This window comes from Dorea chungnamensis, assembly GCF_039832125.1.
In the GTDB taxonomy this organism is placed as follows: Bacteria; Bacillota; Clostridia; order Lachnospirales; family Lachnospiraceae; genus JAFBIX01.
Genome location: NZ_JBDOHT010000018.1, coordinates 1 through 51,316 on the forward strand (window position 1 = coordinate 1; position 51,316 = coordinate 51,316).

At 43.0% G+C, this 51,316-nt stretch carries 51 protein-coding genes; 38 read left to right on the forward strand and 13 right to left on the reverse strand.

The features are described 5' to 3' along the window. From ABE613_RS13005 to ABE613_RS13030, 6 genes are all read left to right on the forward strand, one after another. Nucleotides 1-1,032: RNA-guided endonuclease InsQ/TnpB family protein (locus tag ABE613_RS13005; RefSeq protein WP_347376597.1), on the forward strand; the 1,032-nt coding region annotated here is incomplete at its 5' end. A gap of 382 nt (nucleotides 1,033-1,414) precedes the next feature. Beyond that, complete coding sequence (locus tag ABE613_RS13010) at nucleotides 1,415-2,335, forward strand: LysR family transcriptional regulator (RefSeq protein ID WP_347376598.1); 921 nt, start codon at nucleotides 1,415-1,417, stop codon at nucleotides 2,333-2,335. A 167-nt stretch (nucleotides 2,336-2,502) separates the two neighbouring features. After that, the gene (locus ABE613_RS13015) at nucleotides 2,503-3,807 is read left to right on the forward strand and encodes an O-acetylhomoserine aminocarboxypropyltransferase/cysteine synthase family protein (protein WP_347376599.1); all 1,305 of its coding nucleotides are present in this window, start codon (nucleotides 2,503-2,505) and stop codon (nucleotides 3,805-3,807) included. Nucleotides 3,808-3,957: 150 nt separating this feature from the next. Continuing rightward, the gene (locus ABE613_RS13020; protein ID WP_510182360.1) at nucleotides 3,958-5,283 is read left to right on the forward strand and encodes an MATE family efflux transporter; all 1,326 of its coding nucleotides are present in this window, start codon (nucleotides 3,958-3,960) and stop codon (nucleotides 5,281-5,283) included. A gap of 187 nt (nucleotides 5,284-5,470) precedes the next feature. After that, on the forward strand, nucleotides 5,471-5,914 hold the full coding sequence (locus ABE613_RS13025; protein WP_235232755.1) for an Hsp20/alpha crystallin family protein: 444 nt from the start codon (nucleotides 5,471-5,473) through the stop codon (nucleotides 5,912-5,914). Between the two features lie 96 nt (nucleotides 5,915-6,010). Continuing rightward, nucleotides 6,011-6,793 carry an arginase family protein gene (locus ABE613_RS13030; protein ID WP_347376600.1) on the forward strand — a complete coding sequence of 261 codons (783 nt, stop codon included), beginning with the start codon at nucleotides 6,011-6,013 and terminating at the stop codon, nucleotides 6,791-6,793. Between the two features lie 75 nt (nucleotides 6,794-6,868). Here the strand turns inward: ABE613_RS13030 and ABE613_RS13035 are convergent, their stop codons facing one another. Then, a complete protein-coding gene (locus tag ABE613_RS13035; protein WP_347376601.1) occupies nucleotides 6,869-8,263 on the reverse strand; it encodes a Na+/H+ antiporter NhaC family protein in 1,395 nt (464 codons plus the stop codon). A gap of 114 nt (nucleotides 8,264-8,377) precedes the next feature. Here ABE613_RS13035 and ABE613_RS13040 point away from each other — a divergent pair, with 114 nt between their 5' ends. The 15 genes from ABE613_RS13040 (at nucleotide 8,378) to ABE613_RS13110 (ending at nucleotide 22,945) form a co-directional block, all read left to right on the forward strand. Further along, nucleotides 8,378-9,040, forward strand: a complete 663-nt coding sequence (locus ABE613_RS13040) for a Crp/Fnr family transcriptional regulator (RefSeq protein WP_235232752.1) — start codon at nucleotides 8,378-8,380, stop codon at nucleotides 9,038-9,040. 169 nt (nucleotides 9,041-9,209) lie between these two features. Beyond that, on the forward strand, nucleotides 9,210-10,235 hold the full coding sequence (locus ABE613_RS13045) for a molybdopterin-binding protein (RefSeq protein ID WP_235232751.1): 1,026 nt from the start codon (nucleotides 9,210-9,212) through the stop codon (nucleotides 10,233-10,235). 10 nt (nucleotides 10,236-10,245) lie between these two features. Beyond that, entirely contained in the window at nucleotides 10,246-11,274 is a 1,029-nt protein-coding gene (locus tag ABE613_RS13050; RefSeq protein ID WP_347376602.1) for an XdhC family protein, read from the forward strand. A gap of 16 nt (nucleotides 11,275-11,290) precedes the next feature. Next, the gene (moaA, locus tag ABE613_RS13055) at nucleotides 11,291-12,256 is read left to right on the forward strand and encodes a GTP 3',8-cyclase MoaA (RefSeq protein ID WP_347376603.1); all 966 of its coding nucleotides are present in this window, start codon (nucleotides 11,291-11,293) and stop codon (nucleotides 12,254-12,256) included. Between the two features lie 79 nt (nucleotides 12,257-12,335). After that, entirely contained in the window at nucleotides 12,336-13,205 is an 870-nt protein-coding gene (gene modA, locus ABE613_RS13060; RefSeq protein ID WP_510182361.1) for a molybdate ABC transporter substrate-binding protein, read from the forward strand. Nucleotides 13,206-13,210: 5 nt separating this feature from the next. Continuing rightward, entirely contained in the window at nucleotides 13,211-13,915 is a 705-nt protein-coding gene (modB, locus tag ABE613_RS13065) for a molybdate ABC transporter permease subunit (RefSeq protein WP_347376604.1), read from the forward strand. Between the two features lie 16 nt (nucleotides 13,916-13,931). Beyond that, complete coding sequence (locus tag ABE613_RS13070) at nucleotides 13,932-15,005, forward strand: sulfate/molybdate ABC transporter ATP-binding protein (protein WP_347376605.1); 1,074 nt, start codon at nucleotides 13,932-13,934, stop codon at nucleotides 15,003-15,005. 87 nt (nucleotides 15,006-15,092) lie between these two features. Beyond that, the gene (locus tag ABE613_RS13075) at nucleotides 15,093-15,671 is read left to right on the forward strand and encodes a xanthine phosphoribosyltransferase (protein WP_235232745.1); all 579 of its coding nucleotides are present in this window, start codon (nucleotides 15,093-15,095) and stop codon (nucleotides 15,669-15,671) included. Between the two features lie 123 nt (nucleotides 15,672-15,794). Further along, nucleotides 15,795-16,493, forward strand: coding sequence for a selenium cofactor biosynthesis protein YqeC (gene yqeC, locus ABE613_RS13080; protein ID WP_235232744.1), 699 nt, complete (start codon nucleotides 15,795-15,797; stop codon nucleotides 16,491-16,493). Nucleotides 16,494-16,496: 3 nt separating this feature from the next. Beyond that, complete coding sequence (gene yqeB / locus ABE613_RS13085; protein ID WP_347376606.1) at nucleotides 16,497-17,321, forward strand: selenium-dependent molybdenum cofactor biosynthesis protein YqeB; 825 nt, start codon at nucleotides 16,497-16,499, stop codon at nucleotides 17,319-17,321. 81 nt (nucleotides 17,322-17,402) lie between these two features. Further along, nucleotides 17,403-18,803, forward strand: a complete 1,401-nt coding sequence (locus ABE613_RS13090) for a uracil-xanthine permease family protein (RefSeq protein ID WP_347376607.1) — start codon at nucleotides 17,403-17,405, stop codon at nucleotides 18,801-18,803. A 22-nt stretch (nucleotides 18,804-18,825) separates the two neighbouring features. Then, the gene (locus ABE613_RS13095; RefSeq protein ID WP_235232741.1) at nucleotides 18,826-19,620 is read left to right on the forward strand and encodes an FAD binding domain-containing protein; all 795 of its coding nucleotides are present in this window, start codon (nucleotides 18,826-18,828) and stop codon (nucleotides 19,618-19,620) included. Then, nucleotides 19,620-20,078: a (2Fe-2S)-binding protein gene (locus ABE613_RS13100; RefSeq protein WP_235232740.1), complete on the forward strand. Its 459-nt coding sequence runs from the start codon at nucleotides 19,620-19,622 to the stop codon at nucleotides 20,076-20,078. Before ABE613_RS13095 ends, ABE613_RS13100 begins: the two co-directional genes overlap by 1 nt. A 4-nt stretch (nucleotides 20,079-20,082) precedes the next feature. Further along, nucleotides 20,083-22,374: a xanthine dehydrogenase family protein molybdopterin-binding subunit gene (locus ABE613_RS13105; protein WP_347376608.1), complete on the forward strand. Its 2,292-nt coding sequence runs from the start codon at nucleotides 20,083-20,085 to the stop codon at nucleotides 22,372-22,374. Further along, a complete protein-coding gene (locus tag ABE613_RS13110) occupies nucleotides 22,367-22,945 on the forward strand; it encodes a nucleotidyltransferase family protein (RefSeq protein ID WP_347376609.1) in 579 nt (192 codons plus the stop codon). The genes ABE613_RS13105 and ABE613_RS13110 overlap by 8 nt, the downstream gene beginning before the upstream one ends. Nucleotides 22,946-22,952: 7 nt before the next feature. Here ABE613_RS13110 and ABE613_RS13115 read toward each other — a convergent pair whose 3' ends face one another. Then, the gene (locus tag ABE613_RS13115; RefSeq protein WP_235232737.1) at nucleotides 22,953-23,480 is read right to left on the reverse strand and encodes a YczE/YyaS/YitT family protein; all 528 of its coding nucleotides are present in this window, start codon (nucleotides 23,478-23,480) and stop codon (nucleotides 22,953-22,955) included. A 105-nt stretch (nucleotides 23,481-23,585) separates the two neighbouring features. Between ABE613_RS13115 and ABE613_RS13120 the strand changes: the two genes are divergently transcribed. Together ABE613_RS13120 and ABE613_RS13125 are read left to right on the forward strand one after the other, a co-directional pair. Beyond that, nucleotides 23,586-24,476 carry a helix-turn-helix domain-containing protein gene (locus tag ABE613_RS13120; protein ID WP_347376610.1) on the forward strand — a complete coding sequence of 297 codons (891 nt, stop codon included), beginning with the start codon at nucleotides 23,586-23,588 and terminating at the stop codon, nucleotides 24,474-24,476. 185 nt (nucleotides 24,477-24,661) lie between these two features. Further along, entirely contained in the window at nucleotides 24,662-25,465 is an 804-nt protein-coding gene (locus ABE613_RS13125; RefSeq protein ID WP_235232735.1) for an SDR family NAD(P)-dependent oxidoreductase, read from the forward strand. Nucleotides 25,466-25,536: 71 nt separating this feature from the next. On the opposite strand, the gene ABE613_RS13130 is transcribed toward ABE613_RS13125, so the two are convergent. The 3 genes from ABE613_RS13130 to ABE613_RS13140 form a co-directional block, all read right to left on the reverse strand. After that, entirely contained in the window at nucleotides 25,537-26,055 is a 519-nt protein-coding gene (locus ABE613_RS13130) for an ECF transporter S component (RefSeq protein WP_347376611.1), read from the reverse strand. 132 nt (nucleotides 26,056-26,187) lie between these two features. After that, nucleotides 26,188-27,048 carry a phosphoribosylaminoimidazolesuccinocarboxamide synthase gene (locus ABE613_RS13135; RefSeq protein WP_347376612.1) on the reverse strand — a complete coding sequence of 287 codons (861 nt, stop codon included), beginning with the start codon at nucleotides 27,046-27,048 and terminating at the stop codon, nucleotides 26,188-26,190. Between the two features lie 388 nt (nucleotides 27,049-27,436). Beyond that, nucleotides 27,437-28,306 carry a LysR family transcriptional regulator gene (locus ABE613_RS13140; RefSeq protein ID WP_347376613.1) on the reverse strand — a complete coding sequence of 290 codons (870 nt, stop codon included), beginning with the start codon at nucleotides 28,304-28,306 and terminating at the stop codon, nucleotides 27,437-27,439. 181 nt (nucleotides 28,307-28,487) lie between these two features. Between ABE613_RS13140 and ABE613_RS13145 the strand changes: the two genes are divergently transcribed. From ABE613_RS13145 to pfkB, 4 genes are all read left to right on the forward strand, one after another. After that, nucleotides 28,488-29,153 (forward strand): CatA-like O-acetyltransferase, encoded by a 666-nt coding sequence (locus ABE613_RS13145; RefSeq protein ID WP_347376614.1) that lies wholly within the window; start codon nucleotides 28,488-28,490, stop codon nucleotides 29,151-29,153. Between the two features lie 25 nt (nucleotides 29,154-29,178). Next, nucleotides 29,179-29,397 carry an aspartate dehydrogenase gene (locus ABE613_RS13150; protein WP_235232777.1) on the forward strand — a complete coding sequence of 73 codons (219 nt, stop codon included), beginning with the start codon at nucleotides 29,179-29,181 and terminating at the stop codon, nucleotides 29,395-29,397. 128 nt (nucleotides 29,398-29,525) lie between these two features. Then, on the forward strand, nucleotides 29,526-30,455 hold the full coding sequence (locus ABE613_RS13155) for a DnaJ C-terminal domain-containing protein (protein ID WP_235232730.1): 930 nt from the start codon (nucleotides 29,526-29,528) through the stop codon (nucleotides 30,453-30,455). A gap of 32 nt (nucleotides 30,456-30,487) precedes the next feature. Continuing rightward, on the forward strand, nucleotides 30,488-31,396 hold the full coding sequence (pfkB, locus tag ABE613_RS13160) for a 1-phosphofructokinase (RefSeq protein ID WP_347376615.1): 909 nt from the start codon (nucleotides 30,488-30,490) through the stop codon (nucleotides 31,394-31,396). A gap of 33 nt (nucleotides 31,397-31,429) precedes the next feature. Here pfkB and ABE613_RS13165 read toward each other — a convergent pair whose 3' ends face one another. Continuing rightward, nucleotides 31,430-32,581: an FprA family A-type flavoprotein gene (locus ABE613_RS13165; protein WP_347376616.1), complete on the reverse strand. Its 1,152-nt coding sequence runs from the start codon at nucleotides 32,579-32,581 to the stop codon at nucleotides 31,430-31,432. Between the two features lie 163 nt (nucleotides 32,582-32,744). Between ABE613_RS13165 and ABE613_RS13170 the strand changes: the two genes are divergently transcribed. The 4 genes from ABE613_RS13170 (at nucleotide 32,745) to ABE613_RS13185 (ending at nucleotide 36,214) form a co-directional block, all read left to right on the forward strand. Beyond that, nucleotides 32,745-33,827 carry an NAD(P)/FAD-dependent oxidoreductase gene (locus ABE613_RS13170; protein WP_347376617.1) on the forward strand — a complete coding sequence of 361 codons (1,083 nt, stop codon included), beginning with the start codon at nucleotides 32,745-32,747 and terminating at the stop codon, nucleotides 33,825-33,827. After that, entirely contained in the window at nucleotides 33,811-34,062 is a 252-nt protein-coding gene (locus tag ABE613_RS13175; RefSeq protein ID WP_347376618.1) for a Rieske 2Fe-2S domain-containing protein, read from the forward strand. The genes ABE613_RS13170 and ABE613_RS13175 overlap by 17 nt, the downstream gene beginning before the upstream one ends. 87 nt (nucleotides 34,063-34,149) lie before the next feature. Further along, nucleotides 34,150-35,508 (forward strand): MATE family efflux transporter, encoded by a 1,359-nt coding sequence (locus tag ABE613_RS13180; RefSeq protein WP_347376619.1) that lies wholly within the window; start codon nucleotides 34,150-34,152, stop codon nucleotides 35,506-35,508. 19 nt (nucleotides 35,509-35,527) lie between these two features. Continuing rightward, entirely contained in the window at nucleotides 35,528-36,214 is a 687-nt protein-coding gene (locus ABE613_RS13185) for a DUF554 domain-containing protein (protein WP_347376620.1), read from the forward strand. Here ABE613_RS13185 and brnQ read toward each other — a convergent pair. Continuing rightward, nucleotides 36,201-37,361 carry a branched-chain amino acid transport system II carrier protein gene (gene brnQ, locus ABE613_RS13190; protein ID WP_347376621.1) on the reverse strand — a complete coding sequence of 387 codons (1,161 nt, stop codon included), beginning with the start codon at nucleotides 37,359-37,361 and terminating at the stop codon, nucleotides 36,201-36,203. The genes ABE613_RS13185 and brnQ overlap by 14 nt on opposite strands. A 210-nt stretch (nucleotides 37,362-37,571) precedes the next feature. Between brnQ and ABE613_RS13195 the strand changes: the two genes are divergently transcribed. The 3 genes from ABE613_RS13195 to ABE613_RS13205 all read left to right on the forward strand — a co-directional run bounded on the left by ABE613_RS13195 (nucleotide 37,572) and on the right by ABE613_RS13205 (nucleotide 41,666). After that, complete coding sequence (locus tag ABE613_RS13195; RefSeq protein WP_347376622.1) at nucleotides 37,572-38,273, forward strand: helix-turn-helix domain-containing protein; 702 nt, start codon at nucleotides 37,572-37,574, stop codon at nucleotides 38,271-38,273. Between the two features lie 18 nt (nucleotides 38,274-38,291). Then, nucleotides 38,292-38,843, forward strand: a complete 552-nt coding sequence (locus tag ABE613_RS13200) for a prolyl-tRNA synthetase associated domain-containing protein (protein ID WP_347376623.1) — start codon at nucleotides 38,292-38,294, stop codon at nucleotides 38,841-38,843. Nucleotides 38,844-38,927: 84 nt separating this feature from the next. After that, a complete protein-coding gene (locus ABE613_RS13205) occupies nucleotides 38,928-41,666 on the forward strand; it encodes an NYN domain-containing protein (protein ID WP_347376624.1) in 2,739 nt (912 codons plus the stop codon). A 37-nt stretch (nucleotides 41,667-41,703) separates the two neighbouring features. Here the strand turns inward: ABE613_RS13205 and ABE613_RS13210 are convergent, their stop codons facing one another. Continuing rightward, entirely contained in the window at nucleotides 41,704-43,029 is a 1,326-nt protein-coding gene (locus ABE613_RS13210) for an MATE family efflux transporter (protein WP_347376625.1), read from the reverse strand. A gap of 82 nt (nucleotides 43,030-43,111) precedes the next feature. On the opposite strand from ABE613_RS13210, the gene ABE613_RS13215 reads away from it, so the two are divergent. After that, entirely contained in the window at nucleotides 43,112-43,924 is an 813-nt protein-coding gene (locus ABE613_RS13215; RefSeq protein WP_347376626.1) for a MerR family transcriptional regulator, read from the forward strand. Here ABE613_RS13215 and ABE613_RS13220 read toward each other — a convergent pair. Continuing rightward, nucleotides 43,875-44,432 carry a TetR/AcrR family transcriptional regulator gene (locus ABE613_RS13220; protein ID WP_235232718.1) on the reverse strand — a complete coding sequence of 186 codons (558 nt, stop codon included), beginning with the start codon at nucleotides 44,430-44,432 and terminating at the stop codon, nucleotides 43,875-43,877. The two genes, ABE613_RS13215 and ABE613_RS13220, sit on opposite strands and share 50 nt — an antisense overlap. Before the next feature lie 149 nt (nucleotides 44,433-44,581). On the opposite strand from ABE613_RS13220, the gene ABE613_RS13225 reads away from it, so the two are divergent. Genes ABE613_RS13225 through ABE613_RS13235 form a run of 3 tightly spaced genes read left to right on the forward strand, consistent with a single transcriptional unit; the run spans nucleotide 44,582 to nucleotide 47,881 of the window. Next, on the forward strand, nucleotides 44,582-45,445 hold the full coding sequence (locus tag ABE613_RS13225; protein WP_235232717.1) for a DegV family protein: 864 nt from the start codon (nucleotides 44,582-44,584) through the stop codon (nucleotides 45,443-45,445). Nucleotides 45,446-45,459: 14 nt separating this feature from the next. Then, nucleotides 45,460-46,608, forward strand: a complete 1,149-nt coding sequence (fliB, locus tag ABE613_RS13230; protein WP_235232716.1) for a flagellin lysine-N-methylase — start codon at nucleotides 45,460-45,462, stop codon at nucleotides 46,606-46,608. After that, complete coding sequence (locus ABE613_RS13235) at nucleotides 46,574-47,881, forward strand: M18 family aminopeptidase (protein WP_235232715.1); 1,308 nt, start codon at nucleotides 46,574-46,576, stop codon at nucleotides 47,879-47,881. The genes fliB and ABE613_RS13235 overlap by 35 nt, the downstream gene beginning before the upstream one ends. 8 nt (nucleotides 47,882-47,889) lie before the next feature. On the opposite strand, the gene ABE613_RS13240 is transcribed toward ABE613_RS13235, so the two are convergent. Genes ABE613_RS13240 through thiF form a run of 4 tightly spaced genes read right to left on the reverse strand, consistent with a single transcriptional unit; the run spans nucleotide 47,890 to nucleotide 51,172 of the window. After that, the gene (locus tag ABE613_RS13240; protein ID WP_235232714.1) at nucleotides 47,890-48,483 is read right to left on the reverse strand and encodes a thiamine phosphate synthase; all 594 of its coding nucleotides are present in this window, start codon (nucleotides 48,481-48,483) and stop codon (nucleotides 47,890-47,892) included. Further along, nucleotides 48,476-49,690: a 2-iminoacetate synthase ThiH gene (thiH, locus tag ABE613_RS13245; RefSeq protein ID WP_347376627.1), complete on the reverse strand. Its 1,215-nt coding sequence runs from the start codon at nucleotides 49,688-49,690 to the stop codon at nucleotides 48,476-48,478. Before thiH ends, ABE613_RS13240 begins: the two co-directional genes overlap by 8 nt. 12 nt (nucleotides 49,691-49,702) lie before the next feature. After that, nucleotides 49,703-50,479, reverse strand: coding sequence for a thiazole synthase (locus ABE613_RS13250; protein ID WP_235232712.1), 777 nt, complete (start codon nucleotides 50,477-50,479; stop codon nucleotides 49,703-49,705). A gap of 54 nt (nucleotides 50,480-50,533) precedes the next feature. Continuing rightward, nucleotides 50,534-51,172, reverse strand: coding sequence for a sulfur carrier protein ThiS adenylyltransferase ThiF (thiF, locus tag ABE613_RS13255; RefSeq protein WP_235232711.1), 639 nt, complete (start codon nucleotides 51,170-51,172; stop codon nucleotides 50,534-50,536). Nucleotides 51,173-51,316: the final 144 nt, after the last annotated feature.

Consider the following 51,316-nt stretch of genomic DNA (forward strand, 5'->3'; position numbering starts at 1 on the left):
AGTTGTAGATTCATCTATAACCAGATGCTGTCGGATAAGATGGAAGAATATAAGAAGACCGGGAAGATGCTGAAGACGACACCGGCAGCATATAAAAAAGAATTTTCGTGGTTGAAGGAAGTGGATTCTCTTGCCCTGGCGAATGTGCAGCTCCATCTGGAACGGGCATACAGGAATTTTTTTGAACGTCCGGAGATTGGGTTTCCGAAATTCAAGTCAAAGCATCATAGCCGAAATGCATATACTACGAATCTGGTGAATGGGAATATTCGACTTCTTGAGAACGGAATCAAACTCCCAAAAGCCGGTGTCGTAAAGGCGAAGATCCACAGACAGATTCCGGAAGGGTTCGGGATAAAGGCTGTGACAGTGAGAAGACAACCTTCAGGGAAGTACTACGTCAGTATCCTTTTTGAATACTGTGCGGATGAAAACCAAGTCCGGGACAGAGAAGGAAGAGAACTGAAGGTTATCGGTATTGATTATGCGATGCATGGACTGGCAGTATTTTCCGATGGAAGTAAATGCGAATATCCGGATTACTACCGAAGGTCTGAAAAACGGCTGAACAGAGAGCAGCGAAAGCTGTCACGTTGTAAGTGTGGAAGTTCGAATTATCGGAAACAAAAGAAAAAGGTGGCACTTTGCCATGAGAAGGTCAAAAATCAGAGAAGAGACTTTCATCATAAGTTGAGTCGAAAACTGGCGGATGAGTATGATGTGGTTGCCGTCGAGGATCTGAACATGAAGGCAATGAGCAGGAGTCTGAATTTCGGGAAGAGTGTTGCGGATAACGGTTATGGGATGTTGCTGAACATGCTTAGTTATAAGCTGGAAGACCGTGGAGGACAGCTTGTAAAGGTGGACAGGTTCTTTCCATCCAGCAAAAGGTGCAGTAAGTGTGGAAAGGTCAAACAGGTATTACCATTGTCAGAGAGAGTATATCGATGTGAGTGTGGTTATATAAACGACAGGGATGTGAATGCGGCGATCAATATCAGGAAAGAAGCATTGCGTCTGCTCTCTGCATAAAGTATGTCTGTTTCCAGACTGAATTCATGTCCATGTCTGGACGAAATATAGTTGTTATGCCCGTTTTCGGGCTAGAAATCGAACCGCCGGGCAGGCGGGGATAGCTTATTGATACTTGCCCCATTCGGGGGCATTGAGTAAGAAGCCCCCACCTCAAACAACGTTAAGTGGTGGGAGCATGTCACCAGTGTAAAGAGTATTAATCTGAGAAAAGTAATTGGATATCAGATAGATGGTGAAAAGCACAATTTCCTGGATGATTATAATTCGTAAAATTAATTGTCAGGACATCGCATGGCGAAGCAGAAATATATATGTTACAATGAATTTGTGAAATTCTGTACAGGTAATATGATTAAGACTTTATAGAGGAAAAACGAGTATGACTTTAACGCAGTTAAATTATTTTATAACAATTGCAGAGACAAAATCATTAAATAAAGCAGCAGAACAATTATATGTATCCCAGCCTTCACTGACCAATGCCATGAAGGAATTGGAGAAAGAACTGGGAATCACTTTGTTTTTCAGGAGCGGAAGAGGAGTTACGCTGACTAACGATGGAACAGAATTTCTTCTCTATGCAAAGCAGATATATGGGCAATATGAAAGTGTGTTGGAAAAATACGGAAAAGGTGGATCTTATAAGAAAAAATTCGGTGTGTCTACCCAGCATTATTCCTTTGCAGTGAAGGCATTTGTAGATATGGCGAAAGAATTTGATATGTCAGAGTATGAATTTGCAATCCGTGAGACAAAGACGGCGGAAGTAATCAGTGATGTCAGTACCATGAAAAGTGAGATTGGTCTTCTGTATCTTTGTGATTTCAACCGAAAATCAATGGAAAAGCTTCTGAGATCTGCCGGGCTGGAATTCCACCATCTAATCGACTGTCAGGCGTATGTATATCTGTGGAGGGAACATCCCTTGGCAAATCAGGAGTCCATCAGCTTTGAACAGTTGGATGGTTATCCATGTTTATCTTTTGAACAGGGGGACAATAGTTCATTTTATTTTGCAGAAGAAATCTTGTCCACGAATGAATATTCACAGACAATCAAGGCAAATGACCGGGCCACAATGCTGAATCTGATGGTTGGCTTGAATGGATATACACTTTGCTCCGGAATCATATGCGAAGAACTGAATGGAAGTGATTTTGTTGCAGTTCCGTTCCACGATGACGAGCAGAATCCCAACAGTGTCATGGAGATAGGATATATTGTGAGAAAGAATACGATACTGAGTAAAGTTGGAGAACTGTATATAGAGAAATTGAAGTGTTATTTGAATATTGATTAGTTGGAATGGGCGATTTTGTCTTATTGTCAGTTGTGATGTATCTAGTTATAGCTTGAAACTATAACTAGATATTTTTTTTGTATATTGGACATATTAAACCTATCGTGTTAGTATGATTACAGAAAATAAAAAACAAGCAAAAAATAAATAGATCGGAGGACATGAAAATGGCAAATATTAAAGATTCTAAAAACTGGGGTTTTGAAACAAGACAATTACATATCGGACAGGAACAGGCAGATCCGGCTACAGATGCAAGAGCAGTTCCTATCTATGCAACATCATCTTATGTATTCCACAATTCACAGCATGCAGCTGACAGATTTGGACTTCGTGATGCAGGTAATATCTATGGAAGACTTACCAATCCTACCGAGGATGTATTCGAACAGAGAATTGCATCTCTGGAAGGCGGTGTCGCAGCACTTGCAGTAGCATCTGGTGCAGCAGCCATTGATTATACATTTCAGGCACTGGCAAGATCAGGAGAGCACATTGTAGCATCTAAGACTATTTACGGAGGAACTTATAACTTATTAGCACATACATTGCCATTGACCAATGGAGTGACAACAACCTTCGTTGATCCGGAAGTAGAAGGTTCTTTTGAGGCAGCAATTCAGGAAAATACAAAAGCAATCTTTGTAGAGACTCTTGGAAATCCGAATTCGAACCTGATTGATCTGGAAGAATTGGCAAAAATCGCACATAAGCACAACATTCCGTTGGTAGTTGATTCTACTTTTGCAACTCCTTATCTGATTCGCCCGATTGAATATGGTGCAGATATCGTTGTTCATTCTGCAACCAAATTTATCGGAGGACATGGAACAGCCATCGGCGGTGTTATTATTGACAGCGGTAACTTTGACTGGAAAGCATCTGGCAAATATCCATGGATATCTGAAGCAAACCCAAGTTATCATGGTGTGGCATTTACGGATGCGGCTGGTTCTGCAGCTTTTGTGACCTATATCCGTGCAGTCATCCTGCGTGATACTGGTGCAACACTTTCTCCATTCCATGCATTCCTGTTCTTACAGGGATTGGAGACATTGTCATTACGTGTAGAGCGTCATGTAAGCAATGCATTGAAGATTGTAGATTATCTGGCACATCATCCACAGGTGGAAGCAGTTCACCATCCTTCACTGGAGAGTGAACCGAGTCATGAATTATATAAGAAGTATCTGCCAAATGGAGGCGGCTCTATCTTTACATTTGAGATCAAGGGAGATGCCGAGACAGCGCAGAAATTCATTGACAATCTGGCAATCTTCTCATTACTGGCTAACGTAGCAGATGTAAAATCACTTGTGATTCATCCTGCAACAACTACACACAGCCAGTGCACAGAAGAAGAACTTCTGGATCAGGGAATCAAACCGAATACGATTCGTCTGTCTATCGGTATTGAGAAGGTGGAAGATCTGATCGCAGCATTAGATACAGCATTTGAAGCAGTGAAATAATAATATAGATACTATAATGTTTGAGCCCATGTTTTTTGGTTAGGAGAAACATGGGCTCGATTTGTATTGTAAAAATGAAGGAGGCGGTGTACAATTTTGATACTTGGGTTAATATAAGTATTTAGAGATAGAAAAGGTTTTGGGGCAATCATGAACGGTATGGATAGAATCGAAAAAATTTCGACAGAGAGAAAGTTTGCAAAGTATGTATCGCAGAATATATTGGGGATGATAGGAATCTCTGCATATGTTATCGCGGATACTTTCTTTATTTCACGGGCAGAAGGCGCAGGGGGAATTACAGCGTTGAATCTGGTGCTTCCGTTGTATAGCCTGATTTTTGGAATTGGCGCAATGATAGGAGTTGGCTCGGCGACCAGATTTAACATCTTGCGGGCCAGAAATGATGAGAGAGCGGAGCTGTATTTTTCCAATGCTGTGATGTTCGCGGTTATTTTAGGGACATTATTCATGTTGGTAGGTGCTTTGGTACCGGGACAGTTGATCGCTGTGCTGGGTGGAGATGCGCAGATTGTAAAGATTGGTACACCGTATACCAGAATCTTTCTTATGTTTGCCCCCTTTTTTATGGGAAATCATATCTGCAATGCATTCGTAAGAAATGACGGGAATCCTTCTAGGGCAATGCAGGCGACACTTTTCAGTAGTTTATTTAATATTGTAATGGATTATGTGCTTATGTTTCCACTTGAAATGGGAATGGCCGGAGCGGCACTGGCAACGGCATTTTCTCCGGTGGTTGGAATTCTGATATGTTGTACCCACTTTTTCTCAAAAAAAAGTACGGTGAGATTCATCTGGCAGAGGCCATCTGTTAGAAGAATTGTAGAAGCGTGTCAGTTAGGAATGGCAGCATTTATCGGAGAGTTGTCTTCCGGTGTGACGACAGCCGTGTTCAACTATCTGATTCTGGGACTGGCAGGCAATGATGGTGTGGCAGCTTATGGTATCGTGGCTAATACGGCAATCGTAGCGACCTCTATTTTTAATGGAGTGTCCCAGGGTGCACAGCCACTTCTGAGTGAATCTTATGGAAAAGGAGACAGAACTTCTGTGAAGAAGATCTTAAAGTTGTCGATAGGGACTGCGATTATTCTGGCCCTTTTGGTTATATTTGTCGCGATTTGCTTCACACAGCCAATTGTGAATATATTTAACAGTGAACACAATGTGAAGATGGCAGCTTATGCATTGGAAGGAGTGCGGTTGTATTTTGTGGGATTTCTGTTTGCCGGTTTCAATATTGTAGGAACAGGATATCTAAGCGCTACAGAATCTGCAAAATGGGCATTTGTTACATCTATTGTACGAGGCGTGGTGGCAATTATTGTATGTGCATATGTCCTGTCATGGTTGTTTGGAATGACAGGAATCTGGCTGGCGTTTCCGGCGGCAGAATTGATTACTACATTATTGATGCTGGTGGCAATTGGTGGGAATCATTCATTGAATTAATCACAGAATGTTCACAAAAATATTAGAGAGTTCTATTGACGAAAGATAATATAGGTGTTATAGTACATATAGAACAAATAAAAAGGATAAAAATTGAATCCGATTCATATGTTCTGAAAGCGACACCTCGGATTTCTCCGATAGTGCTGAAACAATTTTTATATCTATTTGAAAGGAGATATGACTTATGATGATGCCTAGTATTTTTGGAGAAAACTTGTTTGATGATTTTATGGATGATTTTGCATTTCCGAATGTTGATAAGGTACTGTATGGAAAGCATGCAAGCAATCTGATGAAGACAGATGTGAAGGAGACAGATTCTGGTTACGAAGTGGATATCGACCTGCCGGGATTTAAGAAAGATGAGATTCAAATGCAGCTGGAGAATGGCTATTTGACTGTCAGCGCTGCTAAGGGACTCAATAAGGATGAAAAGAACGAGGATGGAAGATACGTAAGACGTGAGCGTTATGCCGGAAGTGTCAGTCGAAGCTTTTATGTGGGCGAGAATGTGACAGAGAAGGATATCCATCCGAAGTATGAAAATGGTATTTTGTCATTCAAAATGCCGAAAGATGACAAAAAGGCGGTAGAAGAGAAGAAGCACTATATCGCTATCGAAGGATAAAGTATTCTTGAGTATACGGGACTGCATACCTGCTATTGCGGATATGCGGCCCTTTTTCAGTTTATTACTGTGTGTCAGATTCCTGAAGAAAGAGGTGTGAAAGAGTTGGACAAGGCGCAGAATTTGATTCTTGATTTTACACATGTTTATCCAGAATATATTGAGAGTAAAGTTCAGGATATCCGAAGAGTTGATCTGAGTGACATCAGAGGTACGAATATGTATTGCACGGCGGAAGCGAAGCGAGAGATCCGAAAGCGGCTGACTTCATATGGGCCGGGAGGGATCCATTTTCTGGATAATGGGAACTATCATTATGTTACAAAGTTATTCGCGGAGAAGATTCGGGTTCCATTTTCCCTGGTATTGTTCGATTATCATAATGATATGCAGCAGCCTATGATACATGAGTTGACGAGTTGTGGAAGTTGGGCAGGTGAGATGCTTTCAGATAATCCATATTTAAAGCAATTAATTTTAATAGGACCCAATAAGGAAAGTATAAGGGAAATACCGGAAAAATTTAAGGAAAAATTAGTCTGTGTCAGCATGCAGGAGATAGAAGCCAAGACAATTGAAAAAGACTTGAATCAGATACAAAAGGAACTTCCTGCATATATTTCCATTGACAAAGATGTGTTGGACCGGTATGGCGCAAGAACCAACTGGAACCAAGGCAGTATGTCCGTAGATACCTTACAGAAGCTGCTTTCGGAAGTTTTTCGTCATCAGAAAGTAATCGGAGTTGATATCTGTGGAGAATGTAGTCTGGAAGAGCCTTTTTCGCAGCTTATAGAAGATGAAAAAGTGAATGGAACGACCAATGCAATCTTGTATCATTTTCTTTCAAAATATTTTTCTGATAAATATAAGTATTGAAAACAATGTGAATATTAGCTAAAAATGCAAATAAAATAAATAGATTTTTTCTTTCACCGGGGAGGACAATTCCTATCATACTTCAGCCGCCTCTTTTGCATGCTTTTTCTTAGATTTCCCAGTAAATAATATAGAAAGAATCGCAATGATTGCCACGATATACTGGTACCAGCAGAAGGAGATTACCTGGAATGGGCTGTTCAGATTCTCAAGCATTGCGCAGGCAAACAGAATCTGTGCACTGTATGGCAGGATTCCCTGGAAGACACAGGCAAATAAGTCGAGTAAGGATGCGGTACGTTTTGGATCTACATCATATTCTTCACTTAATTCTTTTGCTACATTGCCGGTCACCAGGATGGATACGGTATTATTGGCTGTTGCAATATCTGCCACAGAGACCATGGCGGCAATCCCTGCTTCTGCGGTGTGCCTGTTCTTGATGACTTTTCGGACCATCTGCAATACCCATTCGATGCCGCCTTCTTCCTCTACCATGGCAGCGAGACCGCCCATCATCATGGAGAGCAGAAAGATCTCGAACATGCCTGTGAATCCGGTATAGATATGATTCGCGAACTCCAGGAGCGTAAAGCTTCCCATCGCAATGCCGATTACTCCTGAGAATACGATTCCTCCGGTCAACACAAGGAACACGTTCAGCCCCAATAACGATGTCCCGAGAACGAATACATACGGTAATACTTTTATAAAACTAAAAGAATACTCGGCAGCTTCCGGCACAACATCTGGTCTTCCGAAGATAAGCAGAAGTACAACAGTGATGATCGCAGCCGGAAGAGCGATCGCAAAGTTGGAACGAAACTTATCCTTCATCTCTACGCCTTGTGTGCGGGTCGCTGCAATTGTCGTATCTGAGATCATAGATAAATTATCTCCGAACATGGCGCCGCAGATAGTCGCTGCAACGACCAGATATACATTCAGGCCGCCGGCTTCGGCAAGCCCTATGGCGATTGGAGTGACCGCAACAACCGTCCCCACAGATGTTCCGGTAGAGATTCCGATGAACCCTGAGATAACAAATACACCTGCAGCAACGAATTGCGGCGGCAGAACAGACATGCCAAGATTTACCACAGCGTCAACACCGCCCATCTCACTGGATACAGTAGTAAATGCACCTGCAAATAAGAAGATAAAGCACATCGTCATAACATCGGTGTGACCGCAGCCTTTTAAGAATGTCTCCAGTTTCTCATTGATCGTTCCTTTGAATAAGATAAATGCAGTTATAACGCCGATAACCGCTGCAACCGGAGTGGGAAGCTGATAGAATGCCATTTCCACTCCCTTTGCATTCAGAACGATACCAGTGATCAGATATACCCCAACAAAAACCCCAAATGGAAGGAATGCCTTCCCACTAATTTTCTTCTTCATATTACCTCTCTTTGTACATACATTTTCTTTCTTTTTATATTTCATAGCTCTGTGTTTCTGTACCATAACATGGACATCTTATAAAGTCAACAGCTCTTGTTAACGATTTGATGCGATAAACTGGATTGGGAGCGCTTTTTGTTGTAGAATAAAAATCAAGAATGTGAGGAGAGATTGTCTATGGAAATGAGGAATGAATTATATCATTGTCTATTATTCTGTGAGATGAATCAGGAAAAGGTAAAAAATATCCTCTCTCGTTTGAATGGAAAGACGAAAAATTACCAGAAAAATGAAATTGTTGTTGAAGAAAAGAACAGAGTGGATGAAGTGGGAATCCTTCTTTCCGGTGAGATCTGTAAAGTGCAGTATTATTCTGATGGGACAGAGCAGATGGTACAGAAGCTCAAGAGATCCTATATGGTTGGTCTGGAGATTGCAGTGAGCTTGAAAAAGACAAGTCCATACACCATGTATGCGTCACTGCCATCGACTGTATATTGGTTTCCGGTTAGATACATTGAGGAACCGGGAATGCTCGAAGAGGCAGATCGTATATTTCTGTATCAACGTATCGTGTACTTTCTTGCCAACGAAGATATCCGAAAATATCGTAAGATCGAGATATTATCATCGAAAAGCGTAAGGGAAAAGATCGAAAAATACCTGAAGATACAGAAGATCCGATATAAAAGTAATGAATTTGACATAGACTTTAATCGGGAACAGCTGGCGAATTATCTGGGACTGAATCGAAGCGTGCTGTCCCATGAATTAAAGAAGATGGAAAAAGAGGGATTATTGATTGTAAGGAAAAATCACTTTATTCTGTTGCAGATATAGATATGGAAAATCTAAGAATAAAAGTTGTCTGGACAACGTAAATGCGACTGCATTTTTGCTATACTTATGTTGGTCAGAGCAGCAAAGATTGAATGAATGTAGAATTCACAAGAACCATCGGTGCAGGCCGATGGTTTTTGTTATAAAAATCATAAAGAAGGGAATCAAGATGAAACTGGTAAAAACAGAAGACGCAGTAGGACAGGTATTATGCCATGATATTACGCAGATTATAAAAGGTGTGACCAAGGATGCGGTATTTCGCAAAGGTCATGTAGTGACAGAAGAGGATATTCCGGTGCTTCTGTCCGTAGGAAAAGAACATCTTTATGTCTGGGAAAAAGAAGAAGGTATGCTACATGAGAATGAAGCGGCGGAGATATTAAGGAGGATCTGTCAGGGCAATGGAATGCATCCATCCGAAGTAAAAGAAGGAAAGATTGAGCTGATTGCAGATATGGATGGTGTACTGAAGATAGATATAGACAAGCTGAATCGTGTCAATGCACTGGGAGAGATGATGATCGCCAGCTGCCATGGGAACTTTCCGGTAAAAGCAGGAGATAAGATCGCAGGAACCAGGGTGATTCCGCTGGTCATTCATGAGGACAAGATGAAGAAGGCAGAAGAGGTGGCTGGAGAGGAGCCAATCTTCCAGATTCGCCCTTATACGAAGAAAAAGGTTGGAATCATTGCAACAGGAAGCGAAGTCTATCGAGGACGGATTCAGGATACATTTACTCCGGTAGTCCAGGAGAAGCTTGCTGAGTATGGGATTACAGAGACAGATCATGTGATCTGTGATGATGATCATAGAATGATTACGGAAGCGATCAAGGTTATGCTCGAGAAGGGATGTAATATGGTCATATGTACTGGCGGCATGAGCGTAGATCCGGATGACCGGACACCGCTTGCAATCAAGAATACAGGAGCAGACATTGTGACGTATGGTGCGCCGGTGCTTCCGGGAGCTATGTTTCTCTTGGCATATTATCAGGGAGATATTCCGGTCATGGGACTCCCAGGATGCGTGATGTATTCAAGGAGGACGATATTTGATCTGGTGCTTCCGAGGATTATGACCGATGAAAAACTAACGGCAGACGATCTGAACTGTCTGGGACAAGGAGGCTTGTGTCTGTCATGTCCGGTCTGCACATTTCCGAATTGCGGTTTCGGAAAAGGAATGTAGGTGAATCTGTATGAAGACATTGTTTGAAGCGATAGAGCAGACGGATTCTGATTTACGCAGGATGGTCCTGACAGTAATCGATGAAGAGTTCCTTGCGGAAAAAGCAATAACTGTTGAAGGCAGGATTGTCTGGGAGAGCAGGCCAGGTGGATTCTTTGTAGAATATCAAAAAGAGATTCAGGAACTTAGAGATTGTGGAGTCATTGAACTGGGAGGTCATCGGGTGTTCTGTGATCTGTTGGGAGAGGATAAAAGAATCGTGATCTGTGGTGGGGGACATGTGTCTATTCCGGTAATTATGTTAGGAGTCATGATGGGATGTGAAGTGACAGTGCTGGAAGATCGTCCATCTTATGCAGACGATGCCAGACGCGCAGGAGCTACGACTGTCATCTGTGAGCCGTTTGAAGAAGGGCTTGAGAAGGTCTCTGGCAGTGCCGATACTTTCTTTGTGATCGTGACCAGAGGACATCGATATGATCAGATCTGCCTGGAAAAGATTGCGCAAAAAGAGCATGCTTATATAGGAATGATTGGAAGCCGGAAAAGAACGGCTATGGTGAAAGAAAATCTGAAGAAAAAAGGAATCGATTCAGCTGTGCTGGATGCCGTTTATACGCCAATCGGGCTGAACATCAATGCAGAAACGCCGGTGGAAATTGCGGTTGCAATTATGGCAGAGATCATACAAGTAAAGAATCGACAGAAGAGATCCGGAGGATACACGAAAGAAATGATAAAAGCAATCCTGGAACAGGAATCGGATCATAGCCCCAAAGTACTTGCAACTATTGTTGCGAGAAAGGGTTCTGCACCGCGGGGGGTCGGGACGAAGATGCTGATTCTGCGGAATGGAAAATGTATCGGAACGATTGGCGGCGGATGTATGGAAGCAAATGTCATACAGAAAGCACGGCTCATGGTTGAGGCAGGCATGCCAAAGGCACGTATCTGTCAGGTGGATATGACAGGCAATGATGCCGAAGAAGAAGGCATGGTCTGCGGAGGCGTGATCAGCCTGTTGTTGGAATTGATATAGGACAGGAGGTGCAGGAATGCTGGATGGACAGGGAAGAACCATCGATTATATGCGGATATCGATTACCGACAGATGCAATCTGAGGTGTCGGTATTGTATGCCGAACGGGATATCCTGGGTTCCGATGGAGCAGATTCTTACCTATGAAGAGATAAAAGCACTGGCAATTGAAGCGGCAGAACTTGGAATCCGCAAGATTAAAGTGACTGGCGGAGAACCGCTTGTCCGAAAGGGATGTCCGTCCCTTGTGGGGATGCTTAAGAGTGTTCCTGGGGTCGAACAAGTTACACTTACGACCAATGGCGTGTATCTGGAAGAATATGTCGAAGAATTGAAAGATCATGGGTTAGATGGTGTGAATGTCAGCCTAGATACACTCAATCCGCGGCATTTTTATGATATTACCGGGAGAGATGATCTGAAGAAAGTGTTGAATGGAATCGAGGCCGCATTAAGAGAGCAGATTCCATTAAAAGTAAATGTCGTTCTGCAAAAGGGACAGAATGAAGATGAATGGATGAATCTTGCTTCTCTTGCAAAAGAACGTAAGCTGGATGTCCGGTTTATTGAGATGATGCCGATTGGATATGGAAGAAACTATGAATTGATACCGAATGAAGAGATTCTTCGCAAACTGGAAGTCTGTTACGGTCCGCTGAAGAAGGATATGCAAGTTCACGGGAATGGTCCGGCAGTCTATTATCAGGTGCCGGGATATGAAGGAAGCATAGGATTTATCAGCGCAATGCATGGGAAGTTCTGCCAGTATTGCAACCGAATCCGTGTGACTTCCACTGGGGAGATTAAATCTTGTCTTTGCTATGAGGACCGGATATCCGTAAGAGATGCATTGCGGGCAAATGATACAGAAGAGGTCCGGCGCCGGCTGGCACTTGCTATCCAGAATAAACCGGCAGCACATAAGTTTGAAATACAGGAGCTGATTACGGAACAAAAAGAAATGTCATCTATAGGTGGTTAGATATAGGTGTAAGAATCTGTATCAGAAAATCATGTGTTCAAAATAAACAATGAAAAACACGCGATCAGGAGGAAAGTAAATGAAAAAGAGAACATTTATGAAGAGACTCGCAGCAGTCGCAGTAGTCGTTGCTATGGCAGCAGGACTGATAGCTTGTGGAGCAAAAGAGGAAGAAACAGGCAGTGAAACGGCGGAAGAGACAGAGATTCAGGTATTCATTGCAGCCAGCCTGAATACCGTTATGACAGAACTTGCCGAGATGTACAACGAAGAACATCCGGAAGTAAAGATTACTTATAATGCGGACAGTTCTGGTACATTGTTGACTCAGATTGAAGAAGGTTATGAATGTGATATCTTCTTTTCAGCAGCACAGAAACAGATGGATCAGTTGGAAGAAGACGGGCTGGTCGTAGATGGAACAAGAGCGAATGTTGTGAATAACCAGGTGGTAGTTGTTACATTGAAAGACAGTGGAACCAAGGTAACAGGACTTGAGAATATCGGAGATGCAGAGAACATCGCACTGGCAGGCGGAAGCGTTCCGGTAGGAAAATATACCAGACAGGCACTGGTCAATCTTGGAATCCTGGAATCTGTAGATGATGTATCTACGATTACAACAGAACAGGTATCTGAAGCACTTGGCGGTGTAGAGATCAGTGAACAGGATAATGTAAGCAAAGTGCTTGCAGCAGTTGTAGAAGGGTCCTGTGAAGTAGGAACAACCTATTATTCTGACACATATGGTTATGAAGATGACTTGGATATTCTGGAAACAGTAAGTTATGATCTGACTGGAAATGTAATCTATCCGATCGCTCAGGTATTCAATGAAGAAGCAGATGATGCGCAGACCAAAGCAGCAGAAGATTTCTTAAAGTTTATCTTATCTGACGAAGCAAAAGCTGTATTTGATGCATATTATTTTGATACAAATGTAGAGTAAAACTTATGGAAACAGTAACAGAGATACTGAAGAATCTGGACTGGAGTCCCCTGATCATATCGCTGAAAACAGGTGTGGTGGCTACGATTATTTCATTTTTCCTTGGAATCTTTGCTGCAAGGAAAGTGATAAAGACGACGCCGGGAAAGAAAGCAGTGATTGATGGGATTCTGACTCTTCCTATGGTTCTTCCACCGACGGTTGCGGGATTTTTCCTGTTGTTGCTTTTCAGTAAGCGGCGGCCTCTTGGAATCTTCCTGTATGAACAATTCGATATTAAAGTGGTACAGACTTGGCTTGGGTGTATTATAGCAGCGACCGTTATTGCATTTCCTCTGATGTATCGAAATGCGAGAGCTGCATTTGAACAGATTGACGTGAATCTGGTCTATGCCGGAAGAACTCTTGGTATGTCCGAGACGCAGATATTCTGGAAGGTGGTCGTCCCGACGTCGGGTCCGGGGATTGCATCTGGCACGATCCTGACATTTGCACGTGCACTGGGAGAATATGGAGCGACATCCATGCTCGCAGGAAATATTCCAGGGAAGACCGGAACAATCTCTCAGAAAATTGCCATGGTCATTCAGGATGGAGATTACCTGACTGCAGGAATCTGGGTTGCAATAGTGATCTTGATCGCGCTTGTGATCATTGTGCTTATGAACCTGATATCAGGGAAGAAGATGAAGAATATCAAGAGATGGTAGAAGGAGATCGCATAAAATGGGAATAACCGTTGATGTAAAAAAGAAATTAGGAGAGTTCTGCCTGGATATCCGGTTCCAGAGTGAGGCTTCCCGTATTGGTATTCTTGGAGCATCCGGGTGTGGGAAAAGCATGACATTGAAAAGCATTGCAGGGATTGAAACTCCAGATGAAGGCGAGATCGTCATCAATGATCATGTCGTGTTTGACTCAAGACAAAAAGTAAATATCAAGCCCCAGAAGCGCAATATCGGATATCTGTTTCAGAATTATGCGTTATTTCCCACTATGACGGTGAACAGAAATATTGCGGCCGGATTAAAAGGAACCAGGCAGGAGAAGCAGGAACGGGTACAGGAGATGATCCGAAGATTCCAGTTAGAAGGCCTGGAAGAACGGCTTCCGGGAGAATTGTCCGGTGGACAGCAACAGAGGGTTGCACTTGCTAGAATTATGGCATATGAGCCGGATGTGATTCTTCTGGATGAACCCTTTTCTGCATTGGATATGTTTTTAAAAGACCGTCTGCAGCAGGAACTGATGGAGATGCTGGAAGGATATCATGGAATTGTAGTTATGGTGTCCCACAATCGGGACGAGATTTATCGGTTCAGTGAAGATCTGTTGATCCTGGATCAGGGAAGAGTTGTCACGAGTGGAAAGACCAGAGACATCTTCGATCATCCGAGACGAAAAGCAGCTGCCCGGTTGACCGGATGTAAGAATTTTTCCAGAGCGAAGCGGTTGGATGAACATACAGTAAAGGCATTAGACTGGGGCGTAGAGCTGAAAACAAGGAACAGGATACCTGAGGATACAACGTGGATCGGCTTTCGGGCCCATGAGTTTCTTCCAATCTGGGGAGAACGAATAGAAAACTGTATCAGAGTTCAAGTGGCTGGAACCGCGGATCTCCCATTTGAAAAGAACTTTTATCTGAAGCCAGAGACAGAACAGCTGCAAGATGTGCGTGCAGAGAATATCTGCTGGTTTCTTCAAAAAGACAAATGGGATGTGCTGAGTGAAAAAGGAATGCCGGATTACCTTCAATTTCCAGAGGAATACCTGCTCTTTCTGACTGATGATTGCTAGAGGAAATTCCTTTCTTTATTATTTACAACAAAACTGGAAGCTGTTATAATTTTGTTTAAATAAACATAGAAGGAAGAACAAACAGACATGGAACTTTTAAAAGAACGTATTCGAAAAGATGGGGTTATTAAGCCGGGAAATGTACTGAAGGTAGATAATTTTCTGAATCATCAGATGGACATCCAGCTTTTCAATGAGATAGGGAAGGAATTTAAGCGTCGTTTTGCAGACGTAAAAGTGGACAGAATCTTAACAATTGAGGCATCAGGTATTGGAATCGCTGCAATTGTGGCGCAGTATTTTGACTGCCCGGTCGTTTTTGCGAAGAAGACACAGTCCATTAATCTTGATGGTACAATGTTATCCGCGCAGATTGAATCTTTTACACATAAGCGGACATACGATGTAATTGTAGCAAGTCGTTTCATTCAACCGGGAGAAAATATTCTGGTCATTGATGATTTTATGGCAAATGGATGCGCTGCGATGGGGCTGGTGAAGATCATTCAGGAAGCGCAGGCGAATGTTGTGGGAATCGGAATCGTGATTGAAAAAGGATTCCAGCAAGGTGGTGCGAAGTTAAGAGAGCAGGGATTACGAGTAGAGTCTCTGGCAATTGTTGACGATATGGATGCGGATGCGCAGACCATTACATTTCGGGAATAAGAAAGAATGATATATTACAGGTGGGATGAATGCCCACCTGTCTTTGTATTTCTATCTATCTGAAAGAAACTGCAAGTGACAGGTCCTATAAGGTGTAAATATAGATATCAGAGGACGGTAGAGATGTTAGAGAGATTTCCATTTTTAAAAGAAAAGGGGCATGTGATATCGCTTGTCGGGGCAGGTGGAAAGACAACGCTTATGTATGCGCTTGCCAGGCAATTTACGAAAATTGGAGCCAGGACGCTTGTTACGACAACGACACACATATATAAGCCGAAGGAGAAATTGTGGGCATGTAGTTCTGAAGAAATACAGAACTTATGGAGACAAGGCTCTTATGCGGTTGTAGGAGAGGCCGCAGAAGAAGGAAAACTGGCAGGCCTTCCTGCCCAGGAGCTGTCAGCGTATGCTAAACTGGCGGATATTATCTTGATTGAGGCGGACGGAGCAAAGAGGATGCCTTGCAAAGTGCCGGCTGACCATGAGCCGGTATTGTTAGAGGATTCGGATATTGTTGTTGGTGTAATGGGAATGGCTGCATATGGAAAGACTATAGAAGAAGCTTGTTTTCGTAAGGAAGAAGCAGCTCGCCTGTTGGGGATAAGGAAGACGGATCTGCTGACGGCAGAGCGAATGGCGGCCATTCTGGAATCAGATAAAGGAACCCGGAAGAATGTAGGATGCCGGGATTATTATGTCGTCCTGAATCAGTGTGACAACGAAGTCAGAAGGCAGGCGGCTGAAAAGATTCGAAAGCTATTAGAGAAACAAGGAATTCATTCTTGTGTTCTGATGAGCTTTGGAGAAGAGAGGAATTGACAGATGAAGGATAGATTAATCATTGTCCGGGGCGGCGGAGACCTTGCGACAGGAACAATTCACCGCTTGTGGAGTGTGGGACTTCCAGTTCTGGTCCTGGAGACAGCGCATCCGGCTGCAATCCGGAGACAGGTGTCCATCTGTGAGGCTGTATATGATGGACAGACCGTGGTGGAAGGAATGAGAGGAATCCGAATCCATCATTGGAAAGAAGCATTTGACATCATGGAAGAGGGGAATGTTCCGGTTCTGGTTGACTCGATGGGAGAGGTGATTCAAAAGATGCGTTCTCGCGTAGTAGTAGATGCAATTCTGGCAAAGAAAAATCTGGGAACACATCGAGAGATGGCACCACTTACTATAGCACTTGGTCCGGGATTCGAAGCAGGAAAAGATGTGGATGTCGTTATCGAGACGAAGAGAGGACATGATCTTGGACGAGTGATTCGTAAGGGATGTGCGATTCCCAATACTGGAATTCCGGGCATGATTGGCGGTTATGCTTCGGAACGCGTAATTCATTCCACACAATCAGGAATATTTCATAATATCTGTAAGATTGGAGATATTGTAAATGTGGGTGAAGAAATTGCATGGATCGAGCAGTCGGATGGAAGCAGATGTCCGGTGTTGGCATCCATTCCGGGAATTCTTCGGGGACTGTTAAGAGAGGGCTATTCGGTTCCGAGAGGATTTAAAATTGCAGACATTGATCCAAGAAAGGAAGAACTGAGCCATTGCTTTACAATATCGGATAAGGCAAGGTGTATCGCGGGAAGCGTTCTGGAGGTAGTCGTTTCTGATTTTGATCGAAAAATATTTTTTTGATAGATAAATATAATTTTTCCCAAATTCATAGAGTTTTCTGATATAATGGACTGCGTAAAAATTCTAAGGAGAGAGGATATTATGGGAACAAATAATACGAATGAAAATACTCTTATGAGCAGTCCATATCAATTTGAGGGGCGAATCCCGTTAAAACAGGCAATTCCGTTAGGGCTTCAGCATGTTCTGGCAATGTTTGTGGGTAATCTTACCCCGATTCTTATTATTACTGCGGCTTGCGGATCAGAAGATTTTGCGGCGCTTCAGGTTACATTGCTTCAGAATGCAATGTTGATTGCTGGTATTGTAACATTAGTACAGTTATTTGCAATTGGACCTATCGGTGGAAAGGTGCCGATCATCATGGGAACCAGTTCTGGATTTATCGGTGTATTCCAGAGTGTTGTAGAGATCATGGGCGGCGGTGTCGCAGCTTATGGTGCAATTATGGGGGCAAGTCTGATCGGAGGACTTTTTGAGACTGTCCTTGGTGCGCTCTTAAAACCGCTTCGTCGGTTCTTCCCATCTGTTGTGACAGGTACGGTTGTACTCGCGATTGGTCTGTCTTTGATTGGTGTAGGTGTAAGTTCGTTTGGTGGAGGCTCTTCTGCGAATGATTATGGTTCTATTGAGAATCTTCTGATTGCACTGGTAGTTATGATTATTATTCTGGTATTGAAGCATGGAACAAAAGGACTGACCAGTTCTTCTTGCATCCTGTTCGGTATCATTGCAGGATATATTATTTGTGCAGTGCTGGCAATCTTTTTGCCGACGACTGCAGTCAACGCAGATGGTGTGGAATATACGAAGGCATGGGTCCTGAACTGGGACAAGGTTGCTCAGGCAAAATGGTTTGCAGTTCCGCAGATCATGCCGGTGAAACCGGTCTTTGATCTGCGCGCGATCGTGCCGGTTTTAATCATGTTCATTGTTACGGCTGTTGAGACAGTAGGAGATATCTCGGGCTGTATCGAAGGTGGTATGGGTCGGGAAGCAACGGATTCAGAATTGTCAGGCGGTGTTATGTGTGACGGTGTCGGATCTAGCTTTGCAGCTCTTTTTGGCGTATTGCCGAATACATCATTCAGCCAGAATGTAGGACTTGTTACGATGACTAAGATCGTCAATCGTTTTGCATTGGGATGTGGTGCAATATTCTTGATCCTTTGTGGATTGCTGCCGAAGCTTGCTGCACTTGTGTCTATCATGCCACAGTGTGTACTTGGAGGGGCTGCTGTTATTATGTTCTCATCTATTGTTATGAGTGGTATTCAGCTGATCACGAAAGAACCATTGACTGCACGTAATATGACGATTGTATCTGTGGCACTTGGACTTGGATATGGAATTGGTGCGAACAGTGCTGTCCTTTCTGGTCTTCCAAAGGCTGTTCAGCTGATTTTTGGCGGTTCTGGAATTGTTCCGGCCGCATTTGTTGCGATTATTCTGAATGTTCTGCTTCCAAAAGAGGAAGCGTAAATTACATCCGGAGGGTAGAAATATGCTTTCATTTAATCAATATGTTCGGGCACAGAGCCTGGAAGAAGCGTATGAGCTTTGTCAAAAGAAGAATAATGTTGTACTTGGAGGAATGCTATGGCTGAAAATGCAGAGTGGCAATCGTGGTACAGCAATTGATCTGTGTGATCTGGGGTTAGATCAGATTGAAGAGACGCCTCAGGAGTACAGGATTGGAGCGATGGTGTCGCTTCGGGCGCTGGAGAAGCATGCTGGATTGAATGCACTGACACAAGGAGCACTTGCAGAGTCTGTTCAGCATATTGTAGGAGTGCAGTTCCGTAATGTGGCAACACTTGGTGGAAGCATCTATGGACGTTTTGGATTTTCTGATGTTCTGACATTATTTATGGCGTTGGATGCAAAAGTAGAGTTGTATCACGCAGGAATCATGAGCGTGAAAGAATTTGCAGATTTTCCGCGTCAGACCCGTGATATTTTAGTGCGCGTGATTGTGCCAAAGACGGAAAGAAAAACGGTCTATTTGTCCATGAGAAATACAGAGACAGATTTTCCGGTCCTTACCTGTGCATTGTCGGAATTGGAAGGACGTTATACTTGTGTGGTAGGGGCACGTCCGATGAAAGCAGTATTTTTTGACGATGAAAAGCAGATTCTTGCACAAGGGATTACTCTGGAAGTGGCAGAAGCATTTGCGGAGGATATCGCATCCAGAGCAAGATTTGGAAGTAATATACGAGGCGGAGCTGATTACCGCAGAAAAATATGCAGTGTGCTGGTACGTCGTGCAGCACTTGCACTTCAGGAGGTATCATAATGGATATTGAACTGATTCTGAATGGGAAAAAGGTAACGGCAGCAGTTGATCCGGATATGCTGCTGATTGATTTTGTAAGGTCAAAAGGATGTTATTCCGTGAAGCGTGGATGCGAGACTGCTAATTGCGGACTGTGTACGGTTCTGATGGATGATGTGCCGGTGTTATCTTGCAGTGTGCTTGCAGCGCGGGCTTCCGGCCATAAGATTCAGACACTGGAGGGGCTCCAGGAAGAAGCCGAGGAGTTCGTTGGCTTTATTGCAGATCAGGGTGCAGAGCAGTGTGGATTCTGTAATCCGGGATTCGTTATGAATACGATTGTGCTGCTTCGTGAGAATCCCGACCCTACGGATGATGAGATTCGTGCATATCTGGCAGGAAACCTATGCCGTTGTTCTGGATATGAAGGTCAGCTTCGTGGAATTCGTGCATACCTGGACTGGAAGAAAGGAGTGTAGCAGTATGGAACAGAAGTTTAAAACGGTAGGTCAGCCCGTCCGTAAAAAAGATGCTATGCAGCTCTTGCTTGGCAAGCCGGCTTATGTCGATGATATCACTCCGTCTGATGCGCTGGTAGTAAAGGTATTGAGAAGTCCACATGCACACGCTCTGATTGAAGAGATTAAGATAGATACTGCATTGAAAGTGCCAGGAATTGTGGCAGTTTACACTTATAAAGATGTTCCGCAGAAGCGGTTTACCATGGCGGGACAGACTTATCCAGAACCGTCTCCCTATGACCGTCTGTTGTTAGACCAGAGAGTCCGGTTTGTAGGAGACGCTGTTGCCATTGTTGCCGGAGAGACGGAAAAGGCAGTCAATAAAGCATTGAAGATGATCAAGGTGACTTATGAGGTGCTGGAACCGGTACTGGATTTTCGGGCGGCAAAGGATAATCCGATTCTGGTACATCCAGAAGATAACTGGCGTTCCCTGTGTCCGATAGGTGCAGATAATCAGAGAAACTTATGTGCCAGTGAGGTGTCCTCGGATGGAGATGTGGATGCAGTGATGGCAGACTGTGATGAGATCGTAGATCATACCTATCATGTGAAGGCCTGCCAGCAGGCAATGATGGAAACCTTCCGTACTTATACGGAGATTGACCGTTATGGAAGACTTCATGTCATCAGTTCTACGCAGATTGTATTCCACTGCCGGCGTATCATTGCCAATGCATTGGATATCCCGAAGTCTAAAATCCGTGTGGAAAAGCCGCGTATTGGCGGAGGCTTCGGCGCAAAGCAGACGGTAGTTGCAGAAGTGTATCCAGCGTTTGTGACCTGGAAGACGAAGCGTCCGGCGAAGATGATCTATACCAGAGAAGAATGTCAGACGGCAGCCTCTCCTCGTCATGAGATGGAAGTCCATATAAAGCTGGGAGCTTCCAGAGATGGAAAGATCCGGGCACTGGATGTCTATACGTTATCCAATACCGGTGCATTTGGTGAGCATGGTCCTACAACTGTCGGTCTGTCCGGACATAAATCTATCCCGCTTTACACAGGCGGACTGGAAGCTCATCGCTTTGCCTATGATGTTGTCTATACTAATGTCCAGGCGGCAGGAGCTTATCGTGGCTACGGTGCAACGCAGGGAATCTTTGCGTTGGAAAGTGCGGTCAATGAACTGGCAGAACGTCTTCATATGGATCCAATTGAACTTCGTATGAAGAATATTGTCCGTGAGGGTATGGTAATGCCGGCTTATTATGGTGAGAAGGCTAATGCCTGTGCTTTAGATCGCTGTATTGATAAATGTAAGGAACTGTTCCGTTGGGAAGAGCGATATCCGGTTCGTGATATGGGGAATGGGAAAGTACGGACTGCAGGTATGGCTCTGGCAATGCAAGGTTCCTGTATCTCGAATCTGGATGTAGGATCTGCAACCGTTAAGCTTGGCGATGAAGGCTTCTATAATCTGATTATCGGTGCGGCAGATATGGGAACTGGATGTGATACCATTCTGGCGCAGATGGCGGCAGAATGTCTGAATTGTTCGGTAGATGACATAGAGGTCTATGGCGCAGATACGGATTCTTCTCCTTATGATTCTGGGTCTTATGCATCATCGACGACCTATATTACTGGAAAGGCAGTTGAGATGGCCTGTGAAGAACTGAAAGGTAATCTGTGCAAGATTGCTGCAGGAATGCTGGAATGTGAAGAAAGTGAAGTGGAATTTACTGGAGAAGGTGTTCGTAAGTTGGATGGCAGCGGTTTCGTATCAAGATTCGATATTGCTACAAAATCCATGGCAAATAATGAGATAGCTGCCCAGACTACAGCAACCCATAGCTCTCCTGTGTCACCACCACCTTATATGGTCGGAATGGTTGAAATAGAACTGGATAAAGAGACTGGAAAGGTGGATGTGCTGGATTATGTTGCAGTCGTAGACTGTGGAACGCCAATCAATCCGAATCTGGCACGTATTCAGACAGAAGGTGGACTGGTACAGGGAATTGGTATGGCACTTTATGAAAATGTAACCTATTCTCCGACAGGAAGGATCCTGGAGAATTCTTTTATGCAGTATAAAGTACCGACACGTCTGGATATGGGACATCTGCAGGTGGAATTCGAATCCAGCTATGAACCGACGGGACCGTTTGGTGCGAAATCCATTGGTGAGATTGTTATTAACACACCGGCTCCGGCACTGGCGCATGCAATTTACAATGCAACAGGAGTATGGCACCGAACGTTGCCGATTACTCCGGAAAAGATTCTGATGGGGCTTGCAGATGAATAAGCATATTATATATTTGGCGGCTGGAAACAGCCGCCGTTTTGGTTCAAATAAATTATTGCATATTTTTCATGGGAAACCGTTGTACCAATATGGTCTGGATATGGTTTTTAAGTTTTGTAAAAAACGGCAGGACTGTTCGCTGTTGGTGATTTCCCAGTATTCAGAGATCTTGCAGTATGCAAGAACAAAAGGAATCCATACAGCAGACAGTCCGGATAGCCGGAAAGGAATGTCTTATACTGTGAAAAGGGCAGTTCAGGCACTTGGCAATATTGCAGAAGAGGATTATATTATGTTTGTCGTGGCAGATCAGCCATATTTGACAGAAAAGACGTTGGAACGCCTGGCAGATCAGGCAGCGCCAGACGTTGAGACAATATCTGCAATATATAAAGGAATTCCGGGAAATCCTACACTGTTCTCCGCCCGACTGATTCCAGAACTTATGGAGTTACAAGGAGATGAAGGCGGGCGGAAAGTAATACGAAGACACGCTTGCATATACGTAGAGGTGGAAGATAAAAAGGAATTATATGATATTGATGAAAAAAGGCAGGTCAGTCCGGATTAAGGGACTGTTACTGTCTTTTCGTATCCGCAGAGTTTTCTTGCGACTGTCTTTGTGAAGAAATTAATAAAAGGTCCCAGACCAAGTGCGCATCCATAATAAGCGAGATGGAGTCATAAGGAGCAATTCCGAGATTAGCCGTCTGATAAAGGGCAGCGGAAAAGGACAGTATGATGACTCCTGTGAACATGAGAATGAATCTGGAGATCATATTATCAGGAGTGGTAAGGAAGTTGTCCAGAATATTTGCCCACATATCAGCAAAAATGCCAACACAGAACCAGTTGAAAAAGGTTCCGATTCCGATCAACTTCCGATTCAGGAAGATTTCCAGAATAAACCATATAGAATTAATGATGATGAGCATGGCAGAAAAAGAAAGTCCGATACATTTGCCGATTGCCATGACCATAGCACTATGTGGGTCATTTCCCATGACAGAGAGTTTAAACAGACTGATGCCCATGCCCATAATAAAAATTCCAAGCAGCATGACAATGAGTCTGCGCCACCAAATCTGATTTTGAAGTTCAATCATATATTACGCCTTCTTTCTATTTATAATAGCATTGTATCATTTGAAATTAGATGATAATATCATATTATAACCTTATTAATAGCACAAAACAGTCAGGAGAAAGAGATGATCTATAAACCCAGAACAGTTTTGACTACGGAAAATGGCGCGGAATTAGGTATGCATGGAACTACCCTTGTTCCTGTCGCTGCATATGATAATGATTTTACGAATTTTGAAGCAATCTGGCACTGGCACAGAGAACTGGAATTTATTTATATGGTAAAGGGAAGTCTGCTTGTATCGCTTCCAAATGAGCAGATCGTTCTAAATCGTGGAGATATAATATTTATTAACAGCGGAGTGATGCATGCAGCTTCTAATGCAGGTGATAAGGAATGCATTTTGCACTCAGTGGTGTTTTTGCCGGAATTTTTGTGCAATGGAGTAGAAGGGGTATTCTGGCAGAAGTATGTATGTCCACTCATAGAAAACTCAAGACTTCATAGCATAATATTTTCAAATGAGTCTGAGAAGAGTGTATGTATGCAAGAATATATGGATCAATTCTGGAAGGCTTGCCTGGATGAACCATTTGGTTATGAATTTGTCATTCGAGAGCAGTTATCGAAGATGATATGTAATGTTGTATCGGAGTACAAGAAAGATATTCGGCCTGTTTCTGCCAAACAGGAAAGAGAAGATGAACGGGTCAAAAAGATGTTGGAATATATCCATGATAATTATATGTCTGAGATTACGATCAAAGTGCTTGCGTCAAGTGCTAATGTCAGTGAGAGTGAATGTCTGCGTTGCTTTCGAAATGTGCTTGGAATCACACCGATTCAATATGTGAAAAAGTATCGTCTGCAGATTGCGGCGGATATGCTGATGACTACAGATTATACAATTACAGGTATCGCAAGTCGTTGCGGGTTTGGACACATGAGTTACTTTGCCAGGGCGTTTCAGGGGATGTTCGGAGTGACGCCAAGGGAGTATAGAAGATATGAATAATACTTTTTTTATTGTAGAATTTGGTGAAAAACATGTCAATAATGTGTTGTAATTAAAAAATTTCTTTTAGTAAATTTGTATAGGTTGATTTATTTTTCTAAATGAGCTATAGTAACATTAACGAATTTATACGCCTTTTTATATTTTTTATAAAGAGTGACATTACAGACTAGGAGGTTTTAGAAATGGACAGATTAAAAGGCAAAGTTGCTATTGTAACTGGTTCAACCAGTGGAATTGGTATTGGAATTGCAAATTTATTTGCAGCAGAAGGGGCAAAGGTAGTTATCTGCGGACGTAGAAAAGAAAAAGGACAGGCTGTTGTTGACAGTATTGTTGAAGCAGGCGGAGAAGCTTCTTATCATTTCATGGATATTACACAGATTGAAAGTGTAGAAGAATTGATCAAAGATACATATGAAAAATATGGAAAGATTGATATCCTTGTAAATAATGCTGCAAATGTTGCATTGAAAGATGGACGTATTGATGAATTGACACTGGAGATGTGGGATGCAATCTTCCAGAGCGATCTTCGCGGAACATTCTATGCTACACAGTGTGTACTTCCTTACATGGAAAAGAATGAAAAAGGTGGTTCTATTATCAATATCGGTTCTATGGCTTCTTGCTCAGGAGACCTTGGCTCTACAGCTTATGCATGTGCAAAAGCAGGTGTTGATATGTTAACAAAGTATACCGCTTTGCAGGTAGGAAAGAAAAATATCCGTTGCAACTGTGTTCGTCCGGGACTTATTGTTACACCACAGAATGAAGCACATGTTCCACAGGCCCTTAAGGATATCTTCTTAAGCAATATCATGGTTAACCGCTATGGATGCCCAGAAGACATCGGTCATATGTGTGTATATTTTGCTTCTGATGAGAGCGAATATGTAACAGGACAGATTATCAATGTTGATGGTGGTATGAATTCTCACGTATCTACGGTTGCTCAGTTTAAAGAATTGAATTCACGTACCTGGTAAGAAAAAGAGATATGGGTATTAAAAAAGAGACGGAGTTTTTTCAAAAATCTCCGTCTCTTTTTGTCATTTTCTTAAGCTACCTGTCGAACTTCAGGAATTTCATTCAGGACTGGATACAGAACACAAGAGATAATGAGTCCGCCAACACCTTGAATGATGTTTGCAGGGATGCTGGCGGCAGAAGCTGCGAATCCATATAAAAATACAGCTTCACACAAAAAGTATCCACCGGCTACCAGCACGATGTCCACTACACCACCAAGGATGACAGCTGTGTAGCGACTTTTAGATGTTGTACCTAATTTCTGGTAGATAAGACCGGAAATCAGGGAAATCAATCCCTTGATGACAAAAGTAATTGGGACATATACAAAGTATCCGCCAAGCAGATCAGCCATTGCAGAACCAATGCCTCCTGCAAGAAATCCCCAGCCTGGACCGAGAAAAACTCCGGCCAATATTACAATAGCATCACCTGGATGAATATAGCCGCTGGTTCCTGGGGTAGGGATACGTATAGACATCGTGGCAACACAGGCAAGAGCAGCAAACAATGCTGTTGTCACGATCTTTTTTAGATTTGAATTCATAAATAAGACCTCTCTTCCTTTTCCTATGATGTACCATACTTTACAATAGCAATGGCGTGAAATAAATATCCAGTTAATGGAAAAATCAGCAGGCCAGTTTAGAATATAAATCTATGTCCCCGGTTATTTTTATTAAAGCTTTTCCCCTGTAAGCATCTCATATGCCTGAAGATATTTATCAATAGTCTTTTCTACGATATCATCTGGAAGAGTCCAATTGTTGTCTGGGTTCGCTTTCAGCCAGTCACGTGCGAACTGCTTGTCAAAAGATGGCTGTCCGTGTCCAGGCTCATAAGTATCTGCAGGCCAGAAACGTGAGCTGTCTGGTGTCAGCATCTCATCGCCGATTACGATATCTCCATTTTCATTCAGACCAAACTCAAACTTGGTATCTGCGATAATGATACCGCGACTTAACGCGTAATCTGCACATTTTTTGTAAAGAGCGATGGTACAGTCACGGAGCTTAGTTGCATATTCTTCCCCTTTTCCTGGGAAATACTTCTCCAGATGTTCAATACTCTGCTCGTAAGAAATATTTTCATCGTGATCTCCGATTTCGGCTTTGGTGGAAGGTGTATAGATTGGCTCCGGCAGTTTGTCAGATTCTTTTAAACCTTCTGGGAGTTTGATTCCACATACAGTACCATTTTCCTGATAGCTTGCCCATCCGCTTCCGGTGATATATCCGCGAACGATACATTCGATTGGAAGCATCTGAAGCTTCTTGCACATCATGCTGTTGCCATCAAACTGTGGCTGCTGGAAGAACTCAGGCATATCTTTAACATCTGTAGAAATCATGTGGTTTGGAAGAATGTCCTCTGTAAGATTGAACCAGAACTTAGACATCTGAGTCAGAACAGTTCCTTTTTTGGTTACTTCATTGTTCAAAATAACATCAAAACAACTGATACGGTCAGTAGCGACCATGATTAAGCTATCACCGTTATCATAAATTTCACGTACTTTTCCTTCTTTGATAGGTTTCATTTTACATACCTCACTCTATTTATGTAATATTAATACTCTATATAATAGACAAACAGATTTTCAGATAAAAATCAAGATTATTTTTGAATTTTATACAATTTTTTTTGAAAATATTTGATATAGTAAGAAACATTAGAAAATGTAATGTCAGGATGAAAAAGCTTCATTTCACAAATGTCAGGAAACGTTCTATACTTTAATCAGAAGGAAACATTAAGTGCTTTGTGGGAGGTGTAGACATGATTGGATGGACAATAATTGCAATTGTAGCTGCATATGGATTTGTGAACATTTTCAACAGCGAAAGACATGCACATTAATTTAAGTTAAGTAGATAAAATGACAACCGCAGGGGAATGGCGGTTGTCATTTTTTGTATCAGCGTGGGTTAATCCAGAAGATAATCTTGTGCATATTTGATAAATATTTTCAAGGCAGGGGACAGCTCATCTGATGATGAGATTGCCATGCCCAGTCGCCGGTAAGCACGTGGCTTTAGCGGACGAGCTTCAAAGTTTCCCGTACGCCCTCTAAGAATCATACCGGGTAAAATACTGATTCCAAGATTATGTTCAACCATAGATAGAATGGAAAAATCATTGCTCATGGTGTATTTGATATCTGGTTTTACTTTATATTTTTTCAATAGTCGGTGAACTTCATTGACATAAGTATATTCGGATACTACAAATGGTGTATTCTCGTACCACTCAATGGGAATCTCATCGTATTGCGCAAATGGATGTTCCTTATGCATGACAGCATACATAGAGTCATCAAAGACAGGAATGAATTTATAATTCTGATTCGGCTGATAGCTTGTGAAACCGATATCTACTTTGTGATTCTCGACCCAGTCAGCTAAGTCACGCTCATCTCCTTCAATAATATCAAAAAGAATCTCAGGGTATTCTTTCTGAAAGTTATTAATAATCTCCGGAAGCCAATGGATGGCACAACTAATGTAGGAACCAATCTTTATGGTTCCTTTTTTGGCACCTTTCATAAAAGAAATCTCTTGTTTCAAAGATTCACTGGCAGACAATAGATTACGGATTGCAGGGAGTAATGCTTTGCCTTCGTTTGTCAGAGTAACTCCGTGATGTCTTTTGATGAAGAGTGGAAATCCCACTTCCTGTTCTAAGGATTTCATCATCTGAGTGATTCCAGATTGGGTATATCCAAGGTCTTCACCTGCTTTTGTAAAATTGCCGTAATCTGCAACAGTGAGAAATACCGTTAGCTTTTTCAAATCCATGATGCGGTCTCCTTTGATGAATATTCTGCTATCATACTACAAGTTATTTGTAAGAAAAACAAGATGCATTTGTAGAAAAATCGTGCATTGCGACCGGAGAGTGGTTGAGCTATACTAATACATGTAGAGAAATGTATAGAGTGCAGGAGAGACAATAGATGGAAGAAGTGATGGTGAAGATATGAAGAATGAATTACCGGCATATGAAAAAATAGATATGGAACATTGGCCACGCAGAGAGCATTTCACTTACTATAGGAATTCTTTGAAATGTGGCTATTCTTTGACTGCGAAGATTGATGTGACGAAGATTCTTCAGTTTGCAAGGTTACATAAAAAGAGATTTTTTGGCTGCTTTTTATATGCGGTTTCAAAGACGGTCAATATGATGGATTCTATGAGGATGATGGTGCCGCCGGAAGGCGGTGCAGGAGTCTGGAAGGTATCTCATCCGAATTTTACAGTATTTCATGAGGATGATGAGACCTTTAGTGATCTGTGGACGGAATACAGGTCGGATTTTTCAGAGTTTTATCAAGGATTTGAAGAGGTCCTCATGAGATATGGGAATCAGCATGGAATTAAGGGAAGACCGGAACAGCCTGCGAACTTCTTCTGTGTCAGCTGTGTTCCGTGGCTTGATTATACCGGATATGCGACCAGCACAGTGGATGCACCTGCTCTTTTTCCTATCATTGTATTTGGAAAATATACGGAACAGGGTGGATGTTATACATTACCTGTGACGGTGACCATCTCCCATGCATCGGCGGATGGTTATCATACCAGCTTGTTTTTTAAAAAATTGCAGGAGAATTTGGAGTTGTTTGATGAGTGCGTGGAATAAGCGTTTGGGATGGTGAGATACAATGATTCATTTATTCAAGAAAAAAGAAGTCATACGAAAAGAATATGATGCCAGGAATCAGAAGCCGGTAATCCATTGCAGTATCTGTACCGGAGAGCAGGTGGCAGGATTCAAGGATATTCATACGGGGAAATTTCAGGATATTATGCTGATTCGGGATGAGTCGGATCTGAAAAAATTCAAAGAGATGTATGGTTTAGGTGATATCCCGAAAGAGTATTAAATCTGCTTAAATCGAAAGGAGCTTCCATTTCTTACTTGAAATTCGAAGAAACAAGTGTTATATTACAAGTAGAACAATGAAATATTCTATATATGTATATGAATTTCCAGGAAAGAAAGGTGAGGACAATGGCAGGAAAGAAAGATTATTATGAAGTACTTGGCGTCGGAAGAAATGCAGACGAAGCTACGATTAAGAAAGCATATCGAAAACTGGCAAAGAAGTACCATCCAGATATGAATGGTGATAATCCTGAAGCGGCTGCCAGGTTCAAAGAAGTAACGGAAGCCTACAATGTCTTAAGTGATAAAGAAAAGAAGAAGTTATATGATCAGTTTGGCCACGCAGCTTTTGACGGCAGTGGAAATACATCTGATTTTTATAAGAATGGAAATGGCAGCTATCAGGAATTCCATTTCGAAGGCGGGGATATGGATGATATTCTTAAGAATATCTTCGGGGATGGATTTAGTCAGAGTGGATTCAGTCAGGGTGGATTCGGTTATGGAGGTTTTCGGCAGAGTAATTTCCGCCAGAAAGGGAAGAATGTATCAGCTGGCATAGAAGTAAGCTTTGACGAGGCGGTATTTGGCTGTGATAAGGTCATTCAGCTCCAGAACCCTGACGGCGTGGTTCAGTCGTTGAAGGTACACGTACCGGCCGGAATTGATACGGGCAAGAAGATTCGGCTTCGCGGACAGGGTATGCCAGGCATGAATGGTGGTGAGGCAGGAGATCTGATGCTGGAAGTAACGGTAGGAAAGAAGCCTGGATATGAGCGCAAGGGTATGGATGTCTATACTACGCTCAATATTCCATTTACAACGGCAGTATTGGGTGGCGAGGTAATCGTTCCGACTCTGTATGGCAATGTGTCCTGTAAGATTCAGGAAGGTACACAGTCTGGCTCGAAGATCCGGCTTCGTGGCAAAGGAATCGTATCTATGAAGAATCCGCAGGTGAAGGGCGATCAGTACGTGACAGTACAGATTCAGGTTCCAAGACACCTGAATCCGGAGGCGAAGCAGAAGCTGCGGGAGTTTAGAGCTGTGGCTTAAGAAGAAAAAGCATAGATTAAGGAGAAACTAAGATGATATATACGGTCACATTTAATCCATCGCTGGATTATATAGTCTCAGTAGATGATTTTCAATTGGGTCTTACAAATCGCACAAGTTCAGAATTGATGTTGCCGGGAGGTAAGGGAATCAATGTATCGACGGTACTGGGGAATCTTGGAATTGAAAGTACAGCATTGGGATTTGTCGCAGGATTTATCGGACAGGAGATTATCCGCCGTATGGGGGAGATGGGAATACGATCAGACTTTATTGTGCTTGAGAACGGAGTATCAAGAATTAATGTAAAGTTAAAATCTATTGACGGAACAGAAATCAATGGTGCGGGACCAGAGATTAGTGAAGAAGCTGTGGATTGTTTGATGAAAAAGTTAGATATTCTCGGAAGAGGAGACATCTTAGTTCTTGCAGGAAGTATTCCAAAGTCCATGCCGGATGATATCTATAGAAGAATCATGAAAAGACTGGATGGACGCGAAGTTATGATTGTTGTAGATGCAACCAAAGACCTGTTGATGAATGTGCTGGAGTTTCATCCGTTTCTGGTGAAACCTAATCATCACGAATTGGGAGAAATCTTTCAGACAGAACTTAAGACAAGGGAGTCGGTGATTCCTTATGCGAGAAAGTTACAGGCAATGGGTGCTGCTAACGTGTTGGTATCTATGGCCGGAGAAGGAGCAGCTCTGATTGCAGCAGATGGAAAGATATATGATGCTCCTGCACCAAAAGGTACACTGGTCAATGCTGTGGGAGCAGGAGATTCCATGGTGGCAGGCTTCCTTGCAGGATGGATAGAACAGAAAAGTTACGAATATGCATTTCGTATGGGACTTGCAGCAGGAAGCGCAAGCGCATTTTCAGAAATGTTAGCGACAAAAGAAGAAATAAAAAAGTTACTTGGGGACGGGGGAAAATGAAAAACCCCCGTCCCAAATTAATTTACCGTATCCCTATTTTAATTCTTCAGCCAGTGCTTCTAACTGTGCACGGCTGTCGTCATTGAGTGCTGATAAGATTTTTACGGTTGTGTCGGTGAATGTAAGGTTCTTACTGCCTTCCAGCATCTGTGCCATCTTCTTTGCGGCAGTCGGCGCCCAGGAGCCGTTCTCAATCAGCCCAACGGTACGGTTCTGGTAGTTCCGTTCTGTCAGGTGATTGATGAATTCGCGCATGAATGGGAAGATGTCGTTGTTATAGGTCGTAGTAGCAAGTACCAGTTTGCCATAGCGGAAAGCGTCTTCTACAGCTTCTGCCATGTCTTCGCGAGCGAGGTCACAGACAACGACCTTCGGGCATCCTTTTTCTTTCAGCATGTCTGCTAATTCTTCAACTGCTTTCTTTGTATTTCCATAGACAGAAGTGTAGGCAATCATAACGCCTTCGGACTCTACAGAATAAGAGGACCATATATTATAGAGGTTCAGATAATATTCCAGATTCTCGGTCAGGATAGGTCCATGAAGAGCACAGATGGTCTGAATATCAAGTTTTGCTGCTTTTTTCAGAAGGGCCTGAACCTGTGTGCCGTATTTTCCGACGATTCCGATGTAATAGCGGCGAGCTTCACATGCCCAGTCTTCTTCAACATCCAGTGCTCCGAATTTTCCAAAGGCATCGGCGGAGAATAATACTTTGTCAAAGCTGTCATATGTTACCATAACTTCTGGCCAGTGAACCATTGGTGCAGTGATAAATGTTAATTCATGCTTTCCAAGAGAAAGAGTATCCCCTTCCTTTACGACCATTTGATGGTCTTTAAAATCATTGCCAAAGAACTGCTTCATCATGGCAAATGACTTGGCAGTGGCAACGATAACAGTATCTTTATATATTTCCATGAATTTTGCAATATTCGCAGAGTGGTCAGGTTCCATGTGCTGAATGATCAGATAGTCAGGCGACTTTTCTCCAATCACTGCTCTTAAGTTGTTCAGCCATTCTTCGGTAAAACGGGCATCAACTGTGTCGAATACGGCTATCTTTTCATCGACAATCACATAAGAATTATAGGCCATTCCATTTTCGACAACGTACTGGCCTTCAAAAAGGTCAATATCATGGTCATTGACGCCTATATATTTGATATCGTTCGTAATATCCATTGTAATTCGCTCCTTTTCTTAATCGTTATGGAACATTATAGCATATGTCATAATAAGTGGGTGTATTTTTTTTCATTCAAGAAAAGATTATGTGGATAATCTGCTCACATATGCACAGAATATAATATATCTTTTCATTATGATACAAGAGGAGTGAGGAGAAATGGAGTCAATCTGGTCAGCAAGTGTAGAATTGCCACATTTTAAAAGTATGGAAGGAGATATCCAGACGGATGTACTGATCATTGGTGGTGGTATGGCAGGAATTCTCTGCGCTTATTTTTTACAGGAAAACAGAGTCCCGTATGTTCTGGTCGAGGGGAAGACCATCTGCTCGGGGATTACGAAAGATACGACAGCCAAGATTACGGCACAGCATGGTCTGATCTATCATCGTTTGCTTAAGAGTGCAGGATACGAAAAGGCAAAGATGTATTTGGATGCAAATCAGTCGGCAGTGCAGCAGTTCGTGAAACTGTGTCATGGGATGAACTGTGATCTTGAACGAAAGATGGCATATGTTTATTCGATAAATGACAGAAAGAAGCTGGAGAAAGAGGCAGATGCCCTTTGCAGGCTTGGAGTGGATACGGATATTTCGGAGAAGACAAAGCTTCCTTTCTATCATGTGGGAGCCGTCGGTCTTGCAGGTCAGGCACAGTTCCATCCTTTGAAATTTGTTGCTGCAATTGCAAAAGATCTTAACATTTTTGAACATTCTTTTGTGACAGAATTAAAGGAACATGAGGCTGTAACGGCAAATGGAAAGATTACATTCCATAAAGTAATCTTTGCGACGCATTTTCCTATTGACAATAAGCATGGAATGTATTATCTGAAGATGTACCAGCATCGCTCTTACGTGATCGCGCTGGAAAATGGGCCTCAGATAGACGGCATGTATGTGGATGAGGCAATGTGTGGAATGTCGTTTCGTAATTATAAGAATTATCTGTTGATTGGAGGTGGAGATCATAGAACTGGCAAAATGGGCGGCAACTGGGAGGAACTTCGAAAGTTTGCCGGACAGTTTTATCATGACCGGGAAGAACAATTCTGCTGGGCAACCCAGGACTGTATGACATTAGACGAGGTGCCATATATTGGGCGGTATTCCAAAAACTGTGCGGAATATTATGTAGCCACGGGATTTAATAAATGGGGAATGACTTCTTCCATGGTAGCAGCTAATCTACTGACAGATCAGATATTGAATAAAAAGAATCCGTATGCAAGCAGTCTTTGACCCGTCCAGGAGCATGCTCAAGCCACAGCTTCTGGTTAATGGATGCACTGCGGTCGGAAATCTGTTGAGAATATCAGAAAAACGTTGTCCACATCTGGGTTGTGCACTGAAATGGAATGCGGTAGAACACAGCTGGGATTGCACATGTCATGGTTCCCGCTTCGACGAAGATGGGAAGGTTCTTGATAATCCGGCCAATGGAAGTCTGAAGGAGGTGACGGGAAAACAAAATTAATATAATGCTTTACAAATACTTTTCAATGGTGATATGCTGAATAGCATGATATTAGCAGATAAACATTAAAATAGGAAGTAATGAATTATGAGAAGTAAAGATAAGAAAGAAATATCATTTGTAGAGGGCCCGGTGTTCGGGTCTTTGATTCGTTTTGCACTGCCTGTGCTTGGAACATTGATCTTGCAGGCGGCATATGGAGCAGTGGATCTGCTGGTGGTCGGCAGATTCGGAGATGCAACGAGTATCTCAGCAGTAGGAACCGGAAGTGCATTTATGCAGATGGTGACATTTATTATCACCAGTCTTGCCATGGGCTCAACGGTAATTATCGGACAGCATATTGGAGAGAAGAAACCGAAAGCGGCCGGCGATGCTGTTGGAACAACCATTATATTATTTGCTGTATTAGGAATTGTGTTGACGGTTTTGCTGGAGGTATTTGCAGGAAATATTGCCGGGCTACTTCAGGTTCCTGCGGAATCTTTTGATAAGACGGTTCTCTATATTCGTGTCTGTTCAGCTGGAATTGTAATCATTATTGCGTATAATGTTATTAGTGGTGTTCTAAGGGGAATCGGCAATGCGAATCTTCCGTTTCTCTTTGTTGGAGTTGCCTGTGTCGTAAATATTATCGGAGATTTGGTGTGCGTTGGGGCTTTACATATGGATGTAGTCGGTGCTGCACTTGCGACAGTGACTGCACAGCTGGTATCAGTAATCATATCTTTGATCGTGCTTCGCAGACAAGACATGCCAATCTCTTTTTCCCGTCAGCAGTGCAGGGTATATCCAAGAGAGTTAAGAAGAATCCTGAATGTCGGCGTTCCAATCGCTTTACAAGAGACGATGGTACAGATCTCTTTTCTGGTGATTAATTCTATCATTAATAATATGGGCTTAATGCAGTCGGCTGGATATGGTGTGGCACAAAAGCTGATTTCTTTCATTATGTTGGTGCCGTCTTCTGTGATGCAGAGTGTCTCGGCTTTTGTGGCACAGAACATTGGAGCAGGACAAAAAGCAAGAGCGAAAAAAGGAGTGCGCACGGCTATGGTTACTGGCTGTACATTGGGAATATTCATTTTCCTGGCCGGATTCTTCGGAGGGACTGTAATGTCTGCGTTATTCACCAATGATATGCAGGTCATCCTGCAGAGCGCGGATTATCTGAAAGGATTCTCGGTAGACTGTCTTTTGACCTGTATTTTATTCAGCAGTATCGGATATTTTAATGGATGCGGTAAGAGCATACCGGTTATGATACAAGGAATTACAGCTGCATTTTGTGTCCGTATTCCAATCTCTATATTTATGGCAAGCCTTCCGAACACATCTCTGATGATGGTCGGTCTTGCAGCGCCAATATCAACAGTATATGGAATCATCTTCTTTATCATTTGCTTTGCATTGGAGAGAAAAAAGGAACATAACAGAATAAGATAAGAAAGGAACGAGAAATAAGATGTTAGGGACAATTGTGAATACAGGGACAATTCTTGTAGGGAGTGTTGCAGGAAGCGTATTGAAAAAGGGAATTGGAGAAAAATATGAAAATGCAATGTTTCAGGCCTGTGGACTTGCGGCTTTTGGAATTGGAATTAATGCAGTAGTATCCAATATGCCAAAAAGTGAATACCCGGTACTCTTTATCGTAAGCCTTGTATTAGGAAGTCTGATCGGAGCCAAATTGAACCTGGATGAACGGTTCAATCGCTTTGTGGACAGTCATTCCAAAGGGAATCTTGCGCAAGGACTTACAACGGGTATCTTGTTGTACTGTATCGGTTCATTGTCGATTGTAGGTCCGGTAATGAGTGCTCTCTATGGAGATAATACATATCTGTTTACCAACGCATCATTAGACATGGTGACAAGTACAGTGCTGGCATCTACCTATGGCATTGGGATGGCACTTGCAGCAGGGGTTCTGTTCTGTTGGCAAGGCAGTATCTTTCTGCTCACGAAATATCTGTCGGCAAGTTTTTTCTCTGATGAGATGGTAGCAGAATTATGTATAGTCGGTGGTTTCTTAATTATGTGTACCGGCTGCAGTATCCTGAATATTAAAAAGTTTAAGACGTTGGACATGCTGCCGGCATTATTTGTACCGATTCTCTTTTTTGTATGCAAAGAGATTATAGGATTCTAAGACTTAGCAGACTGATGCAAAATACCCCGAAAACGGTAAATCGATAGAACATATCCTTTGTAATACGTTTTTGGAATAATCCAAGGAATACCAGTAAGATTAATACCGGATAGAGAATACTTAAGATCGGGGAAGCAAGTTCCAGAATCCGGCTGATTCCAAAGTTTGAGATGATACAACTTGTGCCTGCAAATAAAAATACAAATGTACGATAGCTGATGTGGCCTTTTGTCTGCTTCTCAAAAAAGGAAGCGGCAGATGATAACAGACCGATCGCAGGTGTCATACAGGCAATACAGACCAGTATTCCCAGAAGAATCATTCCTTTTTTTCCTAAGAGGGACTTAGTGATTGCGATTAATAGTACAACCCGGTCAGTATCTGAAGGGTAGATACTGGATACGGTTGCTCCCAGATATGCCAGACCTCCATATACAACGAAAAGAATAACGGCAGCAATGACTCCGGACCGGGCAATCATATCAAATTGTTGTTTGGTGTCAGTGTAATGTTTTTGTTGCAGTGTAAGTAAAATAGAGGCAGAGAATATCATGGCAGCCATCACATCCATCGTCTGATAACCAGCATTAACACCGACCGCTACTGCGCTCTGCGTAGAGGCAGAAGCATCTATAGAACCAAGGGGTGACAGAATTCCTTTTACAATAAGTATCAGCAGTGCCAAAAGAATCAAAGGTGCAAAGACAGTTCCAATAATATCAATGACTTTAGACTGTTTCAGGCAGAATAAAACGACGATTGCAAAAAAGAGAATAGAAAAATATTTCCCGTCAAAGGACGGAAAGAATGGTGCTATCGAGAATTCATATGCAGTCGCGGCAGTACGTGGAATGGCAATCAATGGACCCAGGCAGAGTGCATTCAGTGTCAGAATCAGGCAAGAAGGGATCCTGCCCAGTCGTTCTGTAATTCCAGAAGCTCCTTTCCCTAATTTGGCAACAACGAGCAGTGTTAGAATACTTAATCCCATGTCCATGAACATAAAACATAAAAAACTTAAAAACCACTTTTGGCCTGTGATCAGTCCAAGATAAGGTGGAAAAATAAGATTCCCAGCGCCAAAGAACATGGCAAATATTGCAAATCCAATCACGAAGGTGTCTTTATATTGTCTTTGATTCATCATAATTTCCTCAGTATCTTTCCTTTAATATGATATTATTTTAACGTGAATAAAAGTGCCCGGCAAATTGATGAAAGTGTCTTGACAGGAAACTTTTTTCGTGTTTATGTATTAAAGAGAGACTTTTTCTGTAAATCATTAGTAAAAAAGTGATTTCAAATAAATTTGGGATATATTTCATAAAAAAAGTGATTTGTAAGAAACGGAGAGGTTATGAGTATTGACAAACGAGTGGGGAAAAATATTAAGAAATATCGTCTGGCATATAAGATGACTCTGGAAGAGCTGGCAAAGCAGATTCATAAGAGCAAATCTACAATCTCAAAATATGAAAAGGGTCTGATATCGCTGGATATGGCCACTTTGGAGGAAATTTCACAAGTGTTGAAGGTTGCTCCGTCACAGCTTCTGGCAGCAGAGGAAGATGAGTTTCATGCTGAAGAGCCAGAAGGAGAATTTTTTGATCGGCAGTATATGTATTCTTACGATGGAAGAAGTAAGAGAATCTTGAGAAGTATCATAGAGCGATACATATTGTCTGATTCGGGGCAGATGAGAATTCAGTTGTTTTATGATGTGAAGGATGTGCAGAATCCAGGAGACTGTAAAGCTTTGTATGCAGGGATGAGCAGAAAATATGAATTTATAGAGAATTATACACTTCAGAATCAGAATAATCCTACAGAACAGGTGCTGATTTGCTGCATTAACAGCCTAAGCCTTACAAACCGTAAGCTTGGAATGCTTACAGGTCTATCGTATAAGACGATGCTTCCGGTGGCAATCAAGGTAATGATTGCATCCTCTGTACTTAAGGAAGACAATGAGTTGATTGAAGGATTAAAATTAACCAAAGAAGATATAAAGATTTCCAAAAAATATAATTTATTTACGATTGATCAGTTCATGGAATAACGATTCAGGAGGAAAGAGATGGAATTGTATGAAGGACGCCCGTTGAATACAGATGGACGCAAAGAAAAAGAAATCAAAGTTTATGATGTGTTGGATGCTGCAGGAATTTCCTATGTCCGCGTAGATCATCCTCCAGTTGCTACGATTGAGGCATGTATGGGAGTAGATGAGGCACTTGGGATCGAGATCTGCAAGAATCTGTTCCTGTGCAACCGCCAGAAGACCGCATTCTATCTGCTGGTAATGCCGGGAAAGAAGTCACTGCAGACAAAGGAATTATCGAAGCAGATTCCTACATCCAGATTGTCCTTCGCATCGGCAGAAGATATGGAAAAATACCTAAATGTCACACCCGGTTCGGCAACCATTATGGGATTGATCTTCGACCCGGAGAACCGTGTACAGCTGCTGGTAGATGAAGAAGTGCTGCAAGATGAAGAATTCGCATGCCATCCTTGTGTGAACACATCCAGTATAAAAATGAAGACAACAGATGTATTCGGAAAATATCTGGAATTGGTACATCATGATTATATAAAAGTTGCGCTGACAGATGGGAATATACATTAATCATTAGTCGACTTCTGCCCCTTCCTGTGATATAATAATCAGGTTATTACAGATGATTATTTATTGCAGAAAGGGGCTTTTTCTATGGATGTGATATCTGAGAATAAACCCAAAAAACATATATGCGTAGGTATTCTTGCTCATGTAGATGCGGGAAAGACCACTCTTTCAGAAGGCCTTTTGTATCTCGGCGGAAAGATCAGAGAATTAGGGCGTGTGGATCATAAGAATGCCTATCTGGATACTTATGAACTGGAACGGAATCGGGGAATCACCATCTTCTCGAAACAGGCAGTCCTGGAACTTGGAAAGACACAGGTGACGCTTTTGGACACTCCGGGGCATGTGGATTTCTCGGCAGAGATGGAACGAACATTGCAGGTATTGGATTATGCAATCCTTGTGATTAGTGGAATGGACGGCGTGCAGGGACATACCCGTACTGTGTGGAATCTTCTGCGGCGTTACCAGATTCCGACCTTCCTTTTTGTAAACAAGATGGATCAGGATGGAACGGATCGGGAACAGCTGCTGGATGAATTAAAACATAGTCTGGATGAAGGCTGCATTGCCTTTGATGATGAGAAAGAGATACTATATGACAATCTGGCAACCTGTGAAGAGGAGGCTCTGGACGAATATCTGCAGACCGGAGAACTCTGTGAAGAGACGATTGCCCGATTGATCGTGCAGAGAAAAGTCTATCCATGTTATTTTGGCTCAGCGTTAAAATTGCAGGGAGTTCAAGAGTTCCTGGATGGAATGGAACGATATACGTTGCCTTATGCAGCGAAGGATTCTGCGCATTCTAAGGAATTTGGAGCAAAAGTGTTTAAGATATCCCGTGATTCGCAGGTGAATCGTCTGACGTACCTGAAGATTACCAGCGGAATCTTGAAGGTCAAATCCATGTTGTCCAATCATATGTCAGATCATGTAGAGGATGAAGAACGCTGGGAAGAAAAAGTGAATCAGATCCGTATCTATTCAGGAGAAAAGTATGAATTGATACAAGAAGCAGAAGCCGGACGTATCTGCGCGGTGACTGGTCTGAGTCATACCTATCCGGGAGAAGGTCTTGGCATAGAGAAGGAATCTCAGGCTCCGATGCTGGAACCGGTGCTGAATTATCGGATTCTGCTGCCGGAAGGCTGTGATGTACATACCATGTTACGGAATCTTCGGCAGCTTGAGGAAGAAGATCCGATGCTTCGGATCGTATGGAATGAAGAATTAGGAGAGATCTATGCCCGGCTTATGGGAGAAGTGCAGATTGAGATCTTGCAGAGCCTGATTCAGGAGCGCTTCCATGTGCTGGTATCCTTTGACACGGGAAATATTGTATATAAGGAAACAATTCGGAATAAGGTAGAAGGTGTGGGACACTTTGAGCCGCTTCGCCATTATGCGGAAGTTCATCTGATCATGGAACCGGGGAAAAAGGGCAGCGGTCTGGTTCTGGATACGAATTGTAGTGAAGATATGCTGGACAAGAACTGGCAGCGTCTGATCATGACCCATCTGGCAGAGAAGGAGCATCGCGGAGTGCTGACAGGTGCTGTGATTACGGATATGAAGATTACTCTGGCAGCAGGACGAGCCCATCAGAAGCATACAGAGGGTGGAGATTTCCGTCAGGCAACCTATCGTGCCGTGCGTCAGGGACTGATGCAGGCAGAGAGCGTTCTTCTGGAGCCGTATTATGAGTTTTGTCTGGAAGTTCCGTCTGAGATGGTGGGACGTGCTATGACGGATATCCAGAAGATGTCCGGCGAATTTCAGCCGCCTCAGACGCATGGTGAGATGGCGATTCTGACTGGAAGTGCGCCGGTAGCAACGATGCGGGATTACCAGAGAGAAGTCAACAGTTATTCCAGAGGCCGCGGAAAGCTGACCTGTACGTTCAGAGGGTATGAACCTTGCCATAATGCAGAAGAGGTGATTGAGATTAGTGGATACGAACCGGACAGAGATCTGGATAACCCGACCGGTTCCGTATTCTGTTCTCATGGCGCAGGATTCGTAGTTCCTTGGAATCAGGTTCCCGAATATATGCATATTGAAAGCCAGCTGGAAAAGGAAGAGAAGCTGTTGCAGCCGAAGACTGTGAGCCATACAGGGAATCGCTCAGACAAGGGAAGAAGCCGCCAGGCGCTTTTAAGTCGTCAGGAAGAGAAAGAATTAGAAGAGATATTTATCCGAACCTATGGAAAAGTAGAGCGCAGGTTAAGCCCTGCGTCCAGAACGGTAAGTGCTGAAAAAGAGAGACATACGAAGAAGAAAGAAGAGATTCAGGAGTATCTTCTGGTAGATGGTTATAATGTTATATTTGCATGGGATGATCTTAAGGAACTGGCAAAGGAGAATATCGAAGCAGCGAGAAATAAGCTGATGGATGTTCTGTGCAATTATCAGGGCTTTAAGAAATGTGTAGTCATACTGGTCTTTGATGCTTATAAGGTGGATGGCTATGCGCTGGAGATCCAGAAGTATCACAATATCCACGTGGTATACACCAAGGAAGCAGAGACGGCGGATCAGTATATTGAGAAGGTCGTTCATCAGATTGGAAAGAAATATCACGTAACGGTTGTTACGTCAGACGGTGTAGAACAGGTCGTTACTCTGGGACAGGGAGGAACACTGATCTCATCCAGGGAATTCCGGGAAGAAGTAGAGATTGTCAGACGTCAGATCCGGGAGGAGTATGAAAGCCGCCGCGAAAGTAATAAGAATTATCTGTTCGACCATATGGATGCCAAGATGGCCGAAGAGATGGAAGATATAAGATTAGGAAGAAAAGAAAGAATAGGAGAAGATTAGTTATGCATCCGACATTCCTGTTTTGATTGGAGGGTCATTAAGAATGGGTGCATGTTGACCGGTAATACATGAATAATACCAGTGTAAGTACCAGACACATTCCTTCTGCAAGTGTTGCTGCCATCCAGATACCATTTCCCCCAAGAAGTCTTGTCAGGATCCGGAGACTTATGGCAACAAAGATGAATCCTCTTCCCAGAGAGATGGCCATGGCAGACTTGGGATATTCGATTGCAGTAAAGAATCCGCCAATAATCACGTTAAAACCACAGAGCAGAAAGGAGTAAGAAAATGTATAAAAGATTCTTACAGAATCGGCCCGAAGTTGTGCTAATTCCGGTGAGATGAACAAGTTTACAAGTGGACTTGCTATCATTCGGGATATTAGAAAAGCTGCAATGGAAAATACAGTCCCAAAGCAAAGAGCATATTTTAAAAGACGATGATAATTCTGTGGCATCTTCCTGCCATAATGATAGCTGACCAGAGGTTGAATTCCCTGAGCGATACCTGCCATCGACATGACCACAATGGTACTGACGTAGGTGACAATGGTATAGCTTACAATGGATTCTTCGCCTAGATATGCGAGAATCGACTGGTTGAACAGGAAGATGACAATTCCTGCTGAGAATTCTGTGATTCCAGAAGACAGACCGATCTTTATGGTACGCCACATAAGAGACAGAGATGGCGTGAACCTCACCAGTTTCATATGGGTCTTGGTACTGCAAAAGTGAGTCAGATACAGTAATACAACACACAGTTGTGAGAGACCTGTCGCAAATGCTGCGCCCCAGACTCCTTTGTGAAAAGCGATGACAAACAGATAATCCAGAATACAGTTGAGAATCGTTCCGGTAGTGACGATAATCGTTGCTTTCATAGGATAACCATCGGTCTTAATCAATACCTCCAGCGAATAAGAACAGATAAAAAAGACGCTGAAGCATGCAATCGTTTTCAGGTATGTCTGGACGTAATCCATGGTGAGTTCCGTTGCTCCCAGGAATAACGCAATCTCTTCGGATTTCCACAGGACGATCCATGTAATCAACAGAGACACAATAATGGCGGTCAGAATATTATGGGTAAATACTTCCCTTGCTCTTGCATCTTCTTTTTCTCCTAACAGCATGGCAATGATGGTAGAGGAACCTACGGAAAATAATAATGCCACGGAGAAAAGGAAGGTAACGAATGGCATGGCAATATTGACACCGGACAAAGCCAGTTCAGATACTCCTCTGGCAACGAACATGCCATCTATCATCGTGTAAAGTGCATATACCCATTGGGCAACTAGCGATGGAATGATAAAACGAAAGAAATCATGAAGTAATGATTTTCCTTCTAACTTCATAGTAAAACCTCCTTGTTGTATTCTATACTAAACCTTGGTATAATACTAAGGTCAAGTGAAAATGAAAGAAAAAAGGATTTATATGAAGAAATATTTTAAAATCGGAGAGATATCACAGCTATACCATATCGGGGCAGATTCTCTGAGATATTATGAAAAACTGGGAATACTAAAGCCAAAGCGTGGAGAGAATCAGTATCGTCTCTACCATCTGGATGATATCTGGCGGTTGAATGTTATTCGTGAATTGAGAGAACTTGGTTTTTCCATGGAACAGATTGGGGATTACCTGAAGCATCATACGGTTAGTTCTACGAAAGAACTGTTGATGGAAGAGCTTCATATGATCGAAGAGAAGCAGGAGAAGTTGAGGCAACTACAGAAGAATGTAGAAGAACGTATTGAAACTCTTTCAGAATGTGAAGAAAAAGTGCTTGGAGTCGTGCAGTTACAGCAATTGCCAGATCGAAGCTGTTATTATATCGAGAAAGGATATGAGCGGGATGAAGAGATGGATGTGCTGATCAAGCAGCTTCTGAATAAGAATCCCGATAAATCCTATATCATAGGAAGCAATCATATCGGTTCTGTAATCTTGGCAGAAAGTGCAAGGAACCAAAGATGCCGGGAATATGAAGGTGTGTTTATCATAGATACGGAGGGCGATATGGTCATACCGGGCGGAGAATACCTTACCATCAGTTACCGGGGCAATTGCAACCAGAATTATCAGTGTCTCCCCAGGTTGCTTGCTTATGCGAAAGAACATGGGTATCGGATGGTCGGTGATGTGTATGAGATCCTCTGGGTGGATATCCATGTATCTGGAAGAGAAGAAGAACACATTACAGAGTTACAGATTCGGGTTGAGGAGAAGGCACGATTCGATACATGATCTCTGCCAATTCTTCTGGTGATTCTTTAAAACCATTCGAGGACCAGGTAATATAAAGGTTATACAATGCACCGGCAAAAGCCTGAAGACAGTAATAGAGTTCGATGCTGTCTCCTGGGTGATACCAGGTCTCCAGGACATACTGACTGATTGCATTCAGGAGCATATGGCTTAGACCGCTTTTGAAGAGACTGTCAATAAATTCCTGATGTGCTTCAAAGTAAGAAAAACAGTGCAGAAGATTTTCTGAAGAATAGAAATGTTTGTCCAGTGACAGAGATTTTGCTTCCTGCTTGTAATTCATCAAAGCATCTTCCAGATAGGAAGCAAATATATCTTCTTTGGACTGATAATTACGGTAATAAGTCATTCGGGAGACGCCGGCCTTTTCTGTCAGTTCGCAGACCGATATAGCGGATAAAGGTTTTTCCTTTAATAATTGGATCAGTGCGGTAACAATGCATTCCTTTGCAAGGATATTAGATTGATTTTTCCGTTCTTTATTCATGAACAAAACCCCCTGATTTGTAACAGTTATTAGTAATTATCTTGAATTAAAAATTCTGAGATGTTACAATTTGTCACATCTAATTATAAATAGAATGGGAATTTATTTCAAGTTGTAAAAGAATATTTGAAACAGGAGGATATAAGTGGATGAAAACGGCAGTCGTAACAGACAGTAACAGTGGAATTACACAGGAAGAAGCAAAAAAGGAAGGGATATTCATTCTCCCTATGCCAGTCATTGTTGATGGAGTAACGAGATATGAGGGGCAGGATCTTACTCAGGAGATGTTCTATGGAAGCCTCACGAGCGGAATCGATGTCACAACATCCCAGCCTTCTCCGGGGGATGTGATGGATCTGTGGGATAAGGTGTTGGCCGGGGGATATGAAGAACTGGTATATATTCCGATGTCCAGCGGACTGAGTAATTCCTGTGAAACTGCGATTCTCTTGTCCGATGATTATGATGGTAAAGTTCAGGTCGTAGATAATCACAGAATCTCTGTTACGCAGAGAGAAGCTGTTATGGAAGCCGTGAGGCTTGTTGCTGCAGGAACATCTGCGAAGGCAGTCAAAGAAGATCTGGAAGCAAGAGCTTATGATTCTAGTATTTATATTACAGTGGATACATTGGAATATCTGAAAAAAGGCGGCAGAGTCACTCCGGCAGGTGCAGCTATAGGAGCAGTGCTCAATATCAAACCAGTCCTTACTATACAGGGAGAACGTCTGGATGCATTTGCAAAAGTTCGTGGGATGCGTAAAGGAAAGGATAAGATGATCGAAGCTCTAAAGAAAGATATAGAAGAAAGATTTTCAGAGATGGACAGAAGTCGAATAAGGATTGGCACAGCAGGAGCGGGATTGACGGCCGCAGAAGCAGAGGAATGGTGCAGCGAAGTGGGAAAGGCTTTCCCATGGGCAGAAGTTTATTATAATCCTTTGTCTATGTGTATTGCAACGCATACCGGACCGGGGGCTATAGGGATCGGATTTAGTATTGTTAAGTAAAGGGACAAAATGATATGTTGTATACAATTCCAGATTATTATCATATGTTTACCTGTACAGCAGATCAATGTGAAGACACCTGTTGTGCAGGATGGCAGATCGTAGTTGATAAGAGATCTTTGCACCGCTATAAGAAAGTAAAGGGGAATTATCGAAGAAAGCTGTTTCGGTCCATAGACTGGAGAAAGGAGACATTTCGACAGTCAGAAGAGAAAAGATGTGCATTTCTGAATAAAGATAATCTGTGTGATATGTATTGCAATCTGGGAAAGGACAGTCTATGTAAAACTTGCCGCCTATATCCCCGCCATGTAGAAGAATTTGAAGGCGTCCGGGAGATTACTTTATCGGTGTCTTGCCCAGAAGTGGCAAGGATTCTCTTGTCAAAGGAAGAACCGGTGACCTTTTTAAATTTTGAAAAAGATGGAGAAGAAGAGTACGATGATTATGATCCGTTTCTCTATTCAAAGCTGGTAGAAGGCCGGGAGATTATGGTGAAGATTCTCCAGAACCGTGAGATCAGTCTGGAATTAAGGGCTGGTCTTGTACTCGGGATTGCCCATGATATGCAGGTGCGAATCAAAAAGGGCGATATATTTTCCTGTGATGAAGTATTTGTAAAATATCAGACAGAATCGGCACGGGAATTCGTCCGCATGAAGATGGAAGAGGGCAGCAATCATAGAGAACAGAGATACACATGGGCAAAGAACATGTTCGAGCATCTGTATTCCCTGGAATTGCTTCGGGAAGAATGGCTGATACAGTTAAAGGAAACGGAGCATGCTCTGTATACGGCAGGTTCCCTTAGATATGAAGCATTACATCAGGAATTCCGAAACTGGATGGAGGAAAATATGCCACAGTGGAAGATACAGAGGGAACAGTTACTGGTATATTTTATCTTTACATATTTTTGTGGTGCTGTCTATGATGGACAGGCTTATAATAAGGTACAGATGTCAGTCACCAGTGTGTTTTTAATTCGGGAAATTCTGTTGTCTCGTTGGATTAAAAATGAGAAGCAATTGGATTTCGAGGATGTAGTGAATGTTGTCTATCGATATTCGAGAGAAATAGAACATTCGGATCAGAATCTGGAATTGATGGAGAAAGGAAATAGAACCTATGGATACAGTACAGAAATTATTTACTTTCATTGAGAAGAGTCCCAGCCCATTTCATGCGATTGAAAATATGAAGCAAGAATTAGAGGGGCAGGGTTATATTCAGCTTTTGGAAGGAAGTGCCTGGAAACTGGAAGAAGGCGGCAACTATTATGTGATTCGTAATAGTTCCGCAATCATTGCATTTCGGATTCCTAAGAGAGATTTTCTTGGTTTTCAGATTATGGCAAGCCACAGCGACTCCCCAAGTTTTCGTATTAAGGAGTATCCAGAGATGGAAGTGGAGAACCATTATGTGAAGTTAAATGTGGAAAAATATGGGGGGATGCTCTGCGCTCCCTGGCTGGATCGTCCGCTGTCAGTTGCAGGGCGGCTGGTTATCAGGGAGGGGAATCGTCTTGTTACGAAGCTGGTCAATGTGGACCGTGACTTATGCATGATTCCGAATCTTGCGATCCACATGAATCGAGAAGCCAATGAAGGCTATAAGTACAATGCCCAGAAGGACATGCTTCCGCTGTATGGTTGTGAATCAGCCAAAGGGACCTTCATGGCGCGGGTCGCAGAGGCGGCAGGTGTGGAGGAAGAAGACATTGTTGGAAATGATCTGTTCTTATATAACCGTATGAAAGGAAGTGTCTGGGGAGCATCCGAAGAATATATTTCGATTGGACGTCTGGATGATCTGCAGTGTGCATTTGCATCTTTGCAGGCATTTCTGCAGGCAGCAGATGGCGAAAGTATTCCAGTTCATTGCGTGTTTGATAATGAAGAGGTTGGAAGTAGCACGAAGCAGGGAGCCGGATCGACATTTTTATTCGATACACTTCTTAGGATTAATGAAAGCCTTGGGAGGACATCCAGTCAATACCGACAGGCTCTGGCGTCCAGTTTTATGTTGTCTGCTGACAATGCTCATGGCGTGCACCCGAATCAGCCGGATAAGGCCTGCCCGACGAACCGGCCTTATCCGAATGGTGGAGTTGTGATAAAGTTCAGCGCCAATCAGAAGTATACGACCGATGGAATGGCAGCAGCAATCTTCACACAGCTCTGTGAGAGGGCGAAAGTTCCATATCAGACCTATGTGAACCGATCGGATATCCTTGGAGGCTCTACACTCGGAAACATATCGGGAACCCAGGTAGCTGTCAATACGATAGATATTGGATTAGCACAGCTTGCAATGCATTCTCCTTATGAGACCGGCGGAGCGAAAGATACGGATTATCTGATCAGGGTTGCTAAGGAATTCTATCAGTCATCTGTCGTGGAAAATGGACCGGGAGAATATACAATGGAATGGTGAGAGAAGAATTACAGCTTCATCATTCCGGACATAATGCATCCACCTCTGGCGCCGCAGGATAGTACTTCGGATAACTGCTGCGCATCTGGATGTATTCCGCCAATAGCATAGACAGGTATGTCCACACTCTGGCATACCTGTCTTAAAAAATCTGTTCCTCGCGGGGGCAGATTTTTTTTACAGTCTGTGGCATAGATATGACCGGCTGTCAGATAAGCAGCGCCAAGTACCTGGGCTTTCTTAGCATCTTCGACGGAATGGACGGAGGTGCCGATGACAGAAAAGTGCTTAAGAATGGCAGGATGCTCCTGTCGGTAATCCTGAAGCAGATGAAGCGGCAGATGGATGGATGTGCAGTGCAGTTCATGTGCAATTTCCAGAAAGCTATGGAGAATGCAGGGAACATGATTGGCGTTACAGATATCCATTATCTCACGCGCCAGTACACGGTATTCTTCTTCCGGAAGATCCTTTTCCCTTAAGATTACTGCTTTCGGATGTAAGCGGCAGATCCGCGCAATCTGTTCCGGCAATGGCCGGGAGCAGATCGTGCGGTTGCTGACTGCGATGATATTCTGATATATATTTTCTCCTTTATACATATACATAATCATTCATGACTGGCTGGAGATCATGCTCCAGAAGGGCGTTGTATACTTCATCAACGGATCTTCCGTCAGAGATCTCGAACTGGTCGTCTCCTTTTTCTTCAATCTCATCGACATGGCTGCCGATTCCGGTGCTGACACCGGCAGATATCTTGGTGGCCGCAATATTTACCAGATTGTCACGGACACGGGCACATTCACGGGTGGATACAGTGATGCTTGCAAATGGCATGAAGAGCCGGTAAGCACATACCACCTGAAGAAGCTGAGGTTCGTGAACATCTTTTGGATTGATGCGGTCATTATTAATGATCGGACGAAGCCTTGGACAGGAGAATGCAATCTCTGCATGAGGGTATTTGCGCTGCAGAAGATAGGCATGATATCCGGTGGCAAATGCATCCTTGCGGAAGTCATCCAGACCAAGAAGAGCAGCGAATCCGACTCCTCGCATGCCACCCTTTAAGGCACGTTCCTGTGCATTCAGACGATAAGGGAAGATCCGCTTATGTCCGGCAAGATGAAGCGTCTCGTACTTGTCTGAATTATAGGTTTCCTGGAATACGGTCACATAATCGGCACCGCATTCGTGAAGGTATGCATATTCATCGGAGTTCATCGGATACACTTCGAGGCCGATGACCTTGAAGTATTTTCTTGCGATCTTGCAGGCTTCTCCAATGTATTTTACATCAGACATTTTACGACTTTCACCGGTCAAAATCAAGATTTCCTGAAGACCTGTCCTGGCAATGGCAGCCATCTCCAGTTCAATCTCTCGGTCATTTAATTTGGCGCGGTTGATCTTATTGTGACAGTTAAATCCACAGTAGATGCAGTAGTTTTCACAATAGTTGGCAATATAAAGGGGCGTAAACATATTGACACTGTTGCCAAAATGCTTTCTTGTCTCCTTCCGTGCAGCCTGTGCGATCTCTTCCAGAAGTGGAAGTGCAGCAGGAGAAAGAAGAGCTTTAAAATCTTCCGGTGTCCGATTATCTCTGGCAAGAGCCTGTCTTACGTCGGCTTCTGTATATTGGTCATAATCATATTGATTCATCTCAGAGATGACTCGGTCCATAACATCTGATTCTAATACTTCCATATCAGGAAGATAGGTCATATGATCGATCCGGTTTTTCTTCTGGTCTTCCAGTATCTCTTCACTTAAGATACTTTCATTTACGTGTTCATCCTTCATCTGTACACCTCCTTAATCCTGTAAGAATCCGGTCAGCGGGGAAGAAGCACTGGCGCCTTTTTCAATCGTCCGTCCAAGACCAGACAGATATGCACTTCTTCCGGCCTCGATTGCCTTTTTAAATGCTTCTGCCATTACCGGAATGTCACCGGCAGTGGCAATGGCAGTATTAGCCATGACTGCAGAGGCACCCATCTCCATAGCTTCACAGGCCTGAGAAGGGCGACCGATACCGGCATCTACAATAATTGGAAGATCGATCTCGTCAATTAGAATCTGGATGAAATCTTTGGTGCAGAGCCCCTTGTTGGAGCCGATTGGAGAGCCAAGCGGCATAATGCAGGCAGCGCCGGCGTTTGCAAGGTCTCTGGCAGCATTCAGATCCGGATACATGTATGGCATTACTACGAATCCCTCTTTTGCCAGGATTTCCGTAGCTTTGATGGTCTCATAGTTATCCGGCAGCAGATATTTGGAGTCGTGGATAACTTCGATCTTCACAAAGTCTCCGCAGCCGACTTCACGGGAAAGACGGGCAATACGGACTGCTTCTTCTGCATTTCTGGCTCCGGAAGTGTTGGGCAGGAGCGTTACATTATCCGGGATATAATCCAGGATGTTGGCAAGTCCACCTTCGTTTGCACGGCGAAGTGCCAGTGTGATAATCTGTGCTTCTGCCTTCTCGATGCAGGCTTTCACAAGTTCTAAGGAGAATTTCCCGGAACCCAGGATAAAGCGGGAAGTAAATTCATGTCCGCCTAGGATAAATTTATCGTCATTCTGATTCATAGATGTTTCCTTCTTTCTTTGATTATTCATAGTTTTCGATGCTTTTTTTGAAGATTATACGCTGGTTTCGCCCAGAAGGAGTCGTGTAATCATATTTGCTTCGTGGGCGGCACAGATAGCAACCCGCGGAGCCATGAGTCCATTTCCGGCAGAAGGTTCGGTGGTCTCATCCCCACAGAGATAGAAGTTGGAAGTGACCCTCCGGGTGCGGATGGAATTACTGCTTCCATATCCTGCCATACCGGAACCGGATACCAGCTTCTTTTCAGGAAAATGTTCCAGGATTCCATTGACCAGCAAAGCCTTGGCCTCCGGACGGTCGAAGGCTTCGCAGATAATAGAATCATTCTGAAATAATTCCGGCAGATTCTCTTCTGTGACTTTTACACAGTCTGTGCGGATATCCAGGTAGGGATTGATCCGCAGAAGCTGTGGTTTCAGAGCATCGGTCTTATACATACCGATATGCTCTGTAAAGTATTGTTGACGATTCAGATTCGTAATGTCTACGACATCAAAATCAATCAGATGCAAGTGTCCGACGCCGATACGGGACAGTGCAAATGCAACATTAGATCCAAGTCCGCCAAGACCTGCAATGGCAACTCTTCCCTGAGACAGTAATTCCTGAACCTGTGGGGAATGACGCTCATTGAGTGCTTCATAGATCTGTTCTTTTGTAAGTTGTTTCATATTCTAGCCCCCTCCTACAAAACGGTACTGTAAAGTTTTACAGTCCTATTTTTCTTTAAAACCTTATATTTTCAAGGACTTCACCACTTTTTGCATATAAAAAAGCAATGACCCCCTTTTTCGTGTATAATGTAGGCTACCAAA

What these genes read in the sequence shown, in the direction of transcription:
- ABE613_RS13025 (WP_235232755.1), top strand. Translation starts at nt 5,471, where the DNA reads ATGATGATGCCTAGTATTTTTGGAGAAAACTTGTTTGATGATTTTATG.
- modA (WP_510182361.1), top strand. Translation starts at nt 12,336, where the DNA reads ATGAAAAAGAGAACATTTATGAAGAGACTCGCAGCAGTCGCAGTAGTC.
- yqeB (WP_347376606.1), top strand. Translation starts at nt 16,497, where the DNA reads ATGAAGGATAGATTAATCATTGTCCGGGGCGGCGGAGACCTTGCGACA.
- ABE613_RS13220 (WP_235232718.1), bottom strand. Translation starts at nt 44,432, where the DNA reads ATGAATAAAGAACGGAAAAATCAATCTAATATCCTTGCAAAGGAATGC.
- ABE613_RS13225 (WP_235232717.1), top strand. Translation starts at nt 44,582, where the DNA reads ATGAAAACGGCAGTCGTAACAGACAGTAACAGTGGAATTACACAGGAA.
- ABE613_RS13035 (WP_347376601.1), bottom strand. Translation starts at nt 8,263, where the DNA reads ATGGTACAGAAACACAGAGCTATGAAATATAAAAAGAAAGAAAATGTA.
- ABE613_RS13200 (WP_347376623.1), top strand. Translation starts at nt 38,292, where the DNA reads ATGGAATTGTATGAAGGACGCCCGTTGAATACAGATGGACGCAAAGAA.
- ABE613_RS13205 (WP_347376624.1), top strand. Translation starts at nt 38,928, where the DNA reads ATGGATGTGATATCTGAGAATAAACCCAAAAAACATATATGCGTAGGT.
- ABE613_RS13140 (WP_347376613.1), bottom strand. Translation starts at nt 28,306, where the DNA reads ATGGATTTGAAAAAGCTAACGGTATTTCTCACTGTTGCAGATTACGGC.
- ABE613_RS13155 (WP_235232730.1), top strand. Translation starts at nt 29,526, where the DNA reads ATGGCAGGAAAGAAAGATTATTATGAAGTACTTGGCGTCGGAAGAAAT.
- ABE613_RS13090 (WP_347376607.1), top strand. Translation starts at nt 17,403, where the DNA reads ATGGGAACAAATAATACGAATGAAAATACTCTTATGAGCAGTCCATAT.
- ABE613_RS13195 (WP_347376622.1), top strand. Translation starts at nt 37,572, where the DNA reads ATGAGTATTGACAAACGAGTGGGGAAAAATATTAAGAAATATCGTCTG.
- ABE613_RS13215 (WP_347376626.1), top strand. Translation starts at nt 43,112, where the DNA reads ATGAAGAAATATTTTAAAATCGGAGAGATATCACAGCTATACCATATC.
- ABE613_RS13110 (WP_347376609.1), top strand. Translation starts at nt 22,367, where the DNA reads ATGAATAAGCATATTATATATTTGGCGGCTGGAAACAGCCGCCGTTTT.
- ABE613_RS13130 (WP_347376611.1), bottom strand. Translation starts at nt 26,055, where the DNA reads ATGAATTCAAATCTAAAAAAGATCGTGACAACAGCATTGTTTGCTGCT.
- ABE613_RS13020 (WP_510182360.1), top strand. Translation starts at nt 3,958, where the DNA reads ATGAACGGTATGGATAGAATCGAAAAAATTTCGACAGAGAGAAAGTTT.
- ABE613_RS13115 (WP_235232737.1), bottom strand. Translation starts at nt 23,480, where the DNA reads ATGATTGAACTTCAAAATCAGATTTGGTGGCGCAGACTCATTGTCATG.
- ABE613_RS13170 (WP_347376617.1), top strand. Translation starts at nt 32,745, where the DNA reads ATGGAGTCAATCTGGTCAGCAAGTGTAGAATTGCCACATTTTAAAAGT.
- ABE613_RS13120 (WP_347376610.1), top strand. Translation starts at nt 23,586, where the DNA reads ATGATCTATAAACCCAGAACAGTTTTGACTACGGAAAATGGCGCGGAA.
- ABE613_RS13240 (WP_235232714.1), bottom strand. Translation starts at nt 48,483, where the DNA reads ATGTATAAAGGAGAAAATATATATCAGAATATCATCGCAGTCAGCAAC.
- ABE613_RS13070 (WP_347376605.1), top strand. Translation starts at nt 13,932, where the DNA reads ATGGGAATAACCGTTGATGTAAAAAAGAAATTAGGAGAGTTCTGCCTG.
- ABE613_RS13100 (WP_235232740.1), top strand. Translation starts at nt 19,620, where the DNA reads ATGGATATTGAACTGATTCTGAATGGGAAAAAGGTAACGGCAGCAGTT.
- ABE613_RS13075 (WP_235232745.1), top strand. Translation starts at nt 15,093, where the DNA reads ATGGAACTTTTAAAAGAACGTATTCGAAAAGATGGGGTTATTAAGCCG.
- ABE613_RS13135 (WP_347376612.1), bottom strand. Translation starts at nt 27,048, where the DNA reads ATGAAACCTATCAAAGAAGGAAAAGTACGTGAAATTTATGATAACGGT.
- ABE613_RS13235 (WP_235232715.1), top strand. Translation starts at nt 46,574, where the DNA reads ATGGATACAGTACAGAAATTATTTACTTTCATTGAGAAGAGTCCCAGC.
- ABE613_RS13010 (WP_347376598.1), top strand. Translation starts at nt 1,415, where the DNA reads ATGACTTTAACGCAGTTAAATTATTTTATAACAATTGCAGAGACAAAA.
- ABE613_RS13145 (WP_347376614.1), top strand. Translation starts at nt 28,488, where the DNA reads ATGAAGAATGAATTACCGGCATATGAAAAAATAGATATGGAACATTGG.
- ABE613_RS13175 (WP_347376618.1), top strand. Translation starts at nt 33,811, where the DNA reads ATGCAAGCAGTCTTTGACCCGTCCAGGAGCATGCTCAAGCCACAGCTT.
- ABE613_RS13165 (WP_347376616.1), bottom strand. Translation starts at nt 32,581, where the DNA reads ATGGATATTACGAACGATATCAAATATATAGGCGTCAATGACCATGAT.
- ABE613_RS13095 (WP_235232741.1), top strand. Translation starts at nt 18,826, where the DNA reads ATGCTTTCATTTAATCAATATGTTCGGGCACAGAGCCTGGAAGAAGCG.
- yqeC (WP_235232744.1), top strand. Translation starts at nt 15,795, where the DNA reads ATGTTAGAGAGATTTCCATTTTTAAAAGAAAAGGGGCATGTGATATCG.
- ABE613_RS13045 (WP_235232751.1), top strand. Translation starts at nt 9,210, where the DNA reads ATGAAACTGGTAAAAACAGAAGACGCAGTAGGACAGGTATTATGCCAT.
- pfkB (WP_347376615.1), top strand. Translation starts at nt 30,488, where the DNA reads ATGATATATACGGTCACATTTAATCCATCGCTGGATTATATAGTCTCA.
- ABE613_RS13125 (WP_235232735.1), top strand. Translation starts at nt 24,662, where the DNA reads ATGGACAGATTAAAAGGCAAAGTTGCTATTGTAACTGGTTCAACCAGT.
- ABE613_RS13210 (WP_347376625.1), bottom strand. Translation starts at nt 43,029, where the DNA reads ATGAAGTTAGAAGGAAAATCATTACTTCATGATTTCTTTCGTTTTATC.
- ABE613_RS13105 (WP_347376608.1), top strand. Translation starts at nt 20,083, where the DNA reads ATGGAACAGAAGTTTAAAACGGTAGGTCAGCCCGTCCGTAAAAAAGAT.
- modB (WP_347376604.1), top strand. Translation starts at nt 13,211, where the DNA reads ATGGAAACAGTAACAGAGATACTGAAGAATCTGGACTGGAGTCCCCTG.
- ABE613_RS13250 (WP_235232712.1), bottom strand. Translation starts at nt 50,479, where the DNA reads ATGAATCAGAATGACGATAAATTTATCCTAGGCGGACATGAATTTACT.
- moaA (WP_347376603.1), top strand. Translation starts at nt 11,291, where the DNA reads ATGCTGGATGGACAGGGAAGAACCATCGATTATATGCGGATATCGATT.
- brnQ (WP_347376621.1), bottom strand. Translation starts at nt 37,361, where the DNA reads ATGATGAATCAAAGACAATATAAAGACACCTTCGTGATTGGATTTGCA.
- fliB (WP_235232716.1), top strand. Translation starts at nt 45,460, where the DNA reads ATGTTGTATACAATTCCAGATTATTATCATATGTTTACCTGTACAGCA.
- ABE613_RS13185 (WP_347376620.1), top strand. Translation starts at nt 35,528, where the DNA reads ATGTTAGGGACAATTGTGAATACAGGGACAATTCTTGTAGGGAGTGTT.
- thiH (WP_347376627.1), bottom strand. Translation starts at nt 49,690, where the DNA reads ATGAAGGATGAACACGTAAATGAAAGTATCTTAAGTGAAGAGATACTG.
- ABE613_RS13040 (WP_235232752.1), top strand. Translation starts at nt 8,378, where the DNA reads ATGGAAATGAGGAATGAATTATATCATTGTCTATTATTCTGTGAGATG.
- thiF (WP_235232711.1), bottom strand. Translation starts at nt 51,172, where the DNA reads ATGAAACAACTTACAAAAGAACAGATCTATGAAGCACTCAATGAGCGT.
- ABE613_RS13180 (WP_347376619.1), top strand. Translation starts at nt 34,150, where the DNA reads ATGAGAAGTAAAGATAAGAAAGAAATATCATTTGTAGAGGGCCCGGTG.
- ABE613_RS13015 (WP_347376599.1), top strand. Translation starts at nt 2,503, where the DNA reads ATGGCAAATATTAAAGATTCTAAAAACTGGGGTTTTGAAACAAGACAA.
- ABE613_RS13050 (WP_347376602.1), top strand. Translation starts at nt 10,246, where the DNA reads ATGAAGACATTGTTTGAAGCGATAGAGCAGACGGATTCTGATTTACGC.